Annotated in this window: 44 protein-coding genes and 9 pseudogenes; 26 read left to right on the plus strand and 27 right to left on the minus strand. The window is 68.8% G+C overall.

Going from position 1 to position 41431, the window contains the following annotated elements; translation table 11 throughout:
* Nucleotides 1–505, plus strand: a pseudogene (locus tag LWC35_RS31445) (hypothetical protein); the annotation flags it as partial.
* A gap of 622 nt (nucleotides 506–1127) precedes the next feature.
* Here LWC35_RS31445 and LWC35_RS31450 read toward each other — a convergent pair.
* The 3 genes and pseudogenes from LWC35_RS31450 to LWC35_RS31460 form a co-directional block, all read right to left on the minus strand.
* Nucleotides 1128–1361 carry a hypothetical protein gene (locus LWC35_RS31450; protein ID WP_232873924.1) on the minus strand — a complete coding sequence of 78 codons (234 nt, stop codon included), beginning with the start codon at nucleotides 1359–1361 and terminating at the stop codon, nucleotides 1128–1130.
* Nucleotides 1334–1546, minus strand: coding sequence for a hypothetical protein (locus LWC35_RS39745; RefSeq protein WP_269805140.1), 213 nt, complete (start codon nucleotides 1544–1546; stop codon nucleotides 1334–1336). Before LWC35_RS39745 ends, LWC35_RS31450 begins: the two co-directional genes overlap by 28 nt.
* A 311-nt stretch (nucleotides 1547–1857) precedes the next feature.
* Nucleotides 1858–2136: pseudogene (locus tag LWC35_RS31460) on the minus strand (IS21 family transposase); the annotation flags it as partial.
* Between the two features lie 688 nt (nucleotides 2137–2824).
* On the opposite strand from LWC35_RS31460, the gene LWC35_RS31465 reads away from it, so the two are divergent.
* A complete protein-coding gene (locus LWC35_RS31465; protein ID WP_232873926.1) occupies nucleotides 2825–4030 on the plus strand; it encodes an FAD-dependent oxidoreductase in 1206 nt (401 codons plus the stop codon).
* Between the two features lie 67 nt (nucleotides 4031–4097).
* Here LWC35_RS31465 and LWC35_RS31470 read toward each other — a convergent pair whose 3' ends face one another.
* The gene (locus LWC35_RS31470) at nucleotides 4098–4292 is read right to left on the minus strand and encodes a hypothetical protein (protein WP_232873928.1); all 195 of its coding nucleotides are present in this window, start codon (nucleotides 4290–4292) and stop codon (nucleotides 4098–4100) included.
* A 689-nt stretch (nucleotides 4293–4981) separates the two neighbouring features.
* On the opposite strand from LWC35_RS31470, the gene LWC35_RS31475 reads away from it, so the two are divergent.
* The gene (locus LWC35_RS31475) at nucleotides 4982–5431 is read left to right on the plus strand and encodes a RidA family protein (RefSeq protein ID WP_232873930.1); all 450 of its coding nucleotides are present in this window, start codon (nucleotides 4982–4984) and stop codon (nucleotides 5429–5431) included.
* A gap of 778 nt (nucleotides 5432–6209) precedes the next feature.
* Nucleotides 6210–6800, plus strand: a complete 591-nt coding sequence (locus tag LWC35_RS31480) for a patatin-like phospholipase family protein (protein ID WP_308194709.1) — start codon at nucleotides 6210–6212, stop codon at nucleotides 6798–6800.
* A 355-nt stretch (nucleotides 6801–7155) separates the two neighbouring features.
* Here the strand turns inward: LWC35_RS31480 and LWC35_RS31485 are convergent.
* From LWC35_RS31485 to LWC35_RS31545, 13 genes and pseudogenes are all read right to left on the minus strand, one after another.
* A pseudogene (locus tag LWC35_RS31485) lies at nucleotides 7156–8070 on the minus strand (IS701 family transposase).
* Between the two features lie 80 nt (nucleotides 8071–8150).
* Complete coding sequence (locus LWC35_RS31490) at nucleotides 8151–9077, minus strand: fumarylacetoacetate hydrolase family protein (RefSeq protein WP_232873935.1); 927 nt, start codon at nucleotides 9075–9077, stop codon at nucleotides 8151–8153.
* 31 nt (nucleotides 9078–9108) lie between these two features.
* A pseudogene (locus LWC35_RS31495) lies at nucleotides 9109–9411 on the minus strand (RidA family protein); the annotation flags it as partial.
* 63 nt (nucleotides 9412–9474) lie between these two features.
* Entirely contained in the window at nucleotides 9475–10383 is a 909-nt protein-coding gene (locus tag LWC35_RS31500; RefSeq protein WP_232873939.1) for an alpha/beta fold hydrolase, read from the minus strand.
* Nucleotides 10384–10394: 11 nt separating this feature from the next.
* A complete protein-coding gene (locus tag LWC35_RS31505) occupies nucleotides 10395–11822 on the minus strand; it encodes an amidohydrolase family protein (protein ID WP_232873941.1) in 1428 nt (475 codons plus the stop codon).
* The gene (locus LWC35_RS31510; RefSeq protein ID WP_232873943.1) at nucleotides 11783–12364 is read right to left on the minus strand and encodes a DUF1173 family protein; all 582 of its coding nucleotides are present in this window, start codon (nucleotides 12362–12364) and stop codon (nucleotides 11783–11785) included. Before LWC35_RS31510 ends, LWC35_RS31505 begins: the two co-directional genes overlap by 40 nt.
* A 30-nt stretch (nucleotides 12365–12394) precedes the next feature.
* Nucleotides 12395–14119, minus strand: a complete 1725-nt coding sequence (locus LWC35_RS31515) for an IS481 family transposase (RefSeq protein ID WP_232873945.1) — start codon at nucleotides 14117–14119, stop codon at nucleotides 12395–12397.
* Between the two features lie 53 nt (nucleotides 14120–14172).
* Nucleotides 14173–14615, minus strand: a pseudogene (locus LWC35_RS41100) (DUF3987 domain-containing protein).
* A gap of 400 nt (nucleotides 14616–15015) precedes the next feature.
* Nucleotides 15016–15843 (minus strand): hypothetical protein, encoded by an 828-nt coding sequence (locus tag LWC35_RS31525; protein ID WP_232873958.1) that lies wholly within the window; start codon nucleotides 15841–15843, stop codon nucleotides 15016–15018.
* A complete protein-coding gene (locus LWC35_RS31530) occupies nucleotides 15843–17156 on the minus strand; it encodes a type IV secretory system conjugative DNA transfer family protein (RefSeq protein WP_232873959.1) in 1314 nt (437 codons plus the stop codon). Before LWC35_RS31530 ends, LWC35_RS31525 begins: the two co-directional genes overlap by 1 nt.
* Nucleotides 17157–17515: 359 nt before the next feature.
* Entirely contained in the window at nucleotides 17516–18709 is a 1194-nt protein-coding gene (locus tag LWC35_RS31535) for a hypothetical protein (RefSeq protein ID WP_232873961.1), read from the minus strand.
* Nucleotides 18702–18917 (minus strand): hypothetical protein, encoded by a 216-nt coding sequence (locus LWC35_RS31540; protein ID WP_232873963.1) that lies wholly within the window; start codon nucleotides 18915–18917, stop codon nucleotides 18702–18704. The genes LWC35_RS31535 and LWC35_RS31540 overlap by 8 nt, the downstream gene beginning before the upstream one ends.
* Nucleotides 18914–19240, minus strand: a complete 327-nt coding sequence (locus LWC35_RS31545) for a hypothetical protein (protein ID WP_232873965.1) — start codon at nucleotides 19238–19240, stop codon at nucleotides 18914–18916. Before LWC35_RS31545 ends, LWC35_RS31540 begins: the two co-directional genes overlap by 4 nt.
* Nucleotides 19241–19476: 236 nt before the next feature.
* Here LWC35_RS31545 and LWC35_RS31550 point away from each other — a divergent pair, with 236 nt between their 5' ends.
* Nucleotides 19477–20700 (plus strand): IS110 family RNA-guided transposase, encoded by a 1224-nt coding sequence (locus tag LWC35_RS31550; protein WP_232873967.1) that lies wholly within the window; start codon nucleotides 19477–19479, stop codon nucleotides 20698–20700.
* Between the two features lie 8 nt (nucleotides 20701–20708).
* Here the strand turns inward: LWC35_RS31550 and LWC35_RS31555 are convergent, their stop codons facing one another.
* Entirely contained in the window at nucleotides 20709–21002 is a 294-nt protein-coding gene (locus LWC35_RS31555; RefSeq protein WP_232873968.1) for a hypothetical protein, read from the minus strand.
* 277 nt (nucleotides 21003–21279) lie between these two features.
* Here LWC35_RS31555 and LWC35_RS31560 point away from each other — a divergent pair, with 277 nt between their 5' ends.
* From LWC35_RS31560 to dnaB, 7 genes and pseudogenes are all read left to right on the plus strand, one after another.
* Nucleotides 21280–21621, plus strand: coding sequence for a hypothetical protein (locus tag LWC35_RS31560; protein ID WP_232873969.1), 342 nt, complete (start codon nucleotides 21280–21282; stop codon nucleotides 21619–21621).
* A complete protein-coding gene (locus LWC35_RS31565) occupies nucleotides 21621–22175 on the plus strand; it encodes a DUF6879 family protein (protein WP_232873970.1) in 555 nt (184 codons plus the stop codon). The genes LWC35_RS31560 and LWC35_RS31565 overlap by 1 nt, the downstream gene beginning before the upstream one ends.
* A 1-nt stretch (nucleotide 22176) precedes the next feature.
* Nucleotides 22177–22350: pseudogene (locus LWC35_RS41105) on the plus strand (helix-turn-helix domain-containing protein); the annotation flags it as partial.
* 144 nt (nucleotides 22351–22494) lie between these two features.
* Entirely contained in the window at nucleotides 22495–23115 is a 621-nt protein-coding gene (locus LWC35_RS31570; RefSeq protein ID WP_232873972.1) for a DUF5753 domain-containing protein, read from the plus strand.
* A 192-nt stretch (nucleotides 23116–23307) separates the two neighbouring features.
* The gene (locus LWC35_RS31575; protein WP_232873973.1) at nucleotides 23308–23550 is read left to right on the plus strand and encodes a hypothetical protein; all 243 of its coding nucleotides are present in this window, start codon (nucleotides 23308–23310) and stop codon (nucleotides 23548–23550) included.
* A gap of 483 nt (nucleotides 23551–24033) precedes the next feature.
* Nucleotides 24034–25098, plus strand: coding sequence for a hypothetical protein (locus LWC35_RS31580; protein ID WP_232873975.1), 1065 nt, complete (start codon nucleotides 24034–24036; stop codon nucleotides 25096–25098).
* Nucleotides 25095–26537: a replicative DNA helicase gene (gene dnaB / locus LWC35_RS31585; protein WP_372463136.1), complete on the plus strand. Its 1443-nt coding sequence runs from the start codon at nucleotides 25095–25097 to the stop codon at nucleotides 26535–26537. Before LWC35_RS31580 ends, dnaB begins: the two co-directional genes overlap by 4 nt.
* 40 nt (nucleotides 26538–26577) lie before the next feature.
* Here dnaB and LWC35_RS31590 read toward each other — a convergent pair whose 3' ends face one another.
* The gene (locus LWC35_RS31590; RefSeq protein WP_443690212.1) at nucleotides 26578–26805 is read right to left on the minus strand and encodes an FDXHR family putative zinc-binding protein; all 228 of its coding nucleotides are present in this window, start codon (nucleotides 26803–26805) and stop codon (nucleotides 26578–26580) included.
* Between the two features lie 185 nt (nucleotides 26806–26990).
* Here LWC35_RS31590 and LWC35_RS31595 point away from each other — a divergent pair, with 185 nt between their 5' ends.
* Nucleotides 26991–27335: a histone-like nucleoid-structuring protein Lsr2 gene (locus LWC35_RS31595; RefSeq protein ID WP_232873978.1), complete on the plus strand. Its 345-nt coding sequence runs from the start codon at nucleotides 26991–26993 to the stop codon at nucleotides 27333–27335.
* A gap of 100 nt (nucleotides 27336–27435) precedes the next feature.
* Here LWC35_RS31595 and LWC35_RS41110 read toward each other — a convergent pair whose 3' ends face one another.
* Nucleotides 27436–27582 (minus strand): HepT-like ribonuclease domain-containing protein, encoded by a 147-nt coding sequence (locus tag LWC35_RS41110; protein WP_372463137.1) that lies wholly within the window; start codon nucleotides 27580–27582, stop codon nucleotides 27436–27438.
* Between the two features lie 43 nt (nucleotides 27583–27625).
* On the opposite strand from LWC35_RS41110, the gene LWC35_RS40585 reads away from it, so the two are divergent.
* Nucleotides 27626–27949 carry an antitoxin VbhA family protein gene (locus LWC35_RS40585; protein ID WP_232873980.1) on the plus strand — a complete coding sequence of 108 codons (324 nt, stop codon included), beginning with the start codon at nucleotides 27626–27628 and terminating at the stop codon, nucleotides 27947–27949.
* A complete protein-coding gene (locus LWC35_RS31605; protein ID WP_232873982.1) occupies nucleotides 27946–28710 on the plus strand; it encodes a Fic/DOC family protein in 765 nt (254 codons plus the stop codon). The genes LWC35_RS40585 and LWC35_RS31605 overlap by 4 nt, the downstream gene beginning before the upstream one ends.
* Before the next feature lie 76 nt (nucleotides 28711–28786).
* Here LWC35_RS31605 and LWC35_RS31610 read toward each other — a convergent pair whose 3' ends face one another.
* Nucleotides 28787–29095, minus strand: a complete 309-nt coding sequence (locus tag LWC35_RS31610) for a hypothetical protein (protein ID WP_232873984.1) — start codon at nucleotides 29093–29095, stop codon at nucleotides 28787–28789.
* Here LWC35_RS31610 and LWC35_RS31615 point away from each other — a divergent pair.
* Nucleotides 29096–30092 (plus strand): annotated as a pseudogene (locus LWC35_RS31615) (IS1380 family transposase); the annotation flags it as partial.
* A 183-nt stretch (nucleotides 30093–30275) separates the two neighbouring features.
* Here the strand turns inward: LWC35_RS31615 and LWC35_RS31620 are convergent.
* On the minus strand, nucleotides 30276–31193 hold the full coding sequence (locus LWC35_RS31620) for an NADP-dependent oxidoreductase (RefSeq protein ID WP_232873986.1): 918 nt from the start codon (nucleotides 31191–31193) through the stop codon (nucleotides 30276–30278).
* A gap of 125 nt (nucleotides 31194–31318) precedes the next feature.
* On the opposite strand from LWC35_RS31620, the gene LWC35_RS31625 reads away from it, so the two are divergent.
* Complete coding sequence (locus tag LWC35_RS31625; protein WP_232873988.1) at nucleotides 31319–31978, plus strand: TetR/AcrR family transcriptional regulator; 660 nt, start codon at nucleotides 31319–31321, stop codon at nucleotides 31976–31978.
* Between the two features lie 855 nt (nucleotides 31979–32833).
* Here LWC35_RS31625 and LWC35_RS31630 read toward each other — a convergent pair.
* Nucleotides 32834–33562, minus strand: a complete 729-nt coding sequence (locus tag LWC35_RS31630; RefSeq protein WP_308194708.1) for a helix-turn-helix transcriptional regulator — start codon at nucleotides 33560–33562, stop codon at nucleotides 32834–32836.
* A gap of 157 nt (nucleotides 33563–33719) precedes the next feature.
* Between LWC35_RS31630 and LWC35_RS31635 the strand changes: the two genes are divergently transcribed.
* From LWC35_RS31635 to LWC35_RS31650, 4 genes are all read left to right on the plus strand, one after another.
* Nucleotides 33720–34238 carry a DUF2231 domain-containing protein gene (locus tag LWC35_RS31635; protein WP_232873990.1) on the plus strand — a complete coding sequence of 173 codons (519 nt, stop codon included), beginning with the start codon at nucleotides 33720–33722 and terminating at the stop codon, nucleotides 34236–34238.
* 65 nt (nucleotides 34239–34303) lie between these two features.
* Nucleotides 34304–34771 (plus strand): hypothetical protein, encoded by a 468-nt coding sequence (locus LWC35_RS31640; protein WP_232873992.1) that lies wholly within the window; start codon nucleotides 34304–34306, stop codon nucleotides 34769–34771.
* Nucleotides 34772–34822: 51 nt separating this feature from the next.
* Nucleotides 34823–35428 carry a GTP cyclohydrolase I FolE gene (folE, locus tag LWC35_RS31645; protein ID WP_232873994.1) on the plus strand — a complete coding sequence of 202 codons (606 nt, stop codon included), beginning with the start codon at nucleotides 34823–34825 and terminating at the stop codon, nucleotides 35426–35428.
* A 231-nt stretch (nucleotides 35429–35659) separates the two neighbouring features.
* Nucleotides 35660–36076 (plus strand): DoxX family protein, encoded by a 417-nt coding sequence (locus tag LWC35_RS31650; protein WP_372463138.1) that lies wholly within the window; start codon nucleotides 35660–35662, stop codon nucleotides 36074–36076.
* Here the strand turns inward: LWC35_RS31650 and LWC35_RS41115 are convergent.
* Entirely contained in the window at nucleotides 35999–36829 is an 831-nt protein-coding gene (locus LWC35_RS41115; protein ID WP_372463139.1) for an ATP-dependent DNA ligase, read from the minus strand. The two genes, LWC35_RS31650 and LWC35_RS41115, sit on opposite strands and share 78 nt — an antisense overlap.
* Nucleotides 36757–36909: pseudogene (locus LWC35_RS41120) on the minus strand (ATP-dependent DNA ligase); the annotation flags it as partial. The gene LWC35_RS41115 and the pseudogene LWC35_RS41120, both read right to left, overlap by 73 nt.
* Nucleotides 36910–37190: 281 nt before the next feature.
* On the opposite strand from LWC35_RS41120, the gene LWC35_RS31655 reads away from it, so the two are divergent.
* Genes LWC35_RS31655 through LWC35_RS31665 form a run of 3 tightly spaced genes read left to right on the plus strand, consistent with a single transcriptional unit; the run spans nucleotide 37191 to nucleotide 38681 of the window.
* On the plus strand, nucleotides 37191–37508 hold the full coding sequence (locus tag LWC35_RS31655; RefSeq protein WP_232873998.1) for an ArsR/SmtB family transcription factor: 318 nt from the start codon (nucleotides 37191–37193) through the stop codon (nucleotides 37506–37508).
* A 25-nt stretch (nucleotides 37509–37533) separates the two neighbouring features.
* Nucleotides 37534–38016 carry an SRPBCC family protein gene (locus LWC35_RS31660; RefSeq protein ID WP_232874000.1) on the plus strand — a complete coding sequence of 161 codons (483 nt, stop codon included), beginning with the start codon at nucleotides 37534–37536 and terminating at the stop codon, nucleotides 38014–38016.
* 5 nt (nucleotides 38017–38021) lie between these two features.
* Nucleotides 38022–38681, plus strand: a complete 660-nt coding sequence (locus tag LWC35_RS31665; protein ID WP_232874002.1) for a maleylpyruvate isomerase family mycothiol-dependent enzyme — start codon at nucleotides 38022–38024, stop codon at nucleotides 38679–38681.
* Nucleotides 38682–38909: 228 nt separating this feature from the next.
* Here the strand turns inward: LWC35_RS31665 and LWC35_RS31670 are convergent, their stop codons facing one another.
* Nucleotides 38910–39608, minus strand: a complete 699-nt coding sequence (locus tag LWC35_RS31670; protein ID WP_232874004.1) for a hypothetical protein — start codon at nucleotides 39606–39608, stop codon at nucleotides 38910–38912.
* Here LWC35_RS31670 and LWC35_RS31675 point away from each other — a divergent pair.
* Together LWC35_RS31675 and istB are read left to right on the plus strand one after the other, a co-directional pair.
* A complete protein-coding gene (locus LWC35_RS31675) occupies nucleotides 39583–39906 on the plus strand; it encodes a hypothetical protein (RefSeq protein WP_372463140.1) in 324 nt (107 codons plus the stop codon). The genes LWC35_RS31670 and LWC35_RS31675 overlap by 26 nt on opposite strands.
* Nucleotides 39903–40713, plus strand: a pseudogene (gene istB / locus LWC35_RS41250) (IS21-like element helper ATPase IstB). Before LWC35_RS31675 ends, istB begins: the two are co-directional and overlap by 4 nt.
* Nucleotides 40714–40838: 125 nt before the next feature.
* On the opposite strand, the gene LWC35_RS31685 reads toward istB, so the two are convergent.
* The coding region (locus LWC35_RS31685; protein WP_232874005.1) for a transposase at nucleotides 40839–41431 on the minus strand (593 nt) is incomplete at its 5' end.

Genomic DNA, 41431 nt, shown 5'->3' on the forward strand with positions numbered 1-41431 from the left:
ATACAGCCGAACAGCGCGTTCACGCAGCTCATCGGGGTACTTCTTCGGTGCAGCCACCAGTGCCTTCCTTCCTGGCTCCGCCGAGGGAACCAGTCTTCAGACACTCCGGCAAAGCGGGGGAAGCTCAACCACCGGGAAGAGTGCCAACCACCAGCCCGGAGTATTTCTGGCCTACGCCGGCGTCAAGGGCCGAGCGTTGATCGACAGTGAGCTCGATAACGACCCGACGCCACTGGTCGTCGTTCTCTGTCTGCCGACGCCGTGGACCGAGGCCGCTGATCGTTGCGCTCGGGCGGGCATCCTGGAAGGGGCGGGGTTCGCTACGAAGCCGGCCGGGGCCTTCAACGACGAGTCGGGGGTGACGGCGGACAAGGCCCACGCGCAGAACCGCGCCATGCGGGCCTGGCTGGCCGATCACGAGGTGCCGTTTGTGTTGGCCGCCTGCAACGACGACGTGTTCACCCTGGCCGGAGCCCGGGACTCCGAGGCCGGCCAGCGCGGGTAGGAGCGTCGCGCGGACGGCGCGGACGGCGCGGACGGCGCGGGTGCGCGCGGCGAGCGGATCTATGACTAGACCGTCGGCGCCCTCGGCACCGCCGGGCTCTCCGACAGCTGGGGGCACTGGCTGCTGGTCCGCCGACAAGCCGAGCCGAGCCGAGGCAAGACGGTGCGTGAGCGCGCCTTCTACCGCTGCGCTGCCCCCGCGGTCACGCCCCTGCGCGAGCTGGTTTGGGTCGCTGGCGCGCGGTGGGCGATCGAGGAGTGCTTCCAGACCGCGAAGAATGGGGCCGGCCTCAAGCATTACCACGTCCGCTCCTTCCGGGTCTGGTACGCCCACATCACCTCGCGATGTCGGCCGCGGCCCGACCATGAGCGAGCTGCCGTCGCAGTACTAGTGATGCCCTCGCAGGGGCGGACAACATGCGGCGAGGCGACCGGGGAGAGACTCGGAGGGCGATGTCGACACCTGGCCTCGTACTGTAAGTCGTTCGACTTGGGCGGGCGACTATGATCCGTCGGGTGGCTTTTCGTGTCAACTAGCGAACCCACGGGACCCCGCATTCGGCGCAGAGTTGGGCTCGGACGGCGTGTTCCGCCCCGGACGCGGGGCGTACGGCAGGGGCCGGTCAATGCCCTGCTCCTGCTCCGAAAATCCCGCACCCCGAGCGCTCAAGCCGCCCCGGGATCGATCCGGGGCTCGACGGTGACGGTGAGGCCGAGGGCTTCGAGTTGAGTATCGCGCGTCGACGTTGCTGCTGCCTGCTGACCTTGATCGCTGCGGCCGCGCCGGGGTCGCCATAGAGCGCCCCGGTGGAGAGCAGGTTCCACGCGATCACCAGGATCTTGTGGGTGACCGCCATGATGGCCTTCTGCCCTGCCGGCGCATCAGCTGCCGGTAGTAGGCGGACAGGTAGGTGTCCTTGTTCTTGACCGCCGCCCAGGCGCACTCGGTGAGGACGTCGGCCAGCGGGGTGCCGATGTCGTCGATGATGATCAGACCGGTGCGGATCAGCCGGGCCAGCGCGCGGGTCCAGGCGACGGTCATCCCGGCTTCGACCGCGGCCTGGCCGAGTGCTTCGCAGAGTGGCTCTTCCGGTCCCGGACGGGCCGCAGACGCAGAGGTTCTCCCGCCGCCCTACCCATTCCAGGCTGGTGAGCGCGTCCTGGGTCGGGCGCGGGATCGTCGAGGACGCGGCGTCCCAGTCCTGCAGGGTCTCCCGGCGGGAAACCCGGCGCGGGCGCGGCGGGTCCGCAGGTTCGTCGCGTCGCGGCCGGCGGCCTCCTCGGCGAGCAGGACCCGGACCAGCTCGGCGTGGTCCCAGCGCTGGGTTCGCGCGGTCGGGACGAGGTCGAGCAGGTGCGGCGGGCGGTGCGCTCCCCGCCGGTGAAGCCCATCGCGGTGATCCGCGCATGCACCAGGTCGGCGCGCACGCGGCCACTGGAGCGGGCCACCAGCTCCTCGATCTTGGCCAGGTAGGCGTCGCTCGGGCGGGCCCGGTGCTCGCGGGCCACCGCCGGCTCCCCGGCCGCACGCAGCGCCACGTACCGGGCGACGGTGTGGTTGTCACACCCCGCCAGCTCGGCCGCCGCACGGTAACTGCCCGTGAGGTCGTAGGCCTCGAGAATCTCCACGATCTCCTAGCTCCGCTTCACCGGCAGACCCTTGCCGCCGGCCATCTGCTGTGGATCACCGGGGAGATATCTGGCCGTCAGCGGGGAGAACGCCGGCCATCACCGGGGCGGTAAATGGCTGCCTACGGGGAGCTTGGACTGGCCGCTGTCACCGAATGGACCGGACTCTGCGCGTGGAGTTCGGGACCGGGACGATGCAGCGCATATCGCGACGCAGCTGAGACACGGATTCGAGTCGATCCGTCAGCGGGTCAAGCGGGCCGACATCTACGAGGTGTATCGATGGGGGTGACAACTGCTGAGCCGAAGCGTACGCGGAAGCTGGAGCAGCAGAAGGCGCGAGCTCGAGCGAGCCCATGAGATCTTGAAGCTCGCGGCGTTCCCAATCGTGGGCGGAACTGGATTCGTCACGATAGGAGGTAGTTCAGTTATCCGACGCAACCACGAGCCCGTTAAGGGGACTGCTGCCACTCACAGGTGAAATATCGTGTCGCCCAACTACGACATCGCCGGGGCTTCCGGAGCCTAGCGGCTTCATGCCTCGACTCCTACACTACGGATTGTGAAGAGCCGGTATTAACGCGAGCGTCACGTCTCTTTGGCAATGTCTGCGCATCGTCGAACGCAGGTTACAGGGGCAACTCGGTCTACCTATAGTTCGACGCATCGTGCCATGACATACAGGAGCGCCATGAAACAGCTTAAGGTGGCGATCGTCGGCGCCGGAATATCCGGGCTGACGGCTGCCGTTGCGTTGCATCAGCGTGGACAAGATGTAGTGGTCTTCGAACAAGCAGACGAACTGGTAGAGATCGGTGCTGGTTTGTCGGTGTTCGCCAACGGCCTTCGCGTCCTCGAACGTCTGGGGGTCGCCGATGCAGTCTATGGCGCCGAGCGCTCAGAGCCCGCCGAGGTGGTGATTCGCCACTGGAAGACCGGTGATCACATCGCATCACAGGACCTCGGCAGGTCTTCCTGCTATCGACGAGAGTTCGGCCATCCGTACCTCGGTGTCATGCGATCACACGTCCAGCGCGCGCTGACTAACGCGCTGCCGCCCGACGCTATCCGACTCGGACACTGCCTGGTGGGTTTCAATCAGGACCGAGGCGGCGTTGAGCTCACATGGGCGAACGGTACGGCGACTCGCGCCGATGTTTTGGTCGCTGCCGACGGCGCACGCTCGTTCGTGCGAGAGGCCCTGTTCGGAGACACAACGCACTACTCGGGAACCAGCGGTTTTCGTGGCGTCGTCGCAGCGAACGACGTCCCCTCGCTCGCGACACCGCAAAACGGTCAGTACTGGGTCGGTCCGGACGCTCACCTCCTGCACTTTCCGGTGGATGCAGCGAACAGCCGTGTGTGCTTCCTCGCAGTCACCGAGTCGCCCCGGCAGTGGCCAGGCGGTAAAAGTTGGAGGGTGCCGTGCACTAATTCAGAGGCGCTGGAGCCATTCCAAGATTGGCATCCGGCGGTCACGGAGATGGTCGGCGCAGTCGAGCACACCGAGAGGTGGGGACTCTTCTCGATTGGGCCTCTGGCGAGATGGGGCTGCGGTAGAGTCATCTTGCTGGGTGACTCCGCACACGGCATGCTGCCCCATTATGGTCAGGGGGCCAATCAAGATATCGAGGACGCTTACGTACTTGCCGACATCCTGGCGCACGCGCAGTCGGAGAGCGATTTAGAGGCCGCTCTGTCGACGTACGAAGCGGCCCGCAAGGCTAAGGCCACTCGCGTTCAAGAGGCGTCCTGGGTCGCTAGCACATGCCTTCACGTATGTGATGAGGAAGCTCCAAGCCGCAACGCTAGGCTCGCGGCCGTCTTCCGTGCTGCCCGGTGGATGCACAGCAATGACACACCTGCTCTCGTGGACCAGATGAGCCATCACTGCTAAAGATGTTCAATTGCCTGAAGTTGTGAAGGCCCCAGGGCCAGGCGGTCTTGGCGACCACGGCTTCTGATCAGTCGAGGCGATACCGCATCTGGGTGAAGTGGCTCTTGGTGATCACCGCGAGTTGGGCGATGATTCCTTTGGCCAGGTCGCCTGGCTCTTCTTGAACGGGAACCCCACACCGCACTCGCTTGACCGGGTTGAGGTCGGACGCGTAGGGCTGAAGGAGGAGGAACACCGTCAGCCAGGAGCGGGCGTCGACCATCCGGCGCAGCGGGCGCTGAGGCTGTGTGTTGAGCCGGTCTCACACCAGCACGAGGTTCCCGCCCCGCCGCTGGCGGGCCTGATCCAGCAGCGCGATGCAGTCGGCCTCGGCAAGGGCCCTTGGGGTCGTGCTTGCGCCCGCGAAAGATCCGGGGCCGGTAGAGCAGGCGCACCGCCCGGGGCTTTACGTAGAGCAGCCCGGCGATCGAGACCTTGCCCGAACTCCTGCCGGTAACCCGCACAATCGATCACCCGCACTATCGGGGTCGGGCCCGGCTGCCCCAGTGCGGCCCTTGGGCGGCCTCAGTCCCTGGCCCGCCTCGTCCTGGAAGACCAGCCAGGCGTTCAGGTCCGCCGCGGTCCTTTTATCCGTGGTCAGTCCCTGAGCTTCGAGGTGGTGATCGCCTCATCGTCCCGCTCGGCGGACCAGCCGTGCGGGCACCTGTACGCTCCAGCCCATCCGGTGCAGCATGTTTTGCGGCTGCCGGCCTTTCAGTCGCCGCCACCGATTCGCCGACACCCGCACACCATAACGTGCAAACTGCGATGTACCCTTGACCCCCCTTGAAGGGCACATTCAAATAGTAGTCGTACAGCTCCGACTCGTAATCTAACGCGATCCGCCTCCTGCATCGGGAGAACCTTCACAATTAACGCCGGAGTGACGTGCTGCAAGCCATAGTGGGATCGATGACAGTTGGACAGAAAGGCACTGCGATGAAGCGACGAGAGTTCAAAGTACCGGGCAGTCCTGAGCCGGTTAGCCACTATACCGACGTAGTCACCTACGGTGGCCTCGCCTTTGTGTCAGGAGCGCTCGCCGTTGACACGGAAGGAAATGTTGTTGGACGTGGCGATCCGGCGGCTCAGGCTGAGTGCGTCCTTGAGCACCTTGGACGCGCATTGAAGACTGTGGGCTGCTCGCCGGCAGATGTCCTACGCGTCAACGTGTACATCACCAACATCGGCGATCACACCCTTATTCGGGCCGCGCGTGAGCGCTTTTTTGGCGACGCTCGTCCAGCTAGCACCCTAGTGGAAGTCGGCGCACTAGTCGTCCCCGATTGCTGCGTGGAGATCGACTTGGTGGCGGCCGTTCCTAAGTCGACGAGCAGTTCTGAAGGCAAGGGTAACGCATGAGGCTGGATACCGTAAACGGCTGATTACAGGAGTCGCCGAACTCTTTCTAGATGATCCGTTGTCCGAGAGGCTCAAGATTGGCGCTATGGTCGGCATCGAGCCGGAGTCCGGCATCCTCGCCTGGCCCCGCAGGCTTGGCTGTGCAACCACGCAGGGGGCGTCGGCGGGCTCATCGTCCTGGAAGGCTTCGATGACGTCGACATCGCGTTGACTCCACCTCGGCGCGGGCGCACGGCGCTAATGTGGGCAAACTCGAGCTGCTCGGCAAACGTCTGATCGACCTGACGTCGGCCGTGATCGTCCTGTTCGTGGTGCCTGCGATCAACCTCGCCGAGCAGCTCGACCGCGCTGGGTGAACGCCAACAGGATGATGCGACCTGTTCGCGCTGCAGGACGGGGCCGACAACCCCGTCCGTTCCCTGAAGGAACGGCCGGGCGCGTGGACCTGGGGACTCTGACCGTGGGCTATTCGGGTGTCTACTCGGGGTTTCCTGCGCCACGCCGAGCGCGTGTCGGCCGACTGCAACATCGACACCCTGGACATACTCGTCGAGGTCGGCCGGTGCGGCTGGTCGGCGGTCAGGCGGACGTGATCGTAGACGTCGCTGTGGACCTGGCCGCCCGCCGGGTGGCGCAGTCGCCTGCCCGCGCACGTGGCACCGCACCCTGCGGCCCCCACCGGCGTGACAGCGCACAGCCACGAGGCGGGCCCAGAGCGCTCCCCTTCCGTCAGCACCGGCCCCGTCTGCGATCATGACCGGCAGGCCTGGGTTCGCTTATCACACTTCAGGAGTCGTCACATGGTGGTCTCACTCCTTCCCCCTCACGCGCACTTGTACTCGGCGGGGGCGGGGTGACAGGCATCGCCTGGGAGGTCGGTGTCCTGGCGGGGCTGGTCGATCAAGAGGTGGACCTGGGCAACGCCACCACGGTGATCGGGACCTCGGCAGGATCGTTCGTCGGCAGCGCCGTCGCCAGCGGGTACGACCTGCAGCGGCTCTACGCCGTCCAGCTCGAGCCGGACGAGAACAAAGTCGACGCCAAGGCGTCGGAAGCCACCATTTCCGCCTGGTGGCAGGCCCTCGCCGAGGGCGGCGCCGACCCACGCAAGGTCGGCGCCGCGATGGGACGGATCGCCAAGGCGAACCCCGAGCCGGTGCCCCTGGCCACCCGCCGCGCGGTCGTGCGCTCACGCTTGGTCACTACTGACTGGTCCAGCGCGCTGCACGTCACAGCGATCGACGCCGCACCGGCGAGCTGCACGTGTTCGACCGACACTCGGGGTACCCCTCGCCGATGCCGTCTCCGCCAGCGGCGCGGTCCCCGGGCTCTGGCCGCTCTAACAGTTCCAGGGCCGCTCCTGGATTGACGGCGGGATGGTGTCCACCACCAACGCCCGCAGGGTCGCAGGACACGACAGGATCGTCATCCTGGCCCCGATGCCCGCCGGGTACGGGAAGATCCCCGGCGCAGCAGAGGACGCAGCGGCCTAGCCGAGAACGCCGAGGTTTCCCTCATCACACCAGATGAGCAGAGCGTGGAGGCAATCGGTCCCAGCTGATCAGTCGGGTGGTCGTTCGCCGCGGCGTCGGTAGTGGCAGGCGCGGGCCTCGTGTTGGCGTTCGCGGCGCATCTCGACCAGTGCATGACATGGTCGATGCTGGTCAGCGGGATGAACGCGAGGGCAGCGAGGAGGCGGCGGATCTCGTTGCCGCTCAACGGGATCAGCCGTGACCGGCCGGTTGGAGGTCCCCCTTTTCAGCCTCCTGGGCGCGGGTGACGGCGAGGTAGGCGGCGGCGAGCATGGCCAGGGTGATGTCGGCGTGCCAGGCCCGGTACGAGCGGACTTGGTAGTGGTCGAGCCCGGCTTCGTTCTTCGCGGTCTGGAAGCACTCCTCGATCGCCCACCGCGCGCCAGCGACCCAAACCAGCTCGCGCAGGGGCGTGGCCGCGGGGGCGGCGCAGCGGTAGAAGGCCAGCTCACGCACCGTCTTGCCCTCGGCGGGCTCGGTCTGGCGGCGCACCAGCAGCCAGTGCCCCCACCCGTCGGGCAGGCCGGTCGTGTCGAGGGCGACGGCGGTCCAGTCATAGACCCGCTCGCCGTGCGCTCCGGCTCCGATCGAGCGCCGCTCCCACCCATCCAGCTAGGTGTCGGGGTCGCGGGCGCCGGCGATCGTGGCCAGGACCTTGGCCTGGCGGCGGTGTCGGTCCGGGCTGGTCAACACGTCGTCATTGCGGGTGGCGAGCACGAACGGGATCTCCCGGTCGGCCAGCCAGCCGCGGACGGTCGGGTTCTGCCAGTAGGCCTCGTCCGCGGTCACCGACGAGGTCGAGGTGAGTAGCCCGGCGGCGTGAGCGCGGGCGAGCATGGCCGTCCCGAGCCGCGGTTTCGTCGCGAACCCCACCTCGTCCGGGACCCCTGCTCGGTGCAGCGCACCCGGTCCTTGGTCCAGGAGGTCGGCCGCCCCGGCATGCTCGGCGAGCGTCCAACCGTTCTTGCGCTCCAACCCGGCCAGCAGCCCACGCAGATACGTGCCAACCCGCCTACGCGGCTCCACCCTGCGGAAACGGCCCCCGATCAGCTCCACCACCGCGTCCAACGAGGCCACCCACCCGGCAAGATCCACCACGGTGATCATCACCGCCGAACCGGGCTCAGCCTCTCACGACACCCCGAACCGCCGTTGCAGAACCAGCTGAAGATCCCGCGGCTGCTAGATCATCTTCCCCAGGTGGAGTGGAGCTTATCGGTCCCTACGACCCCCGAGGTTGCCGGAGAGGAGGAGGCCGTCTCCGGTAACCCGGTGACGAACGTCTGGCGCATCGCGCCGACGCCGTCAACGAAGCTCTTGAGCTGGTCACCGGGCCGGAGGAACCGGCGGGGAGTGCGACCCATGCCGACACCGGGGGGCGTCCCGGTGAACAGCAGATCACCCGGAAGAAGAGTCACTGTCCTGCTGAGCCGGGAGATCAGCTCGGGAACTCCGAAGATCATGTCGGAAGTGCGAGCCCGCTGAACCTCGAGTCCGTTGACTGAGCAGCCAAGCTCCAGGTCGTCGGGGTTCGCCAGGGCATCAGGGGTGACGAGAGCCGGGCCGATCGGGCCGAATCCTGGATGGGACTTCGCAAGGCTGAACTGGGGAGCAGACCCCTGCATCTGAGCGACTCGTTCGGACAGGTCCTGCCCAACCGTAACGCCCGCGACGTACTCCCACGCGTGCTCGGCCGTCACGGCGGAGGCCTCGCGGCTGATCACAACGACCAGCTCCACCTCCCAGTCGACCTCACCCTCAGGAAGCACCACCACGCCGAACGGCCCCGCCAAGCAGCTGCTGAACTTCGTGAAGACAACGGGGTCCGCAGGGAGCTCGAACCCCGTCTCGGCCGCATGATTGACGTAGTTCAGGCCGATGGCAAAGACCTGCCGTGGGAACGGCACGACAGGCCCGAGAGCACCGGCAAGCGGCCCTGAGGTGGGCTCGTCAGCCGCTGCGACCATCTCCGGGATGCGGTCCCAAAACTCGTCCCATCTGTCGTACACGGCCTGGGGGTCGGACGAGAAGACGCCTCGACTCACCCGCTCCACGTCATGCGGGTTGCCGTCGACGTCGACGGTGAGTCGACCCCTTACGTTCGTCAGACGCAAAGTTCCCCTCCCCAATCCTGAGACTTCGTGCTCATGCCTGCACCGCCGCCATGAGCTCAATTTCCACGGCCGCCTTCGGATGTGCGGAAGCGCCGACCTGAACCAGCGGGCTGGCCGGATACGCGTTGCCCCAGAAGGCGTGCCGTGCGGGGTTGATCCGACGGCGGTCCTCGATGTCGGTCAGGTAGACGTTCACCTTCAGGACGCGCTCCGGCCGATTGCTGTACGCGCCTAGTGCCCGCTTCGGGTTCGCGAGCGCCTGCTCGGCCTGGGTCACGGCGCCGTCTCCGACCATCGCGCCGCCCGCAGTAACCCCAAGGCACCCGGACATGTAAGCAACCCGTTGTGGACGACCGCGTAGTGACCCAGCGCCTCACCAAACTCCGGGACTCGGATCTCACGCTTCTCGGGCGACAGCGGCTGTGTGCTGGGCACGGCCAACTCCTTCAGGTAATAGTTGGGGCGGAACTGCTGAGAGGAAGGCAATAAGATCTTGGTTGACGACTTCCGCCCGCTCCAGATACGGCGCATGCCCTGCTGCCTCAATGGTGATGAATTGGCAGCGGTCGGGGAGCTGAGCATGCACTGCAGGGGCAAGAGAGATCGGAACCAGAACATCGGAGTCACCCCACATCAGCATCACACGTGCCGGGTCGAGATCGCGCAATTCCGCCCCGACGACGTCGTCATCTATCAGCTCGGCGAAGTAGTCGGCGTAGCGAGCGAGTGCTGTGCCGGCGCCTCCCGAGTTGTTGATCCGCCATTCCTCGAGCACCCACCTGTCCGTGACCAGACTCTGGTCCTGCACAAGGTTCTCCAGCTTCCGACGAATGCCCGGACGGGACGTATCGACGACGGCCCGGGCAAGTGCCTCCCTACCAGCGGGTCCAACCGGCACAATGCCCATCGGCCCGACCAGGACGATCGAGCGGACACGATTGGGAGCGTCGAGAGCGAGCCTGGCTGCGACGTGGCCGCCTAGAGAGGTCCCGACAACGTGCGCGGAGTCGATCTCCAGACGGTCCATCAGGTCGAGGACCCACTCCGCCAACGCCGGCACGGTGTGCGGGAGGTCGGGCCCCTTGTCTGCGAACCCGTGGCCAGGGAAGTCCACGGCATAGGCGTGCAGCCCTGCGCCGGCGAGAGCCTCAAGGTTGGCACGCCACCGGTCGGCGCGGGCACCTAATCCGTGGAGCAGGATGACGTGCTCGGTCCCGGCGCCGGTTTCGAGGACGCGGGTCGAGGCCGTCGCCGTCGCAAACGGATAACAGACCATGGGGGTTGTCTCGGCCAGGTGGGCGCTCATGTCGTCCCGTCCTAGTCCGGCATGACAGCGGACGACTCGCGTGTCTTCACTGTCGCGACGAGGTCGGCCTGGTCGTCGGCGCTCCACGGCGCTCCGTCACCCGTGGGGACGGGCGAGTCGATCCCGTAAACCAGGTCGTAGGTCAGGTCCGCCGTCGAGTAGGTGATGGCCCTCTCGTGCGGCCAGTGACGGGACAGGGCCTCTTCGTCGAAGACCACCGGCTTGCCGTCCTTGATGACGGTGACGATGTTTCGCTTATCCTGGAGCACTCGGATGTCGGCGAGCGGGTCACCGTCGACGATGATGATGTCGGCGATCATGCCGGGCTCAAGCGTGCCGATTTGGCCCTCGAGCCCGAGCATCTTCGCGCCGTTGACCGTGCCTGCTTGGAGAGCCTCCATCGGGGAAAGACCCGCGTAGGTCATCAGCAACTCGAGTTCTCGGGCGTGCCACTCGCCATACGGGGTGACGGCGAAGCCGCTGTCAGTGCCAAGGGTGAAGATGACACCGGCGTCGTGAGCGCGATGTAACGTCTCCGCGGTGCACTCGAGGGAGCGAGCCATGCCGTCGCGCAATTCCACTGGTGCGCCGACCAGCTTGCCGTAGTCGGTGATGTTGGCGAGCAGCAGGAGCGTGGGCACCAGGGGCGTCCGGCTGGCGGCGAGCTTGGCGATCACCTCGTCGGTCATCGCGTTGCCATGCATTATCCAGTCGATGCCTGCGTCAAGCGCTGCGCCGACCTCCGCCGAGCCTCGCGCATGGATCGTCAGCGACTTGCCGAGTTGATGGGCGAGGTCTGCCACCGCCTTCAGCTCGTCGTTAGTGAAGGCCTGGTAGTCGCCATACGGGCTGTCGGCCAGCTTGATCAGGTCGACGCCATTCTTGACCTGGTGTCGGACTTCGTTGATCATCGCAGGCAGCGTGTTGGCGAGGACGCCGATGGAGCCTTCGGGCACGCCGACCGAGTCGGGAAACCAGTCAGTCAAGCCGTTGCTGGTTGTGATGTAGCGGCCCGCGGCCGTCATCCTCGGGCCCAGCACGAACTCGTCGCGGATCGCGTCGCGGATTCCGACGCCGATGTAGTAGCTGCCGCCGGGCTGGGAGATCCCGGTCACGCCGGCCCGCAGCACCTTGTGCGCGTGAAACGCTGCCTTAAGGGTGCGAGACTCAGGGCTGGTGTAAAGGTCGATCTCCTCCTCCGACCGCGACTCGCCATAAGTCATGTGGCAGTGCGCGTCGATGAGACCGGGCATCACCGTGCGCCCCGTGGCGTCGATCCGGGCGAGGGGCTCTCCCCGCGGGACCAAGTGCTCCCCCACATCAGTGCCGACCGAGTGGATCCTGTTGCCCTGCACCAGCACGGCAGCCCCGGCCTGTGCCGGCGCTCCGGTCGCGTCGATCACGGTCCCGTTCTCGACGAGCAGCCAGTTTCCGGCCATCTTGCGTCGCCTCCGTCCTGCGTCACGTCCGAGTCCGAACGTGAGGCAACTGTGGCGAGCGAGCGTGAACCTGGGCGAAACCGGCTACCGCCGCAGGTTCTAGAGCAGCGGCACGGTGCTGGCTGTAGGCCGAACCCCGAGCTCGGCCATCGCCTCCTCGCACTGACGAAAGACGGCAACGACTTTGCGGTCAGGGGGCCGTCGCGCCAGGCAGGAGGGCCGGTGATTTCCCACTCCAGCGACGGATTCTGCGTGGCCGCAACGTGCTCGTGCTTGGCCTTCCTCCGGGCCTCGTAGGCGGTGCGGCCGGGCACGCCCCAGAGTTCGACGAAGGTGGGCGGGTCGGTGTCGAGCAGCACGAAGTCCGGGAAGATGTCGTTGTGGGAGTCGTACCGCAGCGGCTTGAGCACGGGCCGACCCGCCGCTATCGAATGATCGGCCATCCGTACCTCATAGCTCGAATCGGCGGGCAGGTAGCCGCGAGTGGTCAGCATCGCCGCGCCGTCGACCGAGGTCAGGTTCCCGGCGTCGGTACGGTCCACGATATGCGCGAGCTGGTCAAAGCACTTCGTTCATGCGCGGGGCGCGGCGAGCTGGTGATCGGCGCGGAACTCCATGGGCGGGGGCGGAATGATCTCGGCGATCAGCTTGTCGTAGGCCTCCGAGACCGGCCCGGCAGGTTCCGCGTGCAGCAACGCGGAGAGCGTGACCGCATCGCCCGCATGATCGAGCACCATCTGAGCCCGGGTGGCGTCCTCCGCGCGGACGAGGACGATCAACCGACCCCAGCGCGACTCCCGTCGCCCGACCGCGACCGAAGCCCAGCCTTCAGGGCCGCCACCGTCGAGGGCACCCGTGGTCGGCGTCCTGCGCGACCGGCTGATCCAGTCCCGCAGGACCTCCTTGGCCGCTCCGCCGGCGTACGCAAGCACGCGGTGCGCGGCGTCCTCCAGCACGACGGGCAGGCCCAGCAGGGCCGCCGCCTCCGTGACGACCCGCTCAGCGCTGGCCCCCTCGACTGCGAACCCACGGAACGTCTCGGCAACGCGGTCCGCGAACCTCAGCCGGTCGTACTGTGCCGTCACAATGTGTGCGTGGACAGCCTCGGTGACCTCGACGAACCGGACTGTTCGGCAGAGCTCGACGAGCGGGAACTCCATCGCCCGCGCCGTCTGCACCCAGGCGTCGGGCAGGGACCGCAGGTGCTGCCCCAGCTCGCTCACCACCGGGTCTCGGCACTTCGAGTTTACGACGCCACGAATAACACGCGTCTCTTCGAGACGTTGTGCGACGACCGCCGCAATGGTCGCGGCCGGAGCACCGGTATACGTCCTTGACCCGGAGATGTCGATCGCCGGGCTGCAGTAGTCCTCCCACTCGCGCAGCTTGTCGTCGAAGGACTTGCTCTCGTCGATGACCACGCCCTCGAGAAGCCGGTAGAACTCCTCGGCGTCGATGCGGTGCGAGCGCTCCACCTTCCCGTTCAGCCGCGGTGTCCGTGGCTTGATGTAGACGTGCTGCAGGCCCTGGTCGAGGGCGTGCCAGTGGAACGCGGACTGGAACTCCGCGCCGTTGTCGGTCTGGATGACGTCGACCTTGAACGGCAGCCGGGACAGGACGTGGTCAAGGAAGGCGACCGCGGTCTTCTGGTCCGCACGCGGGTAGACCTTGAGCACGCGCAGCCGGGTGCAGTCGTCGATCGCGGTGAACTGGTAGAAGCGACGCCGCCGGCGCGCGGTGAGCCCGGTGGTCTCCACGAAGTGCTCCGAGCTCGACTCCGTTGCGGGCGCTGCAGCCGCGTCCTTCCCCGGCTTCGGGCCGGTCGCGGGGAGGGCTTCGATGAACTTGACGTCGATCTGGACACGGTGCCCAGGCTGAGCCTTCTCGTAGCGCTTCCAGCGCCGGTCGTGGCGTTGGTAGCGCTGGGAGGCGGGCAGCCGGTTGAGGCCGAGCCGTTTGAGGATGCGCCACACGCCGGACACGCTGATCGTGACGTCGTGGTAGCGGGCCAGATACATGACGATCTTCGCCGGGCCGAAGTGGTAGTGCCGGCGCAGGTGCACGATCTTCTCCACGACCTCGGCCTCCGTGGCGTTGGGGCTGTGGTGTGGCCGGTGCGAGCGGTCGCGCAGTCCTTCGGGGCCTTCGGCGTCAAACCGGCGCAGCCAGGTGTAGTAGCACTGGCGGCTGATGCCGTAGTACCGGCAGGTCATCGCGACGTTGCCGGTCACTTCCTCGGCGTGGCGCAGGACCGCAAGGCGACGACGCACCTGACGGTCCTGGAGGGGAGCACTCACAGACGAGTCTCCTAATGATCAAGAGACCCAGGTGTCAACCATCCCCGTCAGTTTCACAGTTCGAGGGTGCGTTCGAGGTCGAGGACGCGGTGGTTGGCCTCTTCGTTCAGGCGCAGGCGCAGCAGCTCGGGCTGGTGGGCAAGGGTGACGACGAGGCGGGCCAGGTGGCTCGTGTAGGTGCGGTCGACGAGGGCGGGCACGGCCGGAGCGCCGACGCGGCGGCGGCCGACGGTGTTCTCCGGCAGCGAGTACAGGATGCGGGCCAGGAGGCCGCGTCCGGCGAAGCCGGGCATGCGGGCAATGTCGTGAGGACCTCAGGCTGAAGCGCCAGGCCGAGGGTGAGTGCCGGTTTGGCGACGTGCTCCGTGGGGCGGCCCTTTCGGTCGACGCGCAGCAGGTCGCCGGCATGGCTCTGAGGATGACCCCGAGGGAGGGGACGCCTCCGGGGTAGCGGCCGGCCAGGGTGGAGAAGATCCCGCCCTCGGCGGACAAGCACCCGCGAGGCGGCCGCCTTGCTCGGCCAAGAGCGAGGCAGCGGCTTCTGTGGTGACGTCGTCGGCGATCAGGTGTGGCAGCGGCGGGACCACGGTCTCGCCGGCAGCGGTCGCGGCGTCTTCACGGACTTTTGATCTTGAGTAGTTGATCTTGTGGGCGCGTGGTCATCGGTGGGCCTTCCGGTGTTGTGCGCGGTCGTGATGCTCGGCGGCGACGAGCTGGGAGTCGCTCGGCTCGGGCAGCAGACGACGGGCTCTCCATGGCCCGCCGACCCCAAGCGGCCGCCTCGATCCGGTGGTGCTGCTGGTCGCCAGCTCGTCGGAGCCAGCGTCTCCAGCGCATCCGAAGCCGAGAACAGAGACGGCCCGGCACCTCAGAGGGGTGCCGGGCCTTGGCCGCTGTCAGTCCTGTGCTTCGCGTTGTCGGCGCCAGGCCAGGTCCTGCTCGACGGCTCGGTTGTAGTTGTCCTGCCAGTGTCGGGCGAGCGCGAGTTGACGCCCGGGCGGCGGGGGCATCCGCCCGTCGGGGCCCGGCGTCGGCGGTGGGGGCGCGGGACGGTGGCCTTCGGGGACCTGGTGGAAGCCCGGGCCGCAGAGGCTGCGGTCGATCACCGCGCGCAGGCGGTCGACCGCCCCGGGGCGCCAGCGTTGGTGCCACTCCCCCGCCACGCTCGGCGGGGAGGAGCGTAGGTAGGCCTGGACGTGGGCGCTGCGCAGCCAGGACAGCTCGACCAGGGCGGGACGGTGCAGCGGCCAGCAGTCGGGCAGCTCCTCGCGGGTGATCTCGTACCAGGGCACGAAGACCTCGGCGATCCACCGCCCGAGGATCGGCCACTGCTCACGCGCCTGCTCCTCGGACAGCGCCGGCCAGTCGACCGGCGAGTTGCGCTCGCGGCGCAGCTCGGTGAGGACCTCCTCCAGCTGCGCGTCCTGGCGGGCGAGCTCGGCGTTGGTGAACTCGCGCAGCGCGGCGAGGCCGGGGGCCAGGTCCTCGGAGACGGTCGCGGCGAGCTGCTGGTGCAGCTCGGTGTAGTGATCCACCCGCCCGGGCAGGCCCCGCAGACCCGCGACCGTCTCGGTCAGGTCGGCAAGACGGCCCCGCATCCGGCGTACCTCGAGCAGCGCGGCGGCCGCGGCGGCGCTCGGGGGCGGGTTGAGCGGGCCGCCGTCAGGGGCGCTGGCGGGGCCGGTGTGCTCGGGATCCGGTCCGGGCGGAGTGGAGTCGGTCATCAGGCAGCATCCTCCACTACCCCGGGCACGGCGGTGAACCGCGGTGCTGAGACGCCTTGTCCGGCGGCCGGTGCTGCGGCCGGTGTGGTGGCGTCGAAGATGCGATCGAGCGGCGTGCGGCGGCCCCGCCAGCCCGGCCGGAACCGGATGATCGCGGGCTTGCTGCCCAGCCCGAGGACATAAGCGTGCCAGCGGGGCAGCGCGTGGATGCTGTGCCCGCTGATCACCGGCCCCAGGGTGGTGGTGGTGTTCTGCGAGCGGCTGACGCGGCCGTCGCCGCCGTCGCTGCGGCCGTGACTGGTCTGGGCGATCGTGCGGGTGCCGGCAAGGAACGCGAGGTGCTCGAGGTCGGTGCGCGACACCACCCCGGGCAGCACGATCTTCGTCGGAAGATTCGCGAAGATCGTCTTGGCGCGGCTGGTGCCCCAGCGGGTCTCCAGCTGCGCGAGGTCCTGGACCACCGCCCACACCTCGATACCCCACCCACGGGAGTCCGCGGCCCAGTTGTCCAGCGGGACCGGGGTGATGTTGGCGATCTCGTCGAGGAACAGCCCCAGCGGCGGGTCGAGGTACCCCGCCGGCCGGGCGGCGGCGACCTGCTTGGCGGTGGCGAAGACCGCCTCGGTGAGCGCGGTCAGCAACGGGGCAAGCCGCTGGTCGGCATCCCCGGCGATCACGTACAGGCTGCCGTTGCAGCGCAGGAACTCCGCGATATCAAAGCTCTGCCCCGATGCCGGCCGGCAGCAGGCGGCGACGGTCGGGTTGTCCATAAACGCCACCGCCGGGCCGAGCGCGGCGAAGTACCCGGAGCGAGTGTTCGGGGCGGCCGAGAGGTTCTGCTCCAAAGTGCCCAGCCACCCCGCCGGAACGTGCGCGCCGTAGCCGGCCAGGGTGCTGACCGGGGTACGGTCGTCGGGGCGCAAGGCCCAGGCCATGACCTGGCTCATCGACTGGCCGGCCAACGCGGCACAGAGCAGATAGCAGCGCAAAATCTCAGCAGCCTTGGCCGCCCAGAAGTCGGCATTTTGGGTACCGGTGGCGCCCCCTCCCCCGCGCACCAGCGCACGAGCCCGTGCATCGGCCACGGCCGGGTCGGTGCAGCCTGCGAGCGGGTCCCAACGCAGCGTCGAGGCGACCCCGCCGAGCCCGGTCGGGTTGAACACCTGCACCGGCCCGAGCGGGCCCCGGTCGGCTGCGCTGAGGTCGGCGAGCTCGGTCTTGGTGCTGGTGACATAGGCCGGGCCGGGAAAGCGGCGGATCGGGTCGATGAGCAGCGAGCTCTTGCCCGCCCCTTGCGGGCCGACGATCAGCACGCCGCGACGGTGCGGGGTGAACACTCTCCGCCCAAACAGCAGGACGGGGCCGGAGACCAACCGGCCCAGACAGGTCCCACCCCGGGCACCGCGGCGGCTTGCCACGGTGCGGTACTCATACAGATCGAGGAACCCGTCAACACCGATGCGCCGTCGCAGCCGAGCCGTCGGGTGCCGGTGCAGCGCCCAGACGCCCGCCGCCGCGAACGCCACGGTGCCGAGCAGGGCCGCAGCGGTCCAAGGCTGAACGAGCACCCACCCCGCCAGCCCCAGCAGACCAGCAACAACGGTGTCACGGCGCGACCAGCGCCGCAGAGCCGCGGACGGCACCGTCCCCGGCGACGTGACCGTACTGGCCATCAGCCGTCCTCCCCGAGCATCGCGGCGGTACCGCCGCGACGCGACACGGGGGCAGGGCGAGTGTGCAAGCCGAGCAGCTCTAACGCGTCGTGGGCCTCCTGGGCGCGGCGCTTCTCACAGGTGAAGTGACGGGCGATCGCCGACACGCTGGGCAGCCCGGTGTCCTCCCAGTCGGACAGATCCCCCGCAGTACGGGCGGCCTGGACCTTCTTCACCAGCGTCATCACGTTGAAGGCATCCGGGGACAGTCGGGTGCCGCCGCTGTCGGCGACGTCGACATGCGCGTCGGCGAGCAGCTGAGCGAAGTAGGCGCTGGTGGTCGCCTGCAACCACACCAGGGCCACGACCAGCACCGGCGGCCCTGCGTGGGCGAGCAGCGTGGTCGCCGACCGCCACTGCCCGATGACGGGTAGGACGGGGACGGTGTTGATGGCGATCGAGCTGAACAGCAGTACGCCTTCAATGCGCGCGATCTTGCGCCGTTGCGCCCCAGCGGGGAACGCGCGCCCCCACAGCGCGGCGCGGGCCCGCAACCCCATCAGCACCAGCAGCGGAACCGCGAACAGCGTCTCGACCAGGTAGGCCAACGGGGTCCCGGAAGGTCCCACGAGGGCGTCGTGAACGCCCACCGACGTCCAGACGAGGCCGGCCACCGTCGCGACGGCGAGTGCGGCCGCGATCTGTCGCGCGGCGCGCTGCTGCGTGGCCAGCTTCGACACGGGATCGGTCAGACGCGCGCGGCGCGCCAGCGCCCGCCGCTGCCAGAGCCGGTCGGCTAGGTCGAGTCGGGCGATCTCCTGATCACCGAGGCGCTCCCGCCCGGCGAGCCGAACCGCGGCCGTGGCCGTAGCGACCTCCTGACGACGCCGCATCCCCCGGATCCGGATCGCCGCCGACCGCTCGCGCCACGCTTCCAGCGGCGAGAGGACGTCGAGCCAGGCCGGGTCGCGCTGCAGCGTCGCCTTCCCACGCAGCAGCGCCAGGCGCCTCTCCATCTCGTCCAGCTCGTCCAGCTCGGGATCGTGGCGGTCCTGCCCAGGCTGCTCGGGGCTGTCGGGGTCGACCGGCTGGACGACGACCGGGGCGAGGCTGGGTCTGTGGAGCGTCTCGCTCGCCTCGCCGATCTCCGGCCGCGACCGAGCGGCGCGCTCGGTGAGCCAGAGCTGCAGCGGACCGTTGGGCATCTCAGACATGCGTGTGCTCCTTGCGGGCGCAGGGACCGGCTGAGGCGGCGGTCGAGTCCGGGCTGCTCGGGTGGGCGAGCGCGGCGAGCCAAATCCAGCCCCGGCAGCGCGGGCAGCCGCTGGCCGCCAGGTCGGCCCACTGCGCGGGTGAGGGAGTGAACAGGTACTGGCAGTCGGTGCATCCCAGCACCGGCACGCCCGATCGGTCGGTGCTCATGCCGCGGCCGCCGCGTGCAGGCGGAAGGCGCAGCGGGCGAGACCAGCGCACTCCCGGGCCGCGCCGGCGATCCCGCGACGCCAGGAACGCGAGTAGCCGTCTGGCACAGGCAACTCCGAGTGCAGGCGCGCCGCCGCGCAGCCCGCGCAGGTTCCATGCGGGGTCTCAGCCAGGGAGGCGGGCAGGATCAGCTGCCCACACAGCGCCCGGTACACCCCGTCGGCCGTGCCGGCGACCATCTCGTCCTCGGCAACCTCGTGCACGACGGGGTCGGTCGTCGCGACGACCGGGGTGCACGCTGGCCGAGTCGCGCGGACGCTCATCACGCCGCCCTACCTTCCAGATGTGCTCCTCGTCCGGGTCGTCCTCGGCCAGGATGTGAGAGTGCGGGTGGGGCGAGGATGGTTTTCATGCCAGCTGCCCTCGATGGCTTCGGAGGCTTGGCCCCTCGCCCCACTGTCTTGTTCTGACCGCTGATTAGGCACCGCGACTCATCGCTTTGTAGGGCATGGACGGCGGAACGGGACCGCGCCGAGGAGAACGAGAGAAGGGAGTTCGGATGCCGCTGGCCGTGGGCATCGACGTGGCCAAACAACTGCACTGGATGAGCGTGGTCGACATGACCACCGGAAAGCAGCTGACCGGTCACAAAGTCGCCAACGACCCCACCGCGATCACCGCCATGATCGACGAGGTCGAGCACCTCGCTGCCGAGCACGGGCCGGTGACCTACGGCATCGACGTCCTTGGCGGGATCGCCGGGCTGCTGACCGCGATGCTGCTCGACACCGGCGCCGCCGTGGTCCACACCCCCGGCCTGCTGGTCAACCGCTCCCGACGGGCCACCCGCGGCGGAGAACGCAAGTCCGACCCCGCCGACGCCAAGGTCATCGCCAACCAGATCCGACTGCGCGCCGGCAGCGACGACCCCCGTGACCAACTCCGCCCGGTCGAGGCGCTGTCCGAACCCGATGCGGTGCTGCGGCTGCTGGTCGGGCGCCGCCGCGAGCTGGTCATCGACCAGACCCGGCGGGTCAGCAAGCTGCGTGACCTGCTCACCAGCATTCATCCCGGTCTCGAGGCCGTCGTTGACCCGACCACCAAGACCGGCATGTGGCTGCTGTGCGGGCCGATCACCCCGGCCGAGATCCGAGCTTGCGGCGAGGAAGGCCTGCGGGCCCACATGGCTCAAGCGGGCGGGTTGCGCCGCCCCCAGGTCGACCGGCTCGTCCGGGCGGCGCTGGACTCCGCGGACGTTCAGCGAGCCACCGTCGCCGGGGAGAACACCGCCGCCCGCCTGGTCCGCGAGCTCGCCGAAGACGCGCTTCGCACGCGTGAGCGGCTCATCGAACTCGACGCCGAGATCACCCAGGCCATCGACGACCACCCTGACGGGGCCCTCATCCGCAGCCTGCCCGGGATGGGGGTCGCCCTGACCGCGGAGTTCCTCGCCGAGGCAGGCGGCCTGCACCGATTCCCAACCGCCGACGCGCTCGCCTCCGCCGCGGGATTGGCGCCGGTGCTGCAACAGTCCGGGAAGATGCACTTCCTGCGCCGCTCGCACGCCGGGAACAAGGCCCTCAAACGAGTCTTCTACCAGTCCGCGTTCTGCGCGATCAAACACGACCCGCTGTCGAAGGCCTTCTACAAGCGCAAACGCGCCGAAGGGAAACGACACCACCAAGCACTGATCGCGCTGGGCCGCCGCAGGGTCAACGTCATCCACGCCATGCTGCGCACCCGAACCGAGTTCCAGCCCGACTACAGAGCACCCGCCGCTTGACAACAGCATTAGGCAGCCTCCTCCAGCACCGGGTCCGCCACGACCGGCCGGGCCGGGACGGAGGCGGAGACCGGGGACAGCGCCGCCAGCCGGGCCCGCACCCGGTGCTCACGGGCGATGAGCCTCACCGCAAGCGCGGCGAACGCCAGGATCACTGTCGCGATCCCGATGGCCGCGGCGACGCGGGGGAAGAGCTCGACGAGAGTTGTCGCGGCCGCGAGCACCCCGCCGCAGCCCATCGCTGGTCTCCAGCCGAACCGGCTGAAGGTGATCGCCCCTCGTGGACGCGAGAACATGTGCACGGGTCGTTCCTCCTGTCATCCAAGGCTGGGCGTTGCGATCCACTCCCCTGGTAGGCGTAGCCGCGCCTACCAGGGGCCCTGAGGGAGTTGCTGCGAGTGGCGCTCCCTGCGCGCAGGGCTTGGTGGGAGGGGAACCCGATCGCCCCGACCCCACCACTATGCACAGATGCCATGTGCATAGTCAACCAATCATGCACACCTCAGGTTTGACTAGCTGGGCCTGAGGTCGGACACTTCCAGTGTCCGGCGGAGGCGCCGGCTCTGGGAGGGGAAGCCCATGAGGATTGCGCGCACGCTGGCTGGAGACCTGGACTGCCCGCAGGGATTCGACTGCCCGCACATTCACGAGACGGAGGGAGGGGAGCTCGTGGTTCAGGGCTACGCCGTCACTGACACAGGAACGCTTGCTGAGCTCGGCCTCGCCTCGAATCAGATCGCCGTCAGGCTGCCAGCGTGGATGCCTCGCGAGCACCATGTCGGTATCACTCGCTTTCAGGGCGACTGGGCGATAGTCGTCGGAGCGCCAGTGACCGACTCAGAGATGCTTGAGCAGATGGGGATGGACTCTCGCCCTGATGAGGCCGTCATCTACCCCGCGAGAGAGGAGGTCCTGCTGTGATGGACCTGCGCGCTATGGGAGCTCACCTCAGCGAGCGTGCCGAACTCGGCGTGTTTCGTTGGGAGGGGCTGCGCTACTACGACGCCGCGTCTGACCAGGGAGACTTCGAGCGCTTCCTTCGCGGCGAGCACCCGGTTGGTGACCGGTCTGGGTTCATCCAGATGCTGCGCACCGCAGCCCAGGAGAACCGCCCGTGGCGGCGGCTTCGACTCATCCACGTCGACGACGAGGGCGCGATCCCCCCGTACGAGCACTACAGCTGCATTCTCTACGGCGAGAACGCTGCTGCCGGGGAGGACGTCCGGGTTCTCGAGGTCTCGGCCGACAACCGCCTTGACACCCAAGTTCCCGATTTCTGGGTCGTTCAGCGTGACCACGTTGTCGTGACCCACTACGACACCGCGGGCAAACACGTTGGCGCGGAGGTGGCGACCCCTGAGTACGGCTCGGCACTCCTCGCGCTGCGCGACGTCTCGTGGGGCCAGGCCATCCCCTTCGAGCAGTGGTGGGCCGAGCACCCCGAGCTTCATCGCACACGGGCTCAGGTCGCCTGAGTTGACCAGTGCGGGTTCCGACGACAGCGCAGCGAGCGAACTCGCTGGGCTGCTCGACCGTCTGCGGCGAGAGGCCGGGCTCTCCGGCTCCGAACTCGCCAGACGAGTCGGCTTCTCGCAAAGCAAGGTCTCGCGAATCCTTGGCGGGAGGTACCTCCCGTCGGTACCCGATGCAGGTCGCCTAGCGTGGACGCTGTTCCAGGCGCGTCCTGGAGTAGCGGCCCCCCCGGTGCGCCGCCGAATCCTTGAACTTGCGCGCGAGGCGCACGAGGACGCCCAGAATGTCGTCACTACGAGGGTGGTCCTACAGCCGTTCGCCGTGGCTAACCTGCAGCGTCGCTTCGCTCGTGCGGAGAAGCAAGCGTCTGAAGTTGCGACCTTCTCCCCTCTCATGGTGCCCGGGCTGCTGCAGACCGAGGGGTACATGCGCGCGATCTACCGAAGTGGCGGCGGCGCCCCCGGCGGGCCTGACGAAGAGGAGTGGCTGGCCATCCGCCGGGGCCGCCACGAGGTCTCGATGTCGCAGGACCGGCCGAGGAAGTATCGCCAGCTCCTGGCGGAGAGCACCCTCGCCTGGGGAGTCGCCGGCGCCGACGTCATGGCTGAGCAGTGCGAACACCTCGCCGCAGCAATCGACCGCCCAGGCTGGCGGATCGGCATCATCCCCCGCGTTCCGAAGAACCCGCACGCCCGCCCAGAGTTTCCACAGAACGCCTTCGACCTCCACGACGAGAAGTCGTTGGTACTAGGTACGTCAGGCGGCGTCGCCGTCACCCAAGATGCCTACACGGTCGAACGCCACGTCGCTCTCTTCGCGCGGCTGGAGGCGTTGGCCGTGTTTGACGAGGAAGCGAAGGCCATCCTGCGCGCGACGGCGAGGGACTACCGACTTGCGATGGCGAGCAGCCACAGAGACGACCCTCGACCAACGTCTGCATGACCTCGGCGATCCCGCCGTCGGGTGCGCCCTCGTTCGGAGGTTGACCGAGCTGGCGAGGGAGCCGAGGAGGTGAAGCCAGATGCCAGCCCTTTGCCCTCGTCGGACGCCCCCGCGCCTCGGATGGGCTAATCCAAGGCGCTGAAGGCGGCGTGTCGCGGCGGTTCGTTTCAGAAACTCCGCCATGATGCCTGCATGGCCAAACGGACAGCCGGACGCGCAGGCGGGCGCCCCTCCAAGGGCCCGCGCGACGTGATCGTGACCCGGGTGCCAACGAGCGACAGCGCTGAGCTGCGCGAGCTGGCCGAGGCACGGGACTGGTCGTTCTCCGAGACCGCAGCCGCACTGATCCGAATTGGCCTGCGCCATCGCGACGAGCTGCCCGCGGAGACCACGCCGCGCGGACAGGAGGAGCTGCCACTGCACAAGGCCTCCTAAAACAGCGAGGCGACCCCCTGCCAGGGGCCGCCTCGCTATAGACCTCGCGTCAGCTGGGGCCAGCACCCCACATGACGCCGGTGCCCCGGCGAACCGGGGCGAATTCCCCAACCTGCCAAGAAGGGGCGCTTTCGCGTGTCCAGGCTACAGCCTGGGCCGGATAAGACGCGAGCGCGACACGGGGCGATATCTGCCTGCCCGGATCAGGAACCAGCACCTGATGCCGCGTCGGGCTGGTGCCTGCCCTGCTACGAACAAGGCGCGTTCACGCTTGCATCTGGTTCCAGCACATCGACCTGTGTCCTGCACGGCGAGCTCCTCGCCGAGGGCATCCCCCCAGCCCGGCTTTTCGCCCGCACAACCGTGCAAGACGCACCCCGAGCTCCGCGTGGCGCTGCGTATCGGGCGAAGCCAGCCGGCCCGACAAGCGGCCCCGGCCGTGCAGCGCGTCCGGGCGCACGAGCCCGCGCCCGAGCGCGCGCCATGGCCCACGGCCGGGAGCGCGCCCGGCGCCGCATGGAGCAAGGCTGCTACCGGCCGCACCCGGGCTGGCGAAACTTCATCGCCGCCGGCCACCGTGTGTTGACCTCCCAAGCCGAGGCCCTCAGCTACCTCGCACGTCGCGTTGACGACGAGGAATGGCGTAGCGACAAGCGGCGCAGCTGGAGCCTGGTCCTGCGCCAGCTGGTTCGCTGCATGGACTGGGAGACCGGGCTGATCGCCGGTGTGACAGCCGAGCGGCTCGGGGAGGCCGGCGGCCGTTCCGAGCGAACAGTCTCTCGGGTACTGGCGTGGGCGCGTGACCTCGGCGTGCTCGTGGTCGTCGAGTGCGGTGCCTCCGCCGAGTTCCTGGGCACCGACGTCGGGCGTACACCGACATACGCGCTGGTCACCACCGACCCCCCGCCAGCTCGTAGCGAGATCGAGTCCCCTGTGGATGAAAGTGGCGACCTCCCCAAATCTCTCGTTGACATTAAGCCCTCGCTTCGCGGCGAACGGGCTCAACTCACCTCGACCCGCAAGTGGCCAGCCCACGCCGTCCCCGACAATCCTCAATCCAGAAACGCAGCAACCCTCACCTTGCTCTCACGTCTCGGCCTAGAAGGCCGAAAAGCCGGCAAGATCAAGATTTGGCGTGCCCGGGCTCTCCTGAAGCGGTGGTGGAACGCCGGGGCCAGCGTTGCCGGCCTGCTCTACGCCGTCGAGTTCCACCCCGACCGCCGCGACGTCTCCCGCGGGGACATCGGGCGGGGGGTCAACGACCCGATCGCGGTTCTCGGCGCGAGACTGCGTCCCTGGCAGGGCAGGCTCAACGAGCTGCCCGGTCACGTGATCGGACACCGCATGAGCGTGCCGGCGCGTCCGACCGAAACGCCGCTTCTTGCTGCGCAAACCGTGGCCGAGCCCGCCGCACGCGCCATGGCACGAGAAGCCCTGCGCCAGCACCTCGACGGGCTACGCGAGAAGCGACGTGCACAGCACCAGCTCACGCAGAGGCCCGCCATGCTGCCCGTCCCCAGCCGGGCCTACGACAGGAGCCGGCGATGACGACCAGCCCGAGCTCCACGCCACTGTGGGCGGAGTCTTCGGCTACGGATCGGACGCCTGCAAGCTCGGTCAGTCGCCGCCCGTGGGCGGATGAAGGTGGTACTTCGGGCGACCGTCAACCTCCGCAGGACCTCACGGCCGAGCAGTCCGTGTTGGGCGGGATGCTGCTGAGCAAGGACGCGATCGCGGACGTGGTGGAGGTGCTGCGGCCGGACGACTTCTACCGGCCCGCGCACCAGACGGTCTACGACTGCATCCTCGACCTCTACGGCCGCGGTGAGCCGGCCGATGCGGTCACGGTGTCGGCGGAGCTGCAGCGCCGTGGCGAGCTGATCCGGCTCGGTGGCGCGCCGTATCTGCACACGCTGATCGCGACGGTGCCCACGGCGGCGAACGCGGCGTACTACGCCGAGATCGTCGCGGAGAAGGCCACGCTGCGGCGGCTGGTCGAGGCGGGCACGCGGATCGTGCAGCTGGGCTATCACGGGGCCGAGGGCGCCGAGGTCGAGGAGGTCGTCGACCGGGCGCAGGCGGCGATCTACGAGGTCACCGAGCGGTCCACGAGCGAGGACTACGTCGCGCTCGAGGAGCTGCTGCAGCCGACCATGGACGAGATCGACGCGATCGCCTCCCGGGGCGGGGTGTCGCTGGGCGTGCCGACCGGGTTCGCCGATCTCGACGCGTGCACCAACGGGCTGCACCCGGGGCAGATGATCGTCGTCGCGGCGCGGCCGGGTCTGGGCAAGTCCACGCTCGGGCTGGACTTCGCGCGGTCGTGCTCGATCAAGCATCAGATGACCAGCGCGGTGTTCTCGCTGGAGATGAGCAAGTCCGAGATCGTGATGCGGTTGCTGTCGGCGGAGGCGCGGATCCGGCTGGCGGACATGCGTGCGGGCCGGATGAGCGACGACGACTGGACGCGGATGGCGCGGCGCATGTCGGAGATCTCCGAGGCGCCGCTGTTCATCGACGACTCGCCGAACCTGACGCTGATGGAGATCCGGGCCAAGGCGCGCCGGCTCAAGCAGCGCAACGACCTGAAGCTGATCATCCTGGACTACCTGCAGCTGATGACCTCGGGGCGCAAGGTCGAGTCCCGCCAGCAGGAGGTCTCGGAGTTCTCCCGGCAGATCAAGCTGCTGGCCAAGGAGCTCGAGGTGCCGGTGGTGGCGATCAGCCAGCTCAACCGCGGTCCCGAGCAGCGCACGGACAAGCGGCCGATGATCTCCGACCTGCGCGAGTCCGGCTCGATCGAGCAGGACGCGGACATGGTCATCCTGCTGCACCGGCCCGACGCGTTCGAACGGGACGACCCGCGCGCGGGCGAGGCGGACCTGATCCTGGCCAAGCACCGTAACGGCCCCACCAACACCATCACGGTGGCCCACCAGCTGCACTACAGCCGCTTCACCGACCTGGCCAATCCTAGACGCCGCTAGAAAACGCTCCAACTGATCCCGCCGCAGAAGGACGAAGAAGTCAGCGAGCGGTGCTGGCTTCCAGGAGGCGCAGCCAGATGCCGTTCTTGGTCTGCACGAGATCCAGCTCGCTGCCCGCAACGCAGGAGCCGGTCGCGCGGTGGGCATCGAACAGCGCCGCGTCATCGAAGGTCTGACAGCAGCAGCGGCAGTGCGCGCGGTCCATCCCCACCCACACGCTGCCGCACGCCCGACAGCGCTGCGTCGCCATCTCGGGCCTATCCCGCATGACCGGGAAAAGTACCGCACATCGCGCGCTGTGACGGACGACCCGCCGTATGTGGTACGCATCCTAAGATCAGCGCCGGTCCCTGATCGGCATCAGAAGCCCCGTCCGTGTGGTCGACTTGCCGCAAGCTTATTGTTGCCGTAGAAACGGAACCGAACCTCTTAAGAAGCCGAGTGAGGACACGAGTGGCTCGACACGTCCAGACCGCCCTGGTCGACGATATCGACGGCGGCCCCGCCGATGAAACCGTCGCGTTCAGCTGGAACGGAACATCCTACGAGATCGATCTTTCCCGCAAGAACGCCGACGCGCTGCGCGCGCTGCTTGAGCCCTACATCAAAGCTGGCCGTCACATCCGCTCCCGCGCAGCCCGCCCCGCCGGCGGTCGCTCGCGGTCGACCACCACCAGCAGCAAACAGCGGAACCAGGCGATCCGCGAATGGGCACGCGCGCAAGGCCTGCAGATCGCCGAACGCGGACGCATCCCCATCGAGATCATGCTGCGTTACGAGAATCGGCAGCAGGGCTGAGTGCTAGGTCAGCGCCCCGCCGCCGCAGCATTTTCTACGATTTCAGCTCTGGGTGAGATGGGGCAAATTGTAGAGGCATTGGTCGATACTCGATCAATCATTATTGCGTATCCTTCGGCGGAGTGGGAAGTGCCTGAAGGAGTCGCGGCAGGTCGTTGGTGACGGTAGTCCAGAGGATATGCAGGTCGATGTCGAGATAGTGGTGGATGAGCCGGTCCCGCATCCAAGCAGCCGTCAACCACGACACCGCTCCCAACTAGATGTGTACACAACTGTGTTAGCATGGGAGGGTGGCTACGCCGGAGATCCTCAGTGTGCGGGAGTTCCGCGCCGGGTTGACCGGCGTGCTCAAGCAGGTGCAGGAGCCGGGCGCTGGCCCGGTGTTCGTCGGAGCCCATCGCAAAGCGGAGGCGGTCGTGATGTCGGTGGAGCAGTACGAGCAGCTGCAGGCCGCCGCGGTCCGCCGCGAGGCGGTCGCCGAGGCGCTCGCCTCCGTGCGCGCCGAGGGCCTCGAGCCCAGCCCGGAGGCTTTGGAGCGGTTTCAGGCGGTGGCCGAGGGGCGGATGACGCCCGAGGAGGCCCTGGAGAAGGCGCTGGCGCCCTACCGCAGGTGAGCCAGCCCGACCCCTACACCGACCCCCGCACCGGGCTGCTGCGCAACAAGCTCGGGATCACCGACGCCGTCGAGCTCGACCGGGTCGAAGCCGAGGTCACCGGTCTGCGCCTGGTCCAGCTCCGCGAGCATCCTCTGCCCGGCAGCTACGACCTGGCCCACCTGCAGGCCTTCCACCGGTTCATCTTCGGCGACCTCTACGACTGGGCCGGCCAGCTGCGCACCGTCGCGATCGCCAAGGAAGACCTGTTCTGCCTACCACAGCACCTCGTCGGCTTCGCCGAGGACATCTTCGGCAAGCTCGCCCGCCGCGACCACCACCTGCGCGGACTGGACCGGGCAGAGTTCCTGGACAAGCTCGCCGAGCTGCTCGGCGACATCAACGCGCTACACCCGTTCCGTGAAGGGAACGGTCGCGCCCAGTGCGCCTTTCTAGCCCAGCTCGCCCGCGACGCCGGCCATCCGCTGCGCTGGGAAGCGATGGACCCCGACACCAACATCGCAGCCTCCCAGGCCGCGCACCGCGGCGACGTCGAGCCCCTGCGGCGGATGCTCGAGCAACTCGTGGCCGACCCCCAGGCGCCAGCAGCGAGCGAGACCGTCAGGCCCGGGCATCCGGCCACGACCGCCGGGACGACCTTCACCCTGCCGGGGGAAAGCCGCGGGAATTCTCAAGGCGGGAAGGCCCAGCGCTCACCCCGACCGCCGCAGTCGCGGCGGCGCTCTCCCGAGCACGGCCGCGGCTCCGGTCAGTCCCGGTAGGCGCTCGCTCGGCAGGACACGATCATCTGGCTGCAACTGTGTCCGGAGGGAGTGCCCGGGTGATCAACCGGGCATTTTATCCGTTGGAAGCAGGGCGGTTCGCGAACTCGTCCGGCCTGGGTATCCCGGCCTGGCTGAGTCTGAACCGAGCGGCTTCCCGTAGCGGCTCGTCGAAGAGCTCGCGCCAGCGAGCACGCAGTACACAGGCCTCGACAGACCACCACAACTGGCCGAGCTCGGCGAGCCGGCGGAACCCCAACGCTCCGTCAGGATCTGCGCTGATGATCAGCTTCCGAGTGAACGAGCATGCGTCTTCACCCGACATCTCGGCAATCGCCTGCTCGAAGCGGTTCGGCGGATAGCTGGTGTCGTGCTGGGCCCACACGATCTCCCGAGCCCTGGCCGCGAGCTGGACGTGCTCGTCATCGACCTCGACGCCTCGATCGTGATCTGCCACTCGGAGAAGGAGCAGGCCGCCCCGACGTTCAAGGGGACCTTCGGCTACCACCCGCTCGCGTTCTGCGACAACACCGCCGAGGCCCTGGCGGGGCTGCTGCGCCGTGGCAACGCCGCGCGAACACCGCCGCCGACCACATCAGCGTGCTCGACGCCGCGCTCGCCCAGCTCCCCGACGCCCACCGCCACGGCCAGAAGATCCTGATCCGCACCGACACCGCCGGCTGCAGCAAAGCGTTCCTTGCCCACATCCGCGCCCGGCGTGAACAGGGGGTGGCAGCCGAGTTCTCCGTCGGGTGGGCGATCACGACCGCGAACGCGCCGCCCTCGCGATGATCCCGAAGCAGGTCTGGGCGGATGCGGTCGATGCCGACGGCGGCCACCGCGACGGCGCCGGTTTGGCCGAGATCACCGGGCTCCTGCCTGCTGCGGCACTGGACGGCTACCCGGACGGGACGCGAGTGATCGTGCGTCGCGAACGACCGGACCCCGGCGCGCAGCTGGACCTCATGGACACCCGCGACGGCTGGCGCTACACCGCGTTCGCCACCGACACCCGGGCCGGACAGCTCGCCTTCCTCGACGCCCGCCACCGCGCCCACGCCCGGGTCGAGGACCGCATCCGCACCGCCAAGGACACCGGGCTTGATCACTTCCCGTCGCGGACCTTCGCGATCAACGCCGCCTGGCTGACCGTGGTCATGCTCGCGGCTGATTTTCTGGCCTGGACCCAACATCTCCTGCTCGACGGCGAGCTCGCGAAGGCCGAACCGAAGACACTGCGCTACCGCCTCCTACACGTCGCCGCCCGCCTCACCCGCGGTCAGCGACGGACCTGGGTGCGGATCCAGCAGTCCTGGCCCTGGGCCCATGACCTGGCCGCCGCGTTCGCCCGCCTGCACGCCCTGCCCGTTCCCGCCAGCTGAATCCGCCCCCGATCACGACGAGCAGCACGGAGCACCCGGCAGAACAGCAGGCCGGACAGACCCGCACGCCCTGACACCACAACGACCCGGACAACCCATGCAGAAGATCAACTACGGCGCTCGTGAATAGCCGGGGTCAGTAGGGTGTCAGGGCGACGGCGCTGGTGGCCTGTTCCAGGGCGCTCAGGGGCGCACCCGGATGACGGTCTTGCCCTTGCGCCGCTCGGTCGAGTTGAGCGCGGGGATGGCCTCGTCGAGGGTCGCGACGGTTCCGACGTGGGTGCGAAGGCGCCCGTCTCGTACCCGGTCGACGATCTCCACCAGCTGAGTGGGAACGGACTCGACGACGAAGTCGACCGCCAGGCCTTCGACCGGGCGAGCCTCGACCGGTCCGACCACCGACACTAGCGTTCCGCCGGGGCGGATGAGGCTCGCTGAGCGCCTTTGGACAGCCCCGCCGATGACATCGAAGACCAGGTCGACCCCGCCGATGTCCCCGAGATCTTCGTGGTCGAGATCGAGGAACTCGTTCGCGCCGAAGTCGAGCGCCGCCTGGCGATCCGCCGCCCGACCGGTACCGATGACGTAGGCGCCGAACTCGCGGGCGAGCTGGGTCACCACAGATCCGACCGCGCCGGCGGCGCCGTGGGCCAGGACGGTCTGCCCTGCCTGAAGACGACCGTGCTGGAACAGGCCCTGCCACGCGGTCAGGCCGGAGATCGGCAGGCTGGCGCCCACGGTGAAGTCGACGTTCCCCGGCAGCGGCGCAAGGTTGCGTGCCTCCACGGCCGCGTACTCGGCCAGCGTTCCATCGCGGTGCCAGTCCGTGATCCCAAAGACCCGCTGGCCCAGCGAGAGTCCCGTCGTGCCGTAGCCGAGGGAGGCGACTACGCCGGCGAACTCGTGGCCGATGATCGCCGGGACGCGATCGTGGCCGGCGCGATCGACCCAGGTCGAGGGCCAGTCCCACTCTGCGGGGACGAAGCCCGACGCGTGGACCTCGACGACGACGTCGTTGATGGCCGGCCTCGGCTCGGGCCGCTCGGTGAGGGTGATCCCGGCCGCTTCCGCTGCCTGATCCGTTGCGACGATCGCCTTCATGGGTGCCTCCGTATGCGTGGGCGCCTGCTCCGTGCGCCCGGTTTTTGGGCTTGCTAGCCCACTGCGGCCAGTCAACTCGTCATGGTTGTGGGCTGTCAAGCCCAATTTGGGTTATCGTGTGGGTCATGGACGCCGCCACGGAGGCTCGGGTGCCGCAGAAGTTGACGGACAAGGGGCGGGCGACCCGAGCCCGCATCCTCGAGCACGCCGCGGAGCTGATCTACGCCAAGGGCGTGCATGCGACGAACAACGAGGTGCTCCGTCGCGCGGCCGGCGTCAGCGGGTCACAGCTCAACCACTACTTCCCGACCAAGGAGAGCCTCGTCCTGGCAGTCATCGAGTGGCAGGCCGAGCGCGTCCTGACGTTCCATCGCAGTGAGCGGTTCACCCAGTTCGACAGCCTCGACTCGCTTCGGGAATGGGCGGGCTTCTACATCGCCTACGAGCGCTCCTACCAGGAAGGCTGCACCCTCGGCTCGCTCGCCAGCGAGATCATCAAGACCGACCTCGACGTCCGCACCGAACTCGCGAACGCGTTCGAGCAGTGGAGAGACATCTTCCGAGACGGACTCGAACGGATGCAGCGCCTCGGCCGCATCAGCACTGAGGCCGATCCCACCCAGCTGGCCTATCTCCTGCTCTCCGCCTTTCAGGGCGGCATGCTCCTCGCCCAGGTCGCCCGCGACATCGCCCCGCTGAAAGACGCCCTGCGGGCCGCCATCGACCACGTTCAGACATTCGCGATGCCCGCTGCTGTCGGCGTACTCGACCCGTTCCGCCACTGACGATGCAGGATCCGCGGGATCATTGCCGAATCGGCGGCGCCTCCGGCATCACGCGTAGTCGGTGACCGCCCACCGGGCGGTGATCGCCTCGCAGGGCCACTCCGCTCCACCGCGTTGCTCAGGACGTCGACGCCGCACGGGTCTTTATCGATGTCGACGGGCTCGACGAACTCAACGTCCGGGCTGCCAGAACGAGCGCCGGACGGCCGCCGGCGAGGTCGGTGCTGAGTCCGGCAGCGTGGACGTTGGCGGCTCAGTCGCGTCCCAGGCCAGGTCGTAGAAGCGGTAGAGTTCCCGCTGCTCCTCGTGCGACAGGTGGCGTCCGTGGGGATGTTCGGGGCCTTCACTCGTGCCTTGTCATAGGCCACAAGTGACCCGGTCTCCGGCCAGTTGTGCGCCCTGCAGCGGAACGAAGCACTCGGCCGTGCCGAACAACCTATTGGACGACGGGGGCCGCGCCGCTGCATCTCAGGCGGCTATCGATCCGAGGTAGCTCGAGGGTCGTGCGTCTCCTCAAGGAGTGAGAAGCTGTCGGTTGGGGCGTCATCAGGCTCCGACCTGGCTGCTGCCTCGGCAGCGTCTCGTCCCGGGCCGGGCAGGCGGTGCGCACCACCACCTTGAGGGGGCGCCGGTTGCTGGGCGTCCTTCTCGTGGGGCTGAACTCGATCGGTTCGCTGAGGGTTCATTTCCCAAGTCGGGCGATCGCGTTCCGTCACACGCTTTCGGAGGTCTGCCCTCATCCTGGCCATCTCGGCGCGGCTCATGCGTTCCATCGCGGCTGCCTTTCCGGGTGTGGAGTGGGGTCAGGCTTCGGCCTCCGGCAGGCAGGCAGCTGGAGCAGAAAGCCTGGCGAACCTAGGCTGATCGGGTCGGACTGCGGAGCTCGACGCAGCATTCCTCGACTTGTGGAAGGAGCACTGCTTCGAGCGCGCCCGCGCCGCCGAATCCCTCGATCAGGCCGTCGAGGAAGGCCTGGTTGATGCCGCACACCAGTGCGGGCGCCTTGGCTGCCGCAGGGTGAAACGGGCAGCTACGTAGCCGCACGCAGTCGGAGGCTTCGCGGCGAGGTTCGAACCCCTGGCGCTGCAGGATATTCACGATAGCGGTGAGCGCCCGTTCTGCCCCCAACCGCCCGGGACGTGTCTGGCCGCGCTCGGTAGCTCCGATCTGGTGGCCGCGTCGGTGTGCGGCTCGATATGCGTCGTGAGTGGTATCTGTGTCGATGTCAGCCACGCCGTCCACCGCGCCGCTCCGGGCCAGGACCGCGTCGAGGAGAATCTCGACCAGCAGCTCGCGTTGGCGAGGCGGAATGCTGATCTGGATGTCGACCTCGGTCGGCCAGTACACCTTCGGGGCCCGCCCGACCTTGCGGATCCCGGTGGCCGGCCGGTAGTCCGCACGCAGCACCCCGGCGTCGACGAGCTTGTCCAGGTGGAACGCCGCGAGCTTACGGCTGATCCCGACCGCTTCGGCGGCCTCGTCCCGAGTGACGGGGCGGCCGGCCGCGCGGATGAACGAGAACATCGCCTGCCGCAGGGGGCCTTCGAGGGCGGCAACCGCCCGGATCGCCGGATCACCGCTCACCTGGTGATGATAACACCAACACACATGCTCTGATCGTTCACGCAGACGCGCAGTGCAGGGCATCTTGACGGCTCCCTCGGATAAGACCAAGCTTCGTTGGCGAATCAAGTGGGAGGCTGGAGCCGTCATGACTGCTGAGGTTCGGGCGAAGCGGCCCGTGAGTGCCGTGTTGGCCGGCCCGTACGGGCATCCCTTCCACCCGATCCTCGTGACCGTGCCCATCGGGGCATGGGTGGCCAGTCTGGTCTTCGACATCGGCTCCTACGTCGTGGCTGCTCCGGTGGGCCTCGAGCAGGGCTCACGATGGTTGATCGCGATCGGCGTCGTCGGCGCGCTGGCGGCGGCGATGATCGGGTTCCTGGACCTGATGGCCATCCCCGGCGGGACCCGCGCCTTTCGCACCGGCCTGGTGCACATGGGCCTCAACCTCGGGGTGACCGGGGCCTATGTCGGCAACTTCTTCTGGCGAGGCGCCCTCGCCGGGCCCTTCGTTCCGGTCGGGATCGGTCCGCTGACGCTCTCGGCGATCAGCTTGGTCGCGCTGGGCGTTTCCGGCTACCTCGGCGGGAAGCTGGCCTACCGATACGGGGTGCGGGTCGCCGAGGAAACCACCCAGGCCGAGGGCTACGAAACCCGGACCCCGCGACCCCCGACCCACCCTCGACCGACCCCCTGACGTGCCTGCGGGCACTCGCTCCCCTGCCAGCAGATTGCTCACCGATACCGCGAGGAGACGAGCACATGAGCATCGCCGCACTGATTGCCTGGGTCGTCACCGCCGCCGGCGGCTTCGTCCTGCTCGGAAAATGGATCGCCCACGGCGGTGCGCGCAGCCCGCGGACCAGCAGCTTCCCGCCCGCGGTGATCTTCGGGCACTTCCTGCTGGCCGCCGCGGGTTTGGTGGTGTGGATCGTCTACCTGGTCACCGACCGGGCGTTGCTGACCTGGGTCGCGCTCGCGCTGCTGGTCGTGGTGGCGTTACTCGGTTTCACGATGTTCGCTCGGTGGATCCCCGGATACCGCGCCCGCGCCGCTTCCGGGGTGCCCGCGCACGCCGGCGCTACCGCCTCGGAACGCGGCGGCTCAGCCGATCCGAGCCAGCCCGCCGAGCAGCGCCTCCCGGTCGCCGTGGTGGCCGCACACGGACTGGTCGCTGTCGCCACCGTCGTGCTCGTGCTGCTAGCCGCGCTGGGAATCGGGGGGAGCTGATAGCGCGCCGGCGACCTCCGACAGCACCAACCCACGAACAGAAGGAATCCCGTGCTCGTTCGCTCCACCCCGGCGCTGCGCGTCGTGCACGAACCCGCCGCCGGTCTCGATCTGGCCGCGGCCGAGCAGGCCGCCACGCAGTTCCTGCGGGCCCTCGGTGTGGACCTGGACTCGGCGAGCCTGAGAGGCACCCCGGGCCGAATGGCCCGCGCCTACGCCGAGCTGTTCACCCCAGGCCCGTTCGACCTGACGACCTTTCCCAACGACGAGGGCTATGACGAGCTCGTGCTCGCCCGCGGTATCCCGCTGCGCTCGGTGTGCGAGCACCACCTGCTGCCCTTCGTCGGTGTCGCCCACGTCGGCTACCTGCCCGGGGAGCGCATCCTCGGGTTGTCGAAGCTGGCCCGCATCGTCGAGCACTTCGCCTGCCGCCCGCAGGTCCAGGAACGCCTGACCATCCAGGTGGCCGGCTGGCTGGAAGAGCACCTGCAGGCCAAGGGGGTCGGGGTGGTCATCGAGGCCGAGCACACCTGCATGACCCTGCGCGGGGTGCTGGCCGTGGGCTCCACGACCGTCACCTCCACCCTGCTCGGACTCCTCCGGGAGGACGCCCGCTCCCGCCAGGAGTTCTTTGTTCTCACAGGAGTCAACGCCTGAGATCAGACGACGCCCTGTCCAGTGCCGGGCAACCCCACGCTGTCCCCGAAGTTGCAAAGCACCGGCGTCGCGACGAACACTCGTCCCGGCGCCGCTCCCCGGTGAGGTGTCTTCATGTCCAACGGGCGTAGTTCGTCCCTCCCGTCGCGATACGGCGTCGATGGGAGTGGTTCCTCGAGACCGACCATCGCACAGTGCTTCGCTCGAGCAGCCCTTCCCGCTTTGCGTATCGTGGCCGGGTTCTTGTTCGCCTGCCACGGCGCGGCGTCGCTGTTCGGGATCTTGGGAGGCGCACACGGCCGCGCGAGCGGGGTTGTGGCCTTCGCTGAATGGCCGAGCTGGTGGGCCGCGCTGATCCAACTCGTCGGCGGCGCGATGGTCGCCCTCGGTCTCGGCACGCGCCCCGCGGCCATTGTCTGCTCAGGCTCGATGGCTTATGCATACTTCATGGTTCATCAGGGCACGGCGCTGCTGCCGATCCAGAACGGTGGCGAAGCCGCCGCCCTCTATTGCTGGATCTTCCTGCTGATCGCCGCCCTCGGGCCCGGCTCGGCGGCGGTCGACACTCTCCTACGGAAGCGCGAGCCCGGCACCCGGCGTCCGGCCTCCACCAGTCCGTTGCCATCCCCTATCCCCGCCCGACGCTGATGTGCCGACTGTGAGTGGTTGAGGTTCCGACCTGGGTGAGGACGCCGGGGACGGAGATCGAGGCGGATCCGGCGATACCCGGTCGGATGCCTCCAGCGTCCATGATCGCGAGCTGTGTCGACGTCCAGCTCGACCACGAGCTCGGGCTGCACACGCGTGTAGTGCAGCGGTGTCACGTTTCCGAACCGGGGCCTCAGGGTCTCCGGTCAGGGGTGCTCGTCGGCGGGCTGTAGGAGAGCGCTTAGCTCGTCTCTCGCGGCCCGCGGGAGGGGAAGAGTCTGTCCGACCACGCGGAGCCGCCCTTGCTGGTCGGGGAGCCCGAGCACGAGGGCGTGCGGGGAGCGCAGGGGGCCGATGACACCGGCCCACGATCGCCTCGCCGCTGAGCCGGGTCCGGATCTTCCCCCAGCTCCGTCTGGAGGAGTAGGTGTGGCCGGCGTGCTTGGACACGACGCCCTCGATCCCGCCCGCGGCGTGCTCGGTGAGCCACGCCCGCGCGGCTCCCGGGTCCTTGGTCATCGGGACCAGGGCCAGGGGCAGCCGGGCTCGAGAGCGCAGCTCGGCGAGCTGCTCGCGACGGACGGCGTACGGCTCGCGGCGGAGGTCTCGGGACCCGACGGCCAGGAGGTTGAGCACCACGAACCCGACGGCGGCGTGGTGCTCCCGGAGAGCCTGCGCTGTAGGGCGGGGAAGTCTAGGCGGCCGGCTCGCCAGCAGACCAGCTCGCCATCGAGCACCGTGCCGGGCGGGCACTGCTCGGCGACCGATGCGGCGATCTCGGGGAAGGCAGCGGTGAGGCTGCGGGCCTGACGGCTCTGGAGGTGGACGGTCCCATTGGCGGCGGGGAACGCTACGGCGCGGTTAGTTGACTGAACTCCGTCGTACGCTCGGTCGAGCTGTCGGAGCGGCTATGGGCCTCACCATTCGCTGTGCGGTGAGACGCCGTAGCGCCCCGACGCCCAGTGGCAGTCCCGACGATGCTGGGAAGTAGCTAGGGCCACGTCGGGGCGATCCGCCGCGTCAACGCCCGTCCGGCGGCGCCGTCGCGAGACGGGCGATGTGATGGGTCATGCTCTTGACGGGGACTTGATATGCGCCTCTAGACTTACCGTTCGTGGAGACTTACGGAGATGGTGGGTTGGGGTTGCTCGGTGACCCCAGCCGGCGCGCCATCTTCGAGATGCTGGCCCGGCGTCCGTGCTCGGTGCAGGAGCTGGCCGACGAGCTGCCGATCAGCCGGCCCGCGGTGTCGCAGCACCTGAAGGTGTTGCGCGAGAGCGGGTTGGTCGTCAGCCGCGCCGAGGGCACCCGGCGGATCTACCAGCTCAATCCTGAGGGTGTCACCGCGCTGCGGGCGTGGCTGGACGGCGTGTGGAGCGACGCCCTGACCACCTTTCACAAGATCGCCGAAGGCCCTGGTCCGCGTCCCTGACCTGCAACTATCGCGAGGAGTGCTCATGACCGGTACGGCCCCGATCCCACCCATCACCGGCAGTGTGACGCTGGCTGTCCCGGTCGACCGCGCGTTCGAGGTGTTCACCGGATCGGTCAACTCCTGGTGGCCGCAGCAGTACCACATCGGGCGGGCCGAGGTCGCCGAGATCGTGCTCGAACCGCAGGTCGGGGGCCGCTGGTACGAGCGCGGTGTGGACGGCAGCGAGTGCGACTGGGGCCGGGTGCTTCTGTGGAAGCCGCCGGCGCGGCTGGTGTTCACGTGGCAGATCAACGGGTCGTGGCAGTTCGACCCTGACCCGGAGCATGCCAGCGAGATCGAGGCCCGGTTCACCGCCAGCGGGCCGCAGGAGAGCGTGGTCGAGGTCGAGCACCGCCACTTCGAGCGTCTCGTCGGTGGTCAGGCGATCCACGGCGCCATCAACGGCGGCGGTGGCTGGGCGCAGCTGCTCGACGGGTTCGCCAAGACCGTCGCCGACCAGGGCTGACCGTGATGGCCACATCCCGCGGTGCTGACTCCGGTGCCGATGTCGACGCCATGGCGATGGCCCACGACGAGCGTGCCTCCTTGGTCACGCTGCTGGAGTCGCTGACATCCGAGCAGTGGGACGCGCCGACCTTGTGCGAGCGGTGGCGGGTCCGCGAGGTGGTCGCGCACATGTTCAGCTACGACGAGCTGTCCACCCTCGGGGCGCTCGGGCGACTGCTGCGCAACGGCATGTCGCTGGACCGGGCGAACATTGCCGGTCTCGCCCGCTACGCCGACCACACCCCCGCCCAGCTGCTGGCGTTGGCGCGGAAGCACCTGCACCCGAGCGGGTTGACCGCGAAGTTCGGCGGCCGGATCGCGCTGGCCGACGCCATGATCCACCAGCAGGACATCCGCCGGCCGCTCGGGCTGCCCCGCCAGATCCCGGCCGATCGGATCACGACGGTGCTGGAGTTCGCCAGCACTGCGCGTCCGCTCGGGGCTGCACCGCGCATCGCCGGTCTGCAACTGACGGCGACGGACGTCGAATGGAGCCACGGCGAAGGACCCGAGGTGCGCGGCCCGGCCGAGCCATTGCTCATGGCCATGGTCGGACGTCGCGGCATCACCTCGGAGTTGGACGGCACGGGTGTCGCGGCGCTGGAGGGGCGCATCGCGGCGTGAGCGGTGACGGAAGGGCGGCGTCCCGCCGTGAGTAGTTCGCCTCCCTTCCGTGATCCGTCGCTCCGCTCAGCAGCGCGGCGGACTGCTCGCGCACCTCCACAGCCGCCGGGGCCGCACGTGTACCCCGCCGGACGGGACCGGCGATGCCCCACCCCCCTGATCGGTCGTTCGGGTGCGGCCGCGACCTGCTGCTTCCCTGCTGCTTCCCTGCCGCTTCCCCGCCACCCGCTACCCCGCGGCGCCAGGAGTGTCCGAGGGTTGAGCGCGATCTTCGGTGCGGGAGGCAGCGGCCAGCCGTGCCCGGAGGTCACGGATCTCGTGGTCGGCGGCGCCGAGTTGGCGGTGCAGCTCGGCGAGCTGACGGGCGTGCTCGCCGGCCTGCTGCTGGGCGGCCGCGGTGAGCTCGGTCCGCAGTTGCTCCAGGGCGGCGGTGTGCCGCGCACTGGCCTGGTCGGCGGTCGTCGTCGCAGCGCGGCGCAGCCGCTCCAGCTCGGCGGCGTGCTCGGCGCGGGCGGTGGCCAGGGCTTCGTCCCGGGCGGCCAGCTCGGCGTGGTGCGTGTCGAGGAGTTCGCGGGTGCGGGTGCGCTCCTCGTCGAGTGCGGTCTGGGTGGCGTGCCGAGTGGCGTCCAGGGCGGCGAGCCGGTCGCGCAGGACGCCGACCTGGGCGGCGGCCGCCTCGGCGAGCTCCTCGGCGCGCACGAGGCGGTCTTCGAGGGCGGCGCGGCGGCCCTCGGCGCGCAGCTGCTCGCGGGTCGCGGCGTCGGCGTCCTGCTCGGCCCGATGTTGGGCGCGGTCGGCGGCCGCGGCCCGGTCGAGCTGACGCCCCGGCCGCGCGCAGCCGGGCGCTGCGGCCTGGCTGGTCGAGGCGGCCGCGGCCGGGGCCCGCGGGGTCCGGCGGAAGATGACCGAGGCCGTCGCGCTGGCCAAGCTGCACCCGCCCGGGCAGGTCGACCAGGCCCTGGGCACCGCGGCGATCGCGGGACGGTTCGCCGAGAACGACCTGTTGCGCGTCCTCGCCCACCAAGCAGGCGAGACCGTCGCCAAGCCCGCCACGCAGGCCGGCGAGACCCACAGCCTCCAGCCGGGCACCGCCGCCTGGTCCGGCTTCGGCCTGACTCCGGGCCCCGAACCAGATCCTGACCCCGGCACTGAGTCCGGCACTGAGTCCGGCACTGAGTCCGGCAATGGGTCCGCTGGGCCGCAACCGACTGGAGAGCCCGCATGAGCGCCACCACGACACCGAGCTCCGCGGGCTCGGCAGGCGTTGCCGGCTCGGCCGGTGATCCGCTGGCCGAGGCGGTCGAGCTCACCCGCCGGCTCAAGCTCCCGCACATCCGCCGTCACCTGCTCGAGCTCGTCCCGACCGCGCGGGCCCAGCGCTGGGACCACGCCGAGCTGGTCCGGGTCCTGCTCGCCGAGGAGGCCGCCGGCCGCGACGCGACGAACCTGCGGACAAGACGCGCCCGCGCCGGGTTCCCCGCCGGGAGACCCTGCAGGACTGGGACGCCGCGTCCTCGACGATCCCGCGCCCGACCCAGGACGCGCTCACCAGCCTGGAATGGGTCGGGCGGCGGGGAACCTCTGCGTCTGCGGTCCGTCCGGGACCGGGAAGAGCCACTTCTGCGAAGCACTCGGGCAGGCCGCGGTCGAGGCCGGGATGACCGTCGCCTGGTTCACCATCGAGGACCTCGGTGCGTTCGTCCGCCGCCACCGAGCCGACGACTCCATCACCCGCGCGCTTGCCCGGCTGATCCGCACCGACCTGATCATCGTCGACGACATCGGGCTGCTGCCCGTCAGCCCGGACGCTGCGGAGGGCTTCTATCGGCTCGTCGACGCCGCCTACGAACGCCGCTCGCTGGCCGTCTCCAGCAACCTGCACCCCTCCGGGTTCGACGAGATCATGCCGAAGACCCTCGCCACCGCCACGGTCGACCGACTGCTACACCACGCCCACATCGTCGTCACACAGGGCGACAGCTACCGCCTCGCCCAGGCCACCTCCGGCAAGCGGGTGAGCCCGTTGACATGACCCGAGCACCACCCCGAGGCGGGGAGATATCTGGCCGCCGTCGGGGAGAACCAACTGGCCCCCAGTGGGGAGAACTACTGGCCGCCAACGGGGATTTCAAGGGCTCTGGCACAGATTGCGTGATCTCAGCTGCTCAGGAGGACACGGCGGCGGAGGTGATTGAAGGTGGCGCGTCCGTACATCTGTCGCTTGATCGCCTTGATGCGGGTGACGTTGCCTTCGACGGCGCCGGAGCTCCAGGTCAGGGTGAGCCCGGCGCGGACGGCGTCGTAGTCCTTGACCAGGCCGTCGGCGAAGCCGCGGAGCGCGGCGATGCCGCTGTTCTGAGCGTCGGTGATCCATCCGTCGATGCGGTCGCCGCGGCGTTCATGGCCGAGGCGAGCGAACTCACAGGCGAGTTGGTGCACGGTCCGAAGGGTGGTGCAGCGGTCGAGCACGACCGCGAGGCCGCTGCGGTCGTCGTCGGTCTGCTTGTGGTCGGGTCGCATGATCCAGCCGGTGATCTGTCGTGGTGACGGCGCAGCGGGTGAGGTGTCGGGTGGGGTCGTGCTGGTGCGCCAGGTCTGCAGGAGACGACGCACGGACCGTTCGGATCCGCGGTAGCCGCGGTCGCGCAGTTCCCGGGTGAGCCGCCCGGCGTTGTCGCAGCCCTCTTGCCAGCGCCAGGTGAGGAAGGGCAGGTGCTGGTCGAGTTGGGTGCCTCGGGTCGGGTTTGGGG

Origin of the sequence: Pseudonocardia kujensis, assembly GCF_021283305.1 — a bacterium.
In the GTDB taxonomy this organism is placed as follows: domain Bacteria; phylum Actinomycetota; class Actinomycetes; order Mycobacteriales; family Pseudonocardiaceae; genus Pseudonocardia; species Pseudonocardia kujensis.

Excerpts from the sequence above, each read along its gene's own strand:
- LWC35_RS31535 (WP_232873961.1), bottom strand. The coding sequence starts at position 18,709 with ATGTCTGAGATGCCCAACGGTCCGCTGCAGCTCTGGCTCACCGAGCGC.
- LWC35_RS31620 (WP_232873986.1), bottom strand. The coding sequence starts at position 31,193 with ATGAAGGCGATCGTCGCAACGGATCAGGCAGCGGAAGCGGCCGGGATC.
- LWC35_RS31550 (WP_232873967.1), top strand. The coding sequence starts at position 19,477 with ATGCCGCTGGCCGTGGGCATCGACGTGGCCAAACAACTGCACTGGATG.
- LWC35_RS31665 (WP_232874002.1), top strand. The coding sequence starts at position 38,022 with ATGGCCACATCCCGCGGTGCTGACTCCGGTGCCGATGTCGACGCCATG.
- LWC35_RS31475 (WP_232873930.1), top strand. The coding sequence starts at position 4,982 with ATGACAGTTGGACAGAAAGGCACTGCGATGAAGCGACGAGAGTTCAAA.
- LWC35_RS31580 (WP_232873975.1), top strand. The coding sequence starts at position 24,034 with ATGGCCCACGGCCGGGAGCGCGCCCGGCGCCGCATGGAGCAAGGCTGC.
- LWC35_RS31505 (WP_232873941.1), bottom strand. The coding sequence starts at position 11,822 with ATGGCCGGAAACTGGCTGCTCGTCGAGAACGGGACCGTGATCGACGCG.
- dnaB (WP_372463136.1), top strand. The coding sequence starts at position 25,095 with ATGACGACCAGCCCGAGCTCCACGCCACTGTGGGCGGAGTCTTCGGCT.
- LWC35_RS31540 (WP_232873963.1), bottom strand. The coding sequence starts at position 18,917 with ATGAGCACCGACCGATCGGGCGTGCCGGTGCTGGGATGCACCGACTGC.
- LWC35_RS31560 (WP_232873969.1), top strand. The coding sequence starts at position 21,280 with ATGAGGATTGCGCGCACGCTGGCTGGAGACCTGGACTGCCCGCAGGGA.
- LWC35_RS31465 (WP_232873926.1), top strand. The coding sequence starts at position 2,825 with ATGAAACAGCTTAAGGTGGCGATCGTCGGCGCCGGAATATCCGGGCTG.
- LWC35_RS31675 (WP_372463140.1), top strand. The coding sequence starts at position 39,583 with ATGACCGAGGCCGTCGCGCTGGCCAAGCTGCACCCGCCCGGGCAGGTC.
- LWC35_RS31500 (WP_232873939.1), bottom strand. The coding sequence starts at position 10,383 with ATGAGCGCCCACCTGGCCGAGACAACCCCCATGGTCTGTTATCCGTTT.
- LWC35_RS31625 (WP_232873988.1), top strand. The coding sequence starts at position 31,319 with ATGGACGCCGCCACGGAGGCTCGGGTGCCGCAGAAGTTGACGGACAAG.
- LWC35_RS31660 (WP_232874000.1), top strand. The coding sequence starts at position 37,534 with ATGACCGGTACGGCCCCGATCCCACCCATCACCGGCAGTGTGACGCTG.
- LWC35_RS31470 (WP_232873928.1), bottom strand. The coding sequence starts at position 4,292 with ATGGTCGACGCCCGCTCCTGGCTGACGGTGTTCCTCCTCCTTCAGCCC.
- LWC35_RS31545 (WP_232873965.1), bottom strand. The coding sequence starts at position 19,240 with ATGAGCGTCCGCGCGACTCGGCCAGCGTGCACCCCGGTCGTCGCGACG.
- LWC35_RS39745 (WP_269805140.1), bottom strand. The coding sequence starts at position 1,546 with ATGACCGTCGCCTGGACCCGCGCGCTGGCCCGGCTGATCCGCACCGGT.
- LWC35_RS31590 (WP_443690212.1), bottom strand. The coding sequence starts at position 26,805 with ATGCGGGATAGGCCCGAGATGGCGACGCAGCGCTGTCGGGCGTGCGGC.
- LWC35_RS31525 (WP_232873958.1), bottom strand. The coding sequence starts at position 15,843 with ATGACCGACTCCACTCCGCCCGGACCGGATCCCGAGCACACCGGCCCC.
- LWC35_RS31450 (WP_232873924.1), bottom strand. The coding sequence starts at position 1,361 with ATGGCGGTCACCCACAAGATCCTGGTGATCGCGTGGAACCTGCTCTCC.
- LWC35_RS31575 (WP_232873973.1), top strand. The coding sequence starts at position 23,308 with ATGGCCAAACGGACAGCCGGACGCGCAGGCGGGCGCCCCTCCAAGGGC.
- LWC35_RS31640 (WP_232873992.1), top strand. The coding sequence starts at position 34,304 with ATGAGCATCGCCGCACTGATTGCCTGGGTCGTCACCGCCGCCGGCGGC.
- LWC35_RS31565 (WP_232873970.1), top strand. The coding sequence starts at position 21,621 with ATGGACCTGCGCGCTATGGGAGCTCACCTCAGCGAGCGTGCCGAACTC.